At 63.1% G+C, this 57671-nt stretch carries 49 protein-coding genes and 1 pseudogene (1 of these 50 running past the window's edge); 22 read left to right on the forward strand and 28 right to left on the reverse strand.

Annotation, left to right across the window (positions count from 1 at the left end; genetic code table 11):
• Nucleotides 1–122 precede the first annotated feature (122 nt).
• A complete protein-coding gene (locus NKH41_RS06755) occupies nt 123–845 on the reverse strand; it encodes a helix-turn-helix domain-containing protein (RefSeq protein WP_352768906.1) in 723 nt (240 codons plus the stop codon).
• Nucleotides 846–1103: 258 nt separating this feature from the next.
• Between NKH41_RS06755 and NKH41_RS06760 the strand changes: the two genes are divergently transcribed.
• Nucleotides 1104–2462 carry a trimethylamine monooxygenase gene (locus NKH41_RS06760; protein ID WP_352768903.1) on the forward strand — a complete coding sequence of 453 codons (1359 nt, stop codon included), beginning with the start codon at nt 1104–1106 and terminating at the stop codon, nt 2460–2462.
• A gap of 25 nt (nt 2463–2487) precedes the next feature.
• Here the strand turns inward: NKH41_RS06760 and NKH41_RS06765 are convergent, their stop codons facing one another.
• Nucleotides 2488–3825: an aminotransferase-like domain-containing protein gene (locus tag NKH41_RS06765; RefSeq protein ID WP_352768900.1), complete on the reverse strand. Its 1338-nt coding sequence runs from the start codon at nt 3823–3825 to the stop codon at nt 2488–2490.
• 109 nt (nt 3826–3934) lie between these two features.
• Between NKH41_RS06765 and NKH41_RS06770 the strand changes: the two genes are divergently transcribed.
• The 5 genes from NKH41_RS06770 (at nt 3935) to NKH41_RS06790 (ending at nt 8728) form a co-directional block, all read left to right on the forward strand.
• On the forward strand, nt 3935–4909 hold the full coding sequence (locus tag NKH41_RS06770; RefSeq protein ID WP_352768898.1) for a substrate-binding domain-containing protein: 975 nt from the start codon (nt 3935–3937) through the stop codon (nt 4907–4909).
• Nucleotides 4910–4981: 72 nt separating this feature from the next.
• Nucleotides 4982–5812, forward strand: a complete 831-nt coding sequence (locus tag NKH41_RS06775; RefSeq protein ID WP_502895674.1) for an ABC transporter substrate-binding protein — start codon at nt 4982–4984, stop codon at nt 5810–5812.
• Nucleotides 5813–5820: 8 nt separating this feature from the next.
• Entirely contained in the window at nt 5821–6741 is a 921-nt protein-coding gene (locus NKH41_RS06780) for an amino acid ABC transporter permease (RefSeq protein WP_352502032.1), read from the forward strand.
• A complete protein-coding gene (locus NKH41_RS06785; protein WP_352768892.1) occupies nt 6728–7501 on the forward strand; it encodes an amino acid ABC transporter ATP-binding protein in 774 nt (257 codons plus the stop codon). The genes NKH41_RS06780 and NKH41_RS06785 overlap by 14 nt, the downstream gene beginning before the upstream one ends.
• A 45-nt stretch (nt 7502–7546) precedes the next feature.
• Entirely contained in the window at nt 7547–8728 is a 1182-nt protein-coding gene (locus NKH41_RS06790) for a M20 aminoacylase family protein (protein ID WP_352768889.1), read from the forward strand.
• A 123-nt stretch (nt 8729–8851) separates the two neighbouring features.
• Here the strand turns inward: NKH41_RS06790 and NKH41_RS06795 are convergent, their stop codons facing one another.
• The 4 genes from NKH41_RS06795 to NKH41_RS06810 form a co-directional block, all read right to left on the reverse strand.
• Nucleotides 8852–10399 (reverse strand): autotransporter outer membrane beta-barrel domain-containing protein, encoded by a 1548-nt coding sequence (locus tag NKH41_RS06795; RefSeq protein WP_352768887.1) that lies wholly within the window; start codon nt 10397–10399, stop codon nt 8852–8854.
• Nucleotides 10400–10557: 158 nt separating this feature from the next.
• Nucleotides 10558–12540, reverse strand: a complete 1983-nt coding sequence (locus NKH41_RS06800) for an ABC transporter permease (protein ID WP_352768884.1) — start codon at nt 12538–12540, stop codon at nt 10558–10560.
• Nucleotides 12537–13616, reverse strand: a complete 1080-nt coding sequence (locus NKH41_RS06805) for a quaternary amine ABC transporter ATP-binding protein (RefSeq protein ID WP_352473409.1) — start codon at nt 13614–13616, stop codon at nt 12537–12539. Before NKH41_RS06805 ends, NKH41_RS06800 begins: the two co-directional genes overlap by 4 nt.
• A 74-nt stretch (nt 13617–13690) precedes the next feature.
• The gene (locus NKH41_RS06810) at nt 13691–14662 is read right to left on the reverse strand and encodes an ABC transporter substrate-binding protein (RefSeq protein WP_352768881.1); all 972 of its coding nucleotides are present in this window, start codon (nt 14660–14662) and stop codon (nt 13691–13693) included.
• Between the two features lie 469 nt (nt 14663–15131).
• On the opposite strand from NKH41_RS06810, the gene NKH41_RS06815 reads away from it, so the two are divergent.
• Nucleotides 15132–16214: a D-alanine--D-alanine ligase family protein gene (locus tag NKH41_RS06815; protein ID WP_352768878.1), complete on the forward strand. Its 1083-nt coding sequence runs from the start codon at nt 15132–15134 to the stop codon at nt 16212–16214.
• Nucleotides 16215–16266: 52 nt separating this feature from the next.
• Here NKH41_RS06815 and NKH41_RS06820 read toward each other — a convergent pair whose 3' ends face one another.
• The 5 genes from NKH41_RS06820 to NKH41_RS06840 all read right to left on the reverse strand — a co-directional run bounded on the left by NKH41_RS06820 (nt 16267) and on the right by NKH41_RS06840 (nt 21565).
• Nucleotides 16267–17052, reverse strand: coding sequence for an SDR family oxidoreductase (locus tag NKH41_RS06820; RefSeq protein WP_352768875.1), 786 nt, complete (start codon nt 17050–17052; stop codon nt 16267–16269).
• Between the two features lie 8 nt (nt 17053–17060).
• Entirely contained in the window at nt 17061–17825 is a 765-nt protein-coding gene (locus NKH41_RS06825; RefSeq protein ID WP_352502025.1) for an SDR family oxidoreductase, read from the reverse strand.
• Between the two features lie 125 nt (nt 17826–17950).
• Nucleotides 17951–19459 carry a sugar ABC transporter ATP-binding protein gene (locus NKH41_RS06830; protein WP_352473403.1) on the reverse strand — a complete coding sequence of 503 codons (1509 nt, stop codon included), beginning with the start codon at nt 19457–19459 and terminating at the stop codon, nt 17951–17953.
• A 33-nt stretch (nt 19460–19492) separates the two neighbouring features.
• On the reverse strand, nt 19493–20431 hold the full coding sequence (locus NKH41_RS06835; RefSeq protein ID WP_352768872.1) for a sugar ABC transporter substrate-binding protein: 939 nt from the start codon (nt 20429–20431) through the stop codon (nt 19493–19495).
• A 150-nt stretch (nt 20432–20581) separates the two neighbouring features.
• The gene (locus tag NKH41_RS06840; RefSeq protein ID WP_502895673.1) at nt 20582–21565 is read right to left on the reverse strand and encodes an ABC transporter permease; all 984 of its coding nucleotides are present in this window, start codon (nt 21563–21565) and stop codon (nt 20582–20584) included.
• 308 nt (nt 21566–21873) lie between these two features.
• Between NKH41_RS06840 and NKH41_RS06845 the strand changes: the two genes are divergently transcribed.
• Nucleotides 21874–22836, forward strand: coding sequence for a sugar-binding transcriptional regulator (locus tag NKH41_RS06845; RefSeq protein ID WP_352473400.1), 963 nt, complete (start codon nt 21874–21876; stop codon nt 22834–22836).
• Here the strand turns inward: NKH41_RS06845 and NKH41_RS06850 are convergent.
• The 7 genes from NKH41_RS06850 to NKH41_RS06880 form a co-directional block, all read right to left on the reverse strand.
• Entirely contained in the window at nt 22833–24326 is a 1494-nt protein-coding gene (locus NKH41_RS06850) for a xylulokinase (protein ID WP_352768869.1), read from the reverse strand. The two genes, NKH41_RS06845 and NKH41_RS06850, sit on opposite strands and share 4 nt — an antisense overlap.
• Before the next feature lie 20 nt (nt 24327–24346).
• Nucleotides 24347–25669, reverse strand: a complete 1323-nt coding sequence (locus NKH41_RS06855) for an NAD(P)H-dependent oxidoreductase (protein ID WP_352768866.1) — start codon at nt 25667–25669, stop codon at nt 24347–24349.
• 214 nt (nt 25670–25883) lie between these two features.
• On the reverse strand, nt 25884–26990 hold the full coding sequence (locus NKH41_RS06860; protein WP_352768863.1) for a mandelate racemase/muconate lactonizing enzyme family protein: 1107 nt from the start codon (nt 26988–26990) through the stop codon (nt 25884–25886).
• Between the two features lie 50 nt (nt 26991–27040).
• Nucleotides 27041–27766, reverse strand: coding sequence for a GntR family transcriptional regulator (locus tag NKH41_RS06865; protein WP_352768860.1), 726 nt, complete (start codon nt 27764–27766; stop codon nt 27041–27043).
• A 292-nt stretch (nt 27767–28058) separates the two neighbouring features.
• A complete protein-coding gene (locus tag NKH41_RS06870) occupies nt 28059–29213 on the reverse strand; it encodes an efflux RND transporter periplasmic adaptor subunit (RefSeq protein ID WP_352768858.1) in 1155 nt (384 codons plus the stop codon).
• A gap of 16 nt (nt 29214–29229) precedes the next feature.
• On the reverse strand, nt 29230–32409 hold the full coding sequence (locus NKH41_RS06875; RefSeq protein WP_352768855.1) for an efflux RND transporter permease subunit: 3180 nt from the start codon (nt 32407–32409) through the stop codon (nt 29230–29232).
• A complete protein-coding gene (locus NKH41_RS06880) occupies nt 32403–32678 on the reverse strand; it encodes a hypothetical protein (protein WP_352489531.1) in 276 nt (91 codons plus the stop codon). Before NKH41_RS06880 ends, NKH41_RS06875 begins: the two co-directional genes overlap by 7 nt.
• A 253-nt stretch (nt 32679–32931) precedes the next feature.
• Here NKH41_RS06880 and NKH41_RS06885 point away from each other — a divergent pair, with 253 nt between their 5' ends.
• Nucleotides 32932–33513, forward strand: coding sequence for a TetR/AcrR family transcriptional regulator (locus NKH41_RS06885; RefSeq protein ID WP_031211029.1), 582 nt, complete (start codon nt 32932–32934; stop codon nt 33511–33513).
• A 548-nt stretch (nt 33514–34061) separates the two neighbouring features.
• On the opposite strand, the gene NKH41_RS06890 is transcribed toward NKH41_RS06885, so the two are convergent.
• The 6 genes from NKH41_RS06890 to NKH41_RS06915 all read right to left on the reverse strand — a co-directional run bounded on the left by NKH41_RS06890 (nt 34062) and on the right by NKH41_RS06915 (nt 40249).
• Nucleotides 34062–35084, reverse strand: a complete 1023-nt coding sequence (locus NKH41_RS06890; RefSeq protein WP_352473391.1) for a LacI family DNA-binding transcriptional regulator — start codon at nt 35082–35084, stop codon at nt 34062–34064.
• Nucleotides 35085–35143: 59 nt separating this feature from the next.
• A complete protein-coding gene (locus tag NKH41_RS06895; RefSeq protein ID WP_352473390.1) occupies nt 35144–35938 on the reverse strand; it encodes an ATP-binding cassette domain-containing protein in 795 nt (264 codons plus the stop codon).
• A gap of 3 nt (nt 35939–35941) precedes the next feature.
• Nucleotides 35942–36928, reverse strand: a complete 987-nt coding sequence (locus NKH41_RS06900) for an ABC transporter permease (RefSeq protein ID WP_023674041.1) — start codon at nt 36926–36928, stop codon at nt 35942–35944.
• Between the two features lie 107 nt (nt 36929–37035).
• Complete coding sequence (locus NKH41_RS06905; RefSeq protein WP_352473388.1) at nt 37036–37968, reverse strand: substrate-binding domain-containing protein; 933 nt, start codon at nt 37966–37968, stop codon at nt 37036–37038.
• Nucleotides 37969–38218: 250 nt separating this feature from the next.
• Nucleotides 38219–39013, reverse strand: coding sequence for an SDR family oxidoreductase (locus NKH41_RS06910; protein ID WP_352768852.1), 795 nt, complete (start codon nt 39011–39013; stop codon nt 38219–38221).
• 78 nt (nt 39014–39091) lie between these two features.
• Nucleotides 39092–40249 (reverse strand): fumarylacetoacetate hydrolase family protein, encoded by a 1158-nt coding sequence (locus NKH41_RS06915; protein ID WP_352768849.1) that lies wholly within the window; start codon nt 40247–40249, stop codon nt 39092–39094.
• A 225-nt stretch (nt 40250–40474) separates the two neighbouring features.
• Between NKH41_RS06915 and NKH41_RS06920 the strand changes: the two genes are divergently transcribed.
• The 8 genes and pseudogenes from NKH41_RS06920 (at nt 40475) to NKH41_RS06955 (ending at nt 48636) form a co-directional block, all read left to right on the forward strand.
• Nucleotides 40475–41758, forward strand: coding sequence for an NAD(P)/FAD-dependent oxidoreductase (locus NKH41_RS06920; protein ID WP_352768846.1), 1284 nt, complete (start codon nt 40475–40477; stop codon nt 41756–41758).
• A gap of 84 nt (nt 41759–41842) precedes the next feature.
• Nucleotides 41843–42730 (forward strand): ABC transporter permease, encoded by an 888-nt coding sequence (locus NKH41_RS06925; protein ID WP_352768843.1) that lies wholly within the window; start codon nt 41843–41845, stop codon nt 42728–42730.
• Nucleotides 42727–43605 (forward strand): ABC transporter permease, encoded by an 879-nt coding sequence (locus tag NKH41_RS06930; protein ID WP_352768840.1) that lies wholly within the window; start codon nt 42727–42729, stop codon nt 43603–43605. Before NKH41_RS06925 ends, NKH41_RS06930 begins: the two co-directional genes overlap by 4 nt.
• Nucleotides 43590–44661 (forward strand): annotated as a pseudogene (locus tag NKH41_RS06935) (ABC transporter substrate-binding protein). Before NKH41_RS06930 ends, NKH41_RS06935 begins: the two are co-directional and overlap by 16 nt.
• 179 nt (nt 44662–44840) lie before the next feature.
• The gene (locus NKH41_RS06940; RefSeq protein ID WP_352768835.1) at nt 44841–45449 is read left to right on the forward strand and encodes a cupin domain-containing protein; all 609 of its coding nucleotides are present in this window, start codon (nt 44841–44843) and stop codon (nt 45447–45449) included.
• Nucleotides 45439–46524, forward strand: coding sequence for an ABC transporter ATP-binding protein (locus NKH41_RS06945; protein WP_352768832.1), 1086 nt, complete (start codon nt 45439–45441; stop codon nt 46522–46524). Before NKH41_RS06940 ends, NKH41_RS06945 begins: the two co-directional genes overlap by 11 nt.
• 34 nt (nt 46525–46558) lie before the next feature.
• On the forward strand, nt 46559–47986 hold the full coding sequence (locus tag NKH41_RS06950; protein ID WP_352768829.1) for an aldehyde dehydrogenase family protein: 1428 nt from the start codon (nt 46559–46561) through the stop codon (nt 47984–47986).
• A 296-nt stretch (nt 47987–48282) separates the two neighbouring features.
• Entirely contained in the window at nt 48283–48636 is a 354-nt protein-coding gene (locus NKH41_RS06955) for an ArsC family reductase (RefSeq protein WP_352502008.1), read from the forward strand.
• 155 nt (nt 48637–48791) lie between these two features.
• Here NKH41_RS06955 and NKH41_RS06960 read toward each other — a convergent pair whose 3' ends face one another.
• The 3 genes from NKH41_RS06960 to NKH41_RS06970 all read right to left on the reverse strand — a co-directional run bounded on the left by NKH41_RS06960 (nt 48792) and on the right by NKH41_RS06970 (nt 51465).
• The gene (locus NKH41_RS06960) at nt 48792–49157 is read right to left on the reverse strand and encodes a DUF488 domain-containing protein (protein ID WP_352779517.1); all 366 of its coding nucleotides are present in this window, start codon (nt 49155–49157) and stop codon (nt 48792–48794) included.
• Nucleotides 49158–49214: 57 nt separating this feature from the next.
• On the reverse strand, nt 49215–50471 hold the full coding sequence (locus NKH41_RS06965) for an aminopeptidase (protein WP_352768826.1): 1257 nt from the start codon (nt 50469–50471) through the stop codon (nt 49215–49217).
• 79 nt (nt 50472–50550) lie between these two features.
• A complete protein-coding gene (locus NKH41_RS06970) occupies nt 50551–51465 on the reverse strand; it encodes a LysR substrate-binding domain-containing protein (RefSeq protein ID WP_352768823.1) in 915 nt (304 codons plus the stop codon).
• 97 nt (nt 51466–51562) lie between these two features.
• Here NKH41_RS06970 and NKH41_RS06975 point away from each other — a divergent pair, with 97 nt between their 5' ends.
• The 3 genes from NKH41_RS06975 to sbmA all read left to right on the forward strand — a co-directional run bounded on the left by NKH41_RS06975 (nt 51563) and on the right by sbmA (nt 54433).
• Nucleotides 51563–51772 (forward strand): hypothetical protein, encoded by a 210-nt coding sequence (locus NKH41_RS06975; RefSeq protein ID WP_352473371.1) that lies wholly within the window; start codon nt 51563–51565, stop codon nt 51770–51772.
• A 113-nt stretch (nt 51773–51885) separates the two neighbouring features.
• Nucleotides 51886–53040 (forward strand): YbfB/YjiJ family MFS transporter, encoded by a 1155-nt coding sequence (locus tag NKH41_RS06980; protein WP_352681102.1) that lies wholly within the window; start codon nt 51886–51888, stop codon nt 53038–53040.
• Between the two features lie 115 nt (nt 53041–53155).
• Nucleotides 53156–54433, forward strand: a complete 1278-nt coding sequence (sbmA, locus tag NKH41_RS06985) for a peptide antibiotic transporter SbmA (protein WP_352768820.1) — start codon at nt 53156–53158, stop codon at nt 54431–54433.
• A 27-nt stretch (nt 54434–54460) separates the two neighbouring features.
• Here the strand turns inward: sbmA and NKH41_RS06990 are convergent, their stop codons facing one another.
• Nucleotides 54461–55453, reverse strand: coding sequence for a polysaccharide deacetylase family protein (locus NKH41_RS06990; protein WP_352768817.1), 993 nt, complete (start codon nt 55451–55453; stop codon nt 54461–54463).
• A gap of 205 nt (nt 55454–55658) precedes the next feature.
• Here NKH41_RS06990 and NKH41_RS06995 point away from each other — a divergent pair, with 205 nt between their 5' ends.
• Both NKH41_RS06995 and der read left to right on the forward strand, forming a co-directional pair.
• On the forward strand, nt 55659–56324 hold the full coding sequence (locus tag NKH41_RS06995; RefSeq protein WP_352768814.1) for a tetratricopeptide repeat protein: 666 nt from the start codon (nt 55659–55661) through the stop codon (nt 56322–56324).
• A gap of 6 nt (nt 56325–56330) precedes the next feature.
• Nucleotides 56331–57671, forward strand: partial view of a ribosome biogenesis GTPase Der gene (gene der / locus NKH41_RS07000; RefSeq protein WP_352682787.1) — the 5' portion only. It continues 93 nt past the right edge of the window; 1341 of the gene's 1434 nt are visible here — the first part of the coding sequence; it begins with the start codon at nt 56331–56333; its stop codon lies beyond the right edge, outside the window.

The raw sequence follows: 57671 nt of genomic DNA on the forward strand, positions 1-57671 counted from the left end.
TTATGTTTATATGAGACAGCTTGGGTCTCTGCTACGACGTAGCGGAGACCCTAGGATCCATGCCGTTACCGTGGCCGTGGAGTGCGGCGATCCAGGATTGCTTGCGCGCCCTCATCTCCGGCTCACCCCGCGCTGCTCTGCGGGTAGCAGATGATCGACAAATACCGCATCGGCAGGACGCTCAGCACTTCCGGTCCGTGCGGCGCGTCGGCGTCGAAGAACAGGCTGTCGCCGGGCTTCATCGGGTAGAGATTGCTGCCGTGCCGGTAAACCACCTCGCCTTCGAGCATATAGAGGAACTCCATGCCCTCGTGCTGGAAGGTCGGGAACACGTCGGAATCCTCGGTCAGCGTGATCAGATAGGGTTCGACGACGACACCGCTGGTGTTCGAGCCGATATGGCCGAGCAGATTGTACTGGTGGCCGGCGCGCGTGCCGCGGCGTTCGACGTCGAGGCCTTCGCCGGCCTTGACGAAGACGGCACTGCGCTCTTCCTCGAAGCGGCGGAAGAAGGCGGTGACGGGAACGCCGAGTGCCCGCGACAGCGCCTGCAACGTGGTCAGCGATGGCGAGGTGATGCCGTTCTCGATCTTCGACAGCATGCCAAGCGAAATGTCGGTGGCGGCAGCCAGATCGGCGACGGTGATGCCGAGCTTCTTGCGGAAGGCCCGCACCTCGCGGCCGATGGCGACCTCCAGGACCTTTTCGCGGGTGTCGCGAATGGCGTGCGGGTTCTGGGTGAGCGGCGCGCGTATCTTGCGCGGATCGATTGCAGCGACCGACGGCTTGGCTTTGGCGGCGACGACGGCCGCAGCGGGCTTTAGACTGGATGCTTTTTTCGCCATGTTGCCACCCCGGACCTTGCCGATTCATTTCACTCACGGTGAACATATTCGGTGCCGATACAGAAGCGCAACTGCCACGGCAAGCCACCGTGTCGAATTGCGCAATGTCCGGATTTCGCCCGAGCTACCGCGTTGCTTGGAAATCCAGCTGGGCGAAACGCGGTTTCGCGACAAGCCCTGTTGACAGCATCGAAGGGGCAATTACTGTCCTGTCAGTGAAATTTGTTTCGTTAGGGAAATGAGATCGGGAGGCCCGCAATGAAAGATCGTGTTGCCGTCATCGGAGCCGGGCCGTCCGGCATGGCCCAGCTCAGGGCCTTCAAGTCGGCCGCCGACAAGGGCGCCGATATTCCCGAGATCGTCTGCTTCGAAAAGCAGTCCGACTGGGGCGGCCTGTGGAACTACACCTGGCGCACCGGCCTCGACGAGCACGGCGATCCGGTGCACGGCTCGATGTACCGCTATCTCTGGTCGAACGGCCCGAAGGAATGCCTCGAATTCGCCGACTACACCTTCGAGGAGCATTTCGGCCGGCCGATCGGCTCCTATCCGCCGCGCGCCGTGCTGTGGGACTACATCAAGGGCCGCGTCGAAAAATCCGGCGTGCGCCAATGGGTGCGCTTCAACAGTCCGGTGCGCATGGTCACCTTTTCCGAAACGACAAAAAAATTCACCGTCACCGCGCATGACCGCACCAGCGACGTCACCTACTCGGAAGAGTTCGACAATGTCGTCGTCGCCTCGGGTCATTTCTCCGTGCCCAACGTTCCCTATTTCGAGGGCTTTTCGACCTTCAACGGCCGTATCCTGCACAGCCACGATTTCCGCGACGCCATGGAATTCAAGGGCAAGGACATTTTGATAATCGGCCGCTCCTATTCAGCCGAGGACATCGGCTCGCAATGCTACAAATACGGCGCCAGATCGATCACCTCCAGCTACCGCTCGAAGCCGATGGGCTTCAAATGGCCGGAGAACTGGAAGGAAGTGCCGCTTCTGCAGAAGGTCGTCGGCAAGACGGCGCATTTCAAGGACGGCAGCACCAAAGACGTCGACGCCATCATCCTGTGCACCGGTTACCTCCATTCCTTCCCGTTCCTCACCGAGGATTTGAAGCTGAAGACCGCCAACCGCATGTGGCCGGACGGGCTCTACGAGGGCGTCGTCTGGGAGAAAAACCCGAAGCTGTCCTATATCGGCATGCAGGACCAGTTCTACACCTTCAACATGTTCGACGCGCAGGCCTGGTTCGCCCGCGACGTCATCATGGGCCGCATCAATCTGCCCTCAGCCGAAGCCATGGCCGAGCACGGCCGGAAATGGCGGGCACGCGAGGAAACGCTTGAAGACGCCGAGCAGATGATCTGGTTCCAGGGCGACTACACCAGGGAGCTGATGGAGCAGACCGACTATCCCGGCTTCGATGTCGAGGCTGTCAATCAGACCTTCATGGAGTGGGAGCACCACAAGGCGCAAGACATTATGGGCTTCCGCGACCATGCCTACCGCTCGCTGATGACCGGCACGATGGCGCCGCTGCATCATACGCCGTGGCTGCAGGCGATGGACGATTCGATGGAAAGCTATCTCGAGATGAAGGGCGTGGCGGCGGAGTAGCAGTCCGAACGGCGATTGACTTGCCTCAGACAACTTCCCGCGCCGGGTCGGCTGCCAGCGCCAGGGAATTTGCGACGTGCTCGAGGTGCTCCTCGTCCAGAATGCTGGTCGCGACGCGGACAGCGTTCGTTTTTCCGGTCGAAAACTTCGCTCCGGCATGGACCGCGATGCCGTGGGCGGCCAGCGTGACCATTGCGTAAGGTTCCGAAGCAACCGGAATGAGGACGCTGAGACCGTGTCCGGCGTCGATATCGACATTGCGTTTGGCCAGTTCGCCGGCGAGCCGTTCGCGACGGCCGCGGTATACCTCCTTCGCCTGCTCCACCAGGGCGGCCGTGGCCGGGTCTTGCAGCAGCCAGGCGGTGGCTGCCTGCAGGATGCGGCTGGTCCATCCCGAGCTGAAGCTGCGGTAGGACTGGATCTGCTCGACGATCGTCGCCGATCCGGACAGCACGGCGAGCCGCAAATCCGGGCCGTGGGTCTTGGAATAGGACAGGATATGGACGACGCGATCGGGAAAACGCCGGCCAAGCGAAATGCGCGGCGCCGAGGCAATATCGCCGACGCCGTCATCTTCGACAATCAGCACGTCGGTGCCGGCGAGCAGGTCGCCGATGACTTCCAGCCGCGCCGACGACATGCAGGCGCCGGTCACCGAATGGACGCGCGGCTGGAACAGGAACGCGACGGGCCGCTGCCGCAGAGCGTTGGCAAGTGCATCCGGCAAGGGACCGTCGCTGTCGCAGTCTACCGGGATGATCGGCACGTCGAGATCCTCGAGGATGTCGAGCAGGCGAAGCGCCGTCGGGTTCTCGATGGCCACCGGCGCTCCCGGCGGGACCAGCGCATGCAGCAAGGTGTAGATGGCGTTGTAACCGCCATTGGTGGCCAGGAACGCGCCGGGATCGTACGGCCATGACGGGCGCACTGCCGCCTCCAGCTCGGGCAGGATGCGCACCCGCTCGTAGCTGTTGAGCTTTTCGGCGCGCGCACCATGCGCCAGCGCGATGTCGAGCGGCGGCAAGAGCCTCACATCGGGCTCCGCGATCGCCAGGTTCAGAACGTCGTGTCCGTAATTGCCGCCGCTCATGTGGCGCTCGGGCCGGGCGGCAAAGCGGTTGCCCATGATCCAGGTGCCGTTGCGTCCGCGGCCGCCGATGATCTTGTAGCGCCGCAACTCGCTCCACGCCTGCGAGACCGTCGCCGGGCTGACGCCAAGCACATAGGCCAGATCGCGCACCGGCGGAAGCTTTGCGCCGACAGGCAGCGCGCCGCTTCTGATCAGCGCACTGGTCTCGCGTGCGATGCCGCGCATCGTGCGGTCGCCAAGGCGATCAGCGAACCATCCTGCATCCAAATCCATCGGCACCCGCGACCATCAAAGCTAATGTTCAATAACATAATAACATTTGATCGGCCAAAAATAAACATTTACCAATCGCCGGTCAAACATAGCTTTGAAGTTCATGCCGATGCCCGTCTCCATCACTATAGCCACCCGCGATTGGGACTATCTCACCCCTTTGGTGCTGGGTGACGTCACTTCGAGCCGCTTGTCGGTGAAGGTTGACCGCGTCGCCACGCTCATTCCGGATCTCGGCACCGATCCGAACTACGATGCGGCGGAGGTCTCGTTCAGCCGTTATGTGTCGGCCATGGCTTCCGGCAGGGATACGGTGGTTGGAATACCGTGCTTCATCATGCGCGGCTTTCGCCATCGCTGCATCATAACGGTCGAGGCCAGCCCGTTGGAACGGCTTTCCGACCTTGCCGGCAAACGCATCGGCGTGACCGGCTGGCGCGATTCCGGCAACACATGGACGCGCGCGGCGCTTCGCCGGGAAGGCGTCGGCGTCGAGGATGCCTATTGGTTCGCCGGCAGGCTGACATCGGAGCACCCGATCGCCGACCGCCTCGACGGATTCGGCAGGCCGGGGCGCATCGAAGCAGCACCAGGCGAGCGCCCGATGATGGAGCTGCTGTCGCAAGGCGAGCTCGACGCCGTTTTCACGCCCTTCATGCCGGACGGCTTTTTCGGCCCGGTTTCCGGCTTCCGGCAAGTGCTGCGCGATTTTCGCGCGGCCGAACGCGCCTATTTCGCCGACGTCGGTTATGTCCCGGGCATGCATCTGGTCGCCGTCAAGGCGGCAGTGGCCAGGGAGCACCCCTGGCTGCCGCAGGAACTCGCCAGGCTGATCGACGAAAGCCAGCGCGTCTGGACGGCAAAGCGCCGAAAATACGCCGATACCTCGCCCTGGATCCTCGAGGAGCTGGTTCATGCGGGGCGCGACCTGCCTGCCTCCTGGAACGCCAGCGGCCTGCCGGCCAACCGGCGCATGATCGAGGATTTCGTCACCGAGCTCCATGCCCAGGGCATCCTGGCGGAACCGATTTCCGCCGAAGCCTTGTTTCCTTTCGAGGCCATATCGCGGGCCACCGCAGCCTGACAACGCACAACGAAGAACACGAAGGAGAATGCCATGAGGACAATCAGCTTCATATTCGCCTCGCTCGTCACCATGCTGGCGCAGGCCAGCTTTGCCCAGGATATCCAGAAGCAATCGGTGAACGAGGATTTGCGGGCCCGGCTGCCGGAAGAGATCCGCACGGCGGGAAAGATCACAGCCGTCAACAACGGCTCGTTCCCGCCCTATGAGATCGTCACCGGCACCGAACTGTCGGGGGCGACCAGGGACATTTCCGACGCCATCGGCCAGCTGCTCGGCGTCGAGATCGATCATGCCTCGGTCGCCGGCCTGCCGGCTTTGCTGAGCGGCATCAATGCCGGCAGATATCAGTTCGCGATGGGACCTGTCGGCGACTATCCCGACCGCCAGAAATCCAACGACTTCATCGATTGGGTGCGCGAATACGTCGTCTTCGCCGTCGAGAAGGGCAACCCGCAAGGCATCACCTCGCTCGACACCGCGTGCGGCAAGCGCATCGCCGTCATGTCGGGTGGCTCGGCCGAAAAGGTCATCAAGCAGCAGGCGCAGAAATGCACCGAGGGCGGCAAGCCGGCCGTCGAGGTGCAATCCTTCACCGACCAGCCGAGCTCGATACTGGCCGTCCGGTCGAAACGCTCCGACGCATTCTTCTCCTCGCAGGCGCCGCTGACCTATTTCGTCGAGCAGGCGAAGGGCCAGCTGGAACTCGCCGGGGTCGGCCAGGCCAACGGCTTCAAGGACATCTACCAAGGCGCCGTCGTAAAGAAGGGTTCGCCGCTGGGCGGCGTGCTGCTCGACGCCTTCAAGATCCTGATGAAGAACGGCACCTACGCCGCGGTCATGAAGAAGTGGGGCCTCGAGGAGAACATGATCGACGCGCCAGGCATCAACCAGGGCCAGTAGAGGCTGCCATGACCGACGCCACCGCTGCCTACGCGGCCGGGCTGCCGCGACGTCCCGACGACGCGCTGCGCGACGTCAAACGAGCCCACCGGCCGTTTCCGCTCGCCCGGCTGGCGCTCTGGGCGTTCACCGTCGCCGTGGCAGCCGGCTTCGCCTATATCGTTGCAGTCAACCCGAATTTCGGCTGGCCGGTCGTCGCCCAGTATTTCTTCGATCCGACGGTCATGCAGGGGCTTTCCGTAACGCTCGGCCTGACGGTCGTGGCGATGATCCTGGGTATCGTGCTCGGCCTGCTGCTCGCCATCGCGCGCATGTCGAACGATAGGCTGGCATCCCTTCTCTCCGGCCTGTTCATCTGGTTCTTCCGGGGAACGCCGCTGCTGGTGCAATTGATCCTGTGGTACAACCTTTCGACGCTGTTTCCGCGCATTTCCATTGGCTTCGCCAGTTGGAACACCAACGACCTGATCACGCCCTTGACGGCCGCCGTTCTTGGTCTGGCGCTGAACGAGGCCGCCTACATGGCCGAGATCATCCGTGGCGGGCTGCTGTCGGTGGACAAGGGACAGGCCGAAACGGCTGAAGCCTTCGGCATGACCCGCGCGCGGGCCTTGCGGCGCATCATCATCCCGCAGGCGATGCGGTCGATCGTGCCGCCGACCGGCAATCAGCTGATCAGCATGATCAAGGCGACGTCGCTTGTCAGCGTCATCGCCATGGCCGACCTGCTCTACTCGGTGCAATCGATCTACAACCGCACCTTCGAAATCATTCCGCTGCTGATGGTTGCAGTGCTGTGGTACCTGCTGATCACCTCGGTCCTCAATGTCGCGCAAGGCGCGATCGAACGCCACTACAGCCGCGGCGATCGCGGTGCGCGCGAGAAGACGGCGACCGCCACCCTGGAGGCCGCCAATGAGCGCGCATGACACGCCCCTGGTGCGGGCGCGCGACGTTCACAAGGCCTTCGGCCCGCTCGAGGTGCTGAAGGGCATTGATCTGGACGTCGCGCCTGGCGAGGTGGTGGTCATTCTCGGACCGTCCGGCTCCGGAAAGTCGACCTTCCTGCGATGCATCAATCATCTCGAGGCGATCGACCAGGGGTCGATCGAGGTGGACGGCGAGCAGATCGGTTACCGGTTGCACGACGGCCGCCTCGACAAACTTTCCGACCGCGCGATCGCCGCGCAGCGGCGCAAGATCGGCATGGTGTTCCAGCAGTTCAATCTCTATCCGCACATGACGACCCTGCAGAACGTCATCGAGGCTCCGGTCGGCGTTCACCGGGAGAACCGCAAGGAGGCGATCGGCTACGCCCGCGAACTGCTGACCCGTGTCGGTCTTGCCGACAAGATCGACGCCTATCCGCGCCAGCTTTCAGGCGGCCAGCAGCAGCGCGTCGCCATCGCCCGTGCGCTCGCCATCCGCCCGAAATTGATGCTCTTCGACGAGCCGACCTCGGCGCTCGATCCGGAGCTGGTCGGCGAGGTGCTCGCCACCATGCGCGATCTCGCCAGGCAGGGCTTGACCATGATCGTGGTCACGCATGAGATCGGCTTCGCCCGCGAAGCGGCGGATCGGGTGGTGTTCATGGACGACGGTAATGTGATCGAGGCCGGGCCTCCGGACGAGGTTCTCGCCAAACCCAGGCACCCGCGCACGCGGGCTTTCTTGAGCCGTTTCATCTAAAAGCAAAGCCGGCGCGGCACCTGCTCGGCCGGCAAAGGACCTTCCATGCCAAAGACCTCCAACCAGTTCGCCGATATTTCCGACTTCGCCGACAAGGCCGCCGAGCTTGCAGCGGCCCGCCAGCACCTGCACGCGCATCCCGAGCTTTCATTCCAGGAGCGCGAAACGGCTGTATACGTTGCCGAACGGCTCGAAAGCTGGGGCTATGAGGTGACGCGCAATGTCGGCGGGTTCGGCGTCGTCGGCCGCCTGCGCCAGGGCAGCGGCCGCAGCATCGCCATCCGTGCCGACATGGACGCCCTGCCGATCACCGAAGCTACCAATCTCCCTTATGCCAGCCAGGCCAGCGGCAAGATGCACGCCTGCGGTCATGACGGCCACACCACGATGCTGCTCGGCGCCGCCGAATACCTGGCGCGCACACGGCATTTCAACGGCACGGTGAACCTCATCTTCCAGCCGGCCGAGGAAGCCGGCAAGGGAAGCGGGGCGCAGGCGATGATCGCCGACGGCCTGTTCGAGCGCTTTCCCTGCGATGCGATTTTCGGGCTGCACAACCACCCGGGCGCGCCGACGGGTTCGTTCCTGATGCGCGCCGGGCCGCTGATGGCGGCGAGCGATACCGTCACCATCAGGATCGCCGGGCGTGGCGGCCACGCCTCGCGTCCGCACCTGACGGTCGACCCGATCGTCGCTGCCGCCAACATCGTCATGACCCTGCAGACGGTTGTGTCGCGCAACGTCAACCCGATCGAGACCGCTGTCGTCACCGTCGGCACGATTCACGGAGGCACGGCCTCCAACGTCATTCCGGAACACGCCGAAATCACGTTGAGCGTCCGCTCCTTCTCCGCCGAGATCCGCGACACGCTCGAGCAGCGTATTCGCAATATCGCAGCACTTGTAGCGCAGGCGCATGGCGCAACGGTCGAGATCGATTACGAGCGCGGCTACCCGGTGGTGGTCAATTCCGAGCGCGAGACGTCCTTTGCGACAGACATCGCTGTCGAACTCGTCGGTCAGGACAAGGTGTCCGTCTGCCCGTTGATCCCCGGCAGCGAAGACTTTTCTTATTTCCTCGAACACAAACCCGGTTGCTTTCTGCGCCTCGGAAACGGCGAGGATTCAGCCATCCTGCACAGCTCGAAATATGATTTCAACGACGGCAATCTGACCGTCGGCGCAGCGCTCTGGGCTCGTTTGACCGAGAGATTCCTGGCCGCCTGATCCATGACTGCGGCTTGGATTGTCGATCGGCCCGTCGAGCATTATTGGGGCGACCGGCCGCGCGACGATGCTCAACGAATTCTCACGCATTCCCCCTCTTCGAATGCGATAAGAGCTTCGCTTTCAGACAAACAAAAAGTCACCCGTCGTCAGCGGGCTTGTAAAGTTTGCGAGAGTAACTTGATCGAGTCCTGCGGTAATGATGGTGTCGGTTCCACTTTGCGCAATTGTGAGATCATCGAACGATTGCACGCCCTCCACGCCACTAAATACAATGGTGTCGTCTTGGGTCTGGCTGAAATCGTAGATGGTGTTTTGGGTTCCGACCGTCATTGAAACATCGTCCTTGAATATGAATTGATCTCTGCCGCCCTGAGCCAGTTCGCTCAGTTGCCCGTCACCCCACATGTCGTTGACGACGGTGCAGCCGGGTGCCGCGGTCCCGGCGTACAGGGTATCGTTTCCGCCCCTGGCCGAACCGGACATCTGCAGAGCGTCGCCGCACAGGAAATTACGGACCTGGCCGCTTCCGCTGTTGAGGCCCCCGGTAAGAATATCGTTGCCGCCCGCGGCGGACCCGGACATAGCGAATGTGTCGCCATACAACTCGCTTTGAACATCAGGACCAGAGCTCTTATTGCCGCCGGTTAGGATATCATTGCCGCCCACAGCATTGCCGGCCATCGCGCCAGCGTCGCCATAGGCGAAATTATGGGTGCCTTGCAGCACGGCCACGTCATCGCCCCCGCTAGCAGAGTCGGACATGATGCCGGCCGCGTCACCATAGAAACTTATCACGAACCCACCCACGCTCGTGAAGGTGTCGTCGCCGCCCTTAGCAAAGTCGGACATATGTAGGCTCGCGTCGCCAAAGAAGGTTTTGGTCTGAATCGTGCCACCAAAGTCTGTGTAATGGTCGTCGCCACCCTGAGCATGGCCAGACATGCTGCGACCGGCATCACCGTAGAAAATAGTGTTGGCGTCACTAGCGCCATTGAAAGTGTCGTTGCCGCCCTTGCTGTAGTCCGACATATCGCCGCTGGTGTCCCCGTAGAAAGCGTTGCTGGAGTCGCTCCTGGCCGTGAAACGGTCGTCGCCACCTTGAGCATGGCCAGACATGTTGTTCCCGGCGTCGCCAAAGAAAATGTTGACGGCCACGCTGGTGCCCTCGAAGGTGTCATTGCCACCCTTGCTGTGGTCGGACATATCGACGCCGGCGTCACCGTAGAAAGTGTTGAAGGAGTTGGGAAAGGCCGTGAAACGGTCGTCGCCGCCCTGAGCATGGCCGATCATGTTGCCGCCGGCGTCGCCGAAGAAAATGTTGCTGGCTTGCGCGGCGCCCGTGAAAGTGTCGTTGCCGCCCTTGCTGTGGTCCGACATATCGTCGCCCGCGTCACCGTAAGCAGTGGTGGTGGAGGAGCTCGACACCGTGAAGGTGTCGTCACCGCCCCGAGCAAAATTGAACAAGCTCCGAGCCGCGTCGCCGTAGAAGGTGTAAGTCGACGGTGCGGTTTCCGTAAAGGTGTCGTTGCCGCCTCTTGAGAAATCGAGCAGGCTGCCGCCAGCGTCGCCGGTCAAGATATTCGTATTCGGATCGCCTGTGAGGGCGTCATCGATACCCCACTGATGATCTGCTAGATCACTGGTAGTAAAGGGAACGCGTGTAGACATTATCCGCTCTCCTGTTGAGCCTACCCGTCCCATAACAGCCGTACGATGTGAGGCAAAAACGAGCAATAATCCCGAATGGCTATGTCTTTAGACGTAGGGATCGGTGCCTCGTTAACGGCGCGCTTGGCGGCAGCTTCCTGAGGCCGTCCTATTCCGGACTATCCCAGCCTTGCCCGAGCCTTCGCCGTCCAGGCGTTGAACAGCCGGTCTGCGACGATGCCGATGAAGGCGATGGCTAGGCCGGCGACGATGCCGCGACCGGAATCGGCCTTGGACAGGGCGATGAACACCTCCTGGCCGAGATCGCGCGTGCCGACCATGGCGCAGATGATGATCATCGCCAGCGCCATCAGGATGGTCTGGTTGACGCCGAGCATGATCTCGGGCAACGCCAGCGGCAGCTGCACGCGAAAGAAGGTCTGGCGCCTGGTGCAGCCCGAAACCTTCGCCGCCTCGATCAGCGCCGGCGGCACCTGCCGGATCCCGTGATTGGTGTAGCGGATCGCCGGCACCACGGCGAAGGCGACGGTGGCGATCATCGCGGTGACGTCGCCGACCCTGAACAGCATCACCACCGGAATGATGAAGCAGAACGACGGCAGCACCTGCAGCGTGTCGATGACCGGCGTGACGGTCTTTTCGAAGCGGTCGCTGCGCGATGCCATCAGCCCGATCGGGATGCCGATCAGGCAGGCGATAAAGGCGGAGATGCCGCACAAATAGACCGTCGCCATGGTCTTTTCCCAAAGTCCGGTGACGGCGCAGAACGCTGTCAAAGCCGCGACCAGGGCGGCGAGGCGCAAGCCGCCGAGCTGGTAGCCGGCAAGGCCGAGGAGACACACCGCGCCCAGCCACGGAAAGCCCTCGCAGAAGGCGCGCACCGGGTTCAGCACGTTGAGGATAAGCGCCACGCGGAACGCTTCGATCGTGTCGAAGAAGTTGATGGTGATCCAGTTCACCGCCGCCTTCCACAAAGGCGCGGTGGTGAAGGTGATCGCCTTCGGCACCGTGGCGAACGCCGGCACGAACAGGCCGAGCAGCGTGGCGACGGCGAGGATGGCAACGGCCAGCGTCAGATTGGGATAGCGCCGCCAGAAACTGGTGCTGGCCTGGTGGCGGACATTGCCCTTGGCGTGATTGTGCGCGATCGCCTGGCTCAGCCGGTCGAGTGCAATTGCCAGTGCGACAATGGCGAGGCCAGCTTCCATCGCCTCGCCGACCTTGAGTGCGCGCAACGCCAAAAGCACGTCATAGCCGAGCCCACCGGCACCGATCATCGAGGCGATGATCACCATGTTGAGCGCCAGCATGATGACCTGGTTGACGCCGACCATCAATGTCGGCCGCGCCGACGGCAACAGCACCCGCCACAGCTTCTGCCGTGCCGTGCAGCCGGCCATCTCGCTGAAATCGTCGATCTCCGACGGCACCCGCGACAGGCCGAGCATCGTCGCCCGCACCATTGGCGGCGTCGCGAAAATTGCCGTCGCGATCATTGCCGAGACCGGGCTGTTGCCGAACAGAAGCAGCATCGGGATCAGATAGGCGAAGGTCGGGATCGTCTGCATCAGATCGAGGGCAGGGGAGATCAACAACCTCTCCGCCCAAGGCTTGCGCCATGCCCAGATGCCGGCGAACAGCCCAGTAACAATGCAAAACGGCACGGCGATCGAGATCAAGCCCAGCGTCAGCATGGCGCTGGTCCACTGCCCGAACAGCGCGATGTAGAGAAAACAGCCGCCGGCCAGCGCACCCAGCTTCCAGCCGCCGGCGGCGCGTCCGGCAAGGTAGGCGGCAGCGCAGACGCCGACCCAGGACAGGCGCGGCAAGACGATCATATCCGCGCCATGGCCGATCTTGAAATTCTTGGCCAGAAGACCGAGCGCGAAATCGAGCGGCACGCCAAGCACCGCGGTGATCGAGCGGGTCAGCCAGGAGAAGTTCGACTTCACCCGGTTCATCAGCGCACCGACCCAGTCAGCGACAGGAACGATCGCGCCGGCCGGGTAATTGACCGCCCAGGGCAGGCTTTCCTGCAGCAGGAAGACAATAAGCACGGCGGCGAGCGCACAGGCCCAGATCGCCAGCCAGGTTTGAACCGGCCGGGGCCTCGCTGCGCTGGCGCTTGCCGTGACGGTCATCCGCCGGCCCCACGACGCTCGATGCCGGCGAGAAGATCGATCACCGCCTGCGGCGTGACTTCGCCGATCGGCTTGCCGGTGCCGTTGACCACCGCGAAGGGCTTGCCGGCAGAGACGATATCTGCCGAAAAACTTGATATCTTGGCATCCGGCGCGACCGTGCCGCCGTACTCGGCGCCGTCGCAGGCGCGCATCAGGCGGCGCGCCGAGATCACCTTGGCGCGATCGACATCGCGGGTGAATTCGGCGACATAGTCGGTCGCCGGGTTGACCACCAGCTCTTCCGGCGTGCCGATCTGGATGACCTCGCCGTCCTTCATGATGGCGATCCGGTCGGCCAGCCGGATGGCCTCGTCGAAATCATGGGTGATGAAGACGATGGTCTTGTGCAGCATGGTCTGCAGCCGCATCAGCTCGTCCTGCATCTCACGGCGGATCAGCGGATCGAGAGCCGAGAACGGCTCGTCGAGGAACCAGATTTCCGGCTTCGTGGCGAGGCTGCGGGCGATGCCGACACGCTGCTGCTGTCCGCCGGAAAGCTCGCGCGGATAGAAATGCTCGCGGCCGCGCAAGCCAACCAGCTCGATGACTTCACGGGCCCGCTTCTCGCGCGTCGGCCGGTCCTGCCCCTGGATGCCCAAGGGAAAGGCGATGTTCTCCAGTACGTTGAGATGCGGCAGCAAGGCAAAATTCTGGAACACCATGCCCATGCGGTGGCGTCGCAGCTCGATCAGCGCGGCATCGGAAATCTTGAGCAGGTCCTTGCCTTCAAACTCGACCTTGCCGTGGGTCGGCTCGATCAGCCGCGACATGCAGCGCACCAGCGTCGATTTGCCGGACCCCGAAAGTCCCATGATGATGAAGATCTCGCCCTGGCGGATTTCGAGATCGACGGCGCGCACCGCGCCAACCAGTCCGGCCGCGGCGATGTCCGCCAGGCTGGCCTTGCCGTCGCGCCGGCGGATGAAATTGGCCGCGTCCGCCCCGAACAGCTTCCAGACATTGCGACAGCCAAGCTTTATCGGGCGGGCATCCTTGCCCGTTGCTTTCACCGCCTGTTCAATCGTATCGCTCATGCAATCGTCCTTCTGGAATAGGGGATCGAGACCCGGCCCTGACTGGCCGGGTCGTCGCGTTTCCAGTCAGACGGTCACTCGGCCCAGGCTTTCCAGTCGGCTTCGTGGGCGGCGATCCAGGCGGCGGCGACGTCTTCCGGCGTCTTGCCTTCGAGATCGATCTCGCCGCTCATCTTGTTGAGCTCGTCGGTATCGACCGTGTAGTTTTTCGCGACCTTGTAGGCGACCGGCCATTTGTCCTTCATGCCGGCCCAGGAATATTTCCAGATCTCGCCATGCGGCTTGCCGCAGTCATATTTCGCGTCGGGGTTCACACCCCATTTCGGGTCGGTGTAGCACTCGGTCGTATAGTCGGGGAATTCGACCCATTCGCCCTTGTATTTGGCCGGCGCCCAATGCGGCGAATAGATCCACAGCATGATCGGCGCCTTGCGCTGATAGGCCGAGTCCAGTTCGGCGAACATCGCCGCGTCGGTGCCGGCATGGATGACGGTGAAGGGCAGTTTCAGCGCCTCGATGCGTTCATCGTCAAAACCTTCCCATGTCACGGGTCCGCCAAGATAACGCCCCTTCGGCGCGGTTTCGGCCGTCGAGAAGGCCTCGGCGCATTTCGGGTCTTTCAGCGCTTCCCAGTTCGGCAGGCCGGGGCATTTCTCTTTCATATATTCGGGAAACCACCATTCTTCCTTGGCCTTGGGTCCGAGCTTGCCGAGGCGTTCGGTCTGGCCCGTCGCGTCCGAGGCCTTCATCGCCTCGCCGGCCGTCGTGTCCCAGAATTCCAGGCCGACATCGATGTCGCCATTGGTCAGGCCGGTGGTCAGGCTGGAGAGATAGTCGGCGGTCGGATACTCGACGGTATAGCCGAGCTTTTCGAGGATGCCGCCGAGGATCTTGGCGTTCAGATTGACGCTGGTCCAATCGAACAGCGCGATCTTGATCGGGTCGTTGGATTCCGGCGCGGCCGCATAGGCCGAAGATGTCAGTGCGGCTGCGGCAAGTGTTAAGGCTCCCATTGAGAAATTCGAAATCATGCTCCGAAGTGACATGCTTGTTCTCCTGTCAAGCTCTGGTGGAAATTATCGTTAGTTCCCTTCTTGCGTCTTTTTTTGATTGTGTTGGAAAAGCTGGTCGTTGCGCAAGGCCGTAGGCGCCACAATGCTGCCGAAGCGGATGCCGGCGCAAAACGGGGTGGTGCCCAAATTGGTGAAGATGTGGCGGGACCGGCCGCGTCATGACTGCCGAAGGATTGCTGCCAAAGCAGTCATCCACGGATCGATCGCCGGTCTTGAGGGGCAAACCATCAAAGTCCCATGATCTCGGCTGTTGGCTCGGCAACTCGCCCAGAGCCACTTTCATGAGATGAAATTATATATACCAACGGTCATGTCGCGCAACGAATAACGCCGGTGCCAATTTCACGGCCCGTCTTTTTACATGGACCCGCAGATCGGTTCGAAAAAAGCCAAGGTTGCCGGTCATCCCGTATGCGAGCCGCAAGGACAGGATACCTATACAATGCAGCAGACCTCCTCCTTGAACAGACTGCGCATTGCCGTGCTCTTTGGCGGACGTTCCGCCGAGCATGACGTTTCGGTGCTTTCAGCAACCAATGTCATGCGTGCGCTGCTGCCCGCCAAATACGATGCCGTCCCAATCTTCGTCACGCGCGAAGGACAGTGGCTGCTGAGCAGCTTCCAGGATGGTACGCTCGCAAAGCCTGCGGGCGGTTTGGAAGTTTGCCTGGTTCCGGGCGGGCACGGACGGATGATGGCGATCCCGGCCGACGGCACGCCCTATGACCTGCCGAAGATCGACATCCTGTTTCCCGTACTGCACGGCCCTCATGGCGAAGACGGCTCGGTACAGGGGGTGGCCGAGGTGGCTCGGGTGCCGCTCGCCGGCTGCGGCATCCTGGGTTCGGCAACCGCGCTGGACAAGGACATCGCCAAACGGCTCCTGGAAGCGGCGGGGCTGCCAATCGCGCGCTCAGTGACGATCCATGAAGGTGCGGCGCCCGCCCTCGCCACACTGGAAGGCGAGCTCGGCCTGCCGTTCTTCATCAAACCGGCGCGTCAGGGATCGTCTGTCGGCGTCGGAAAAGTCCATGCCAGCCAGGAATTCGATGGAGCGCTTGCTGAAGCCTTCCGGCACGATTGCAAGCTGTTGGCTGAGGAATTCATTCGTGGGCGCGAGATCGAATATAGCGTGTTGGAGGACCCGGCAGGCGACCTGTTCGTCTCGCGGCCAGGCGAGATCGTGCCGGCCGAAAGCCACGATTTCTATAGCTACGATGCCAAATACATCGACGAGAACGGCGCGGCGCTAAGAGTGCCGGCCGATCTGCCGCCGGAGGTCGAGGCAGGCATGCGGGACGTGGCCGCAAGGGCTTTCAGAGCCGTCGGCTGTGACGGGATGGCCCGCATCGACTTCTTTCTGACGCCGGACATGCAGTTCCTGGTCAATGAAATCAACACCATCCCCGGCTTCACCGACATCAGCATGTATTCCAAGGCAATGGCGGCAAGCGGCGTCAGCTATTCCGAAATCATCGACCGGCTCGTGGAACATGGATTGGCTCGGGCGGGCCGAGCAGCCTGAACGCAGCGAAGCGGCATTCATATCCGGTCGATGGTACGTCGGCCCGCGCCGCTCACGACATGATCAGGCCGCCATCGACATTGATGGTCTGGCCGGTGATGTAGGCCGCATCGTCGCTGGCGAGAAAGCTGACCAGGCCGGAGACGTCCTCGCCGCTGCCGGCGCGGCCCATCGGGATGTTCTTCACCCATTCGGCCATCAGCTCGCCGGGCTTGTAGTCGCCCATCAACTTGCCCCATGCGGCATCGTTATAGGCCCACATATCGGTGTCGATGATGCCGGGGCAGATCGCGTTGACGGTGATCTTCTCCTTGGCCACTTCCTTGGCCAGGCTCTGGGTGACGCCGACGACGCCGAATTTCGAGGCCGCATAATGCGGCGTGTAGATAAAGCCCTGCCGCGCCTGGCCGGATGCGGTGTTGATCAGCCGGCCGCCATCGCCATGCTTGCGGATGCGCGCGATCGCCTCCTGGCAGCACAGGAACACGCCCTTGGTGTTGACAGCCATCACCTTGTCCCATTCGGCCTCGGTCATCGCCTCGATCCTGGCGATGGTGATGACACCGGCATTCTGCACGGAGACATCGACGCGGCCGAACTCCTGCTCGGCTAGGTCATAGAGGGCGACGACTTCGTCTTTCTTCGTCACATCCATGCGCAGCGATGCGACCCTGGCGCCCGCAGCCTTGAGATCGGCGGCGACCTCTTCGACGCGCGCGTCGATGGCGCTGACGACGACCGCGGCACCTTCCGCCGCGAAGCGCCTGGCCATTGCCGCGCCGATGCCGCCGCTGGCGCCGGTGATGACCGCCGTTTTTCCCTGGAATCGCTTCTGCATCTTTTCTCCTACCAGCAGACGAAGCCGCCATCGACGATCAGGTCGATCCCGGTGACGAAACTCGAGGCGCGGCTGGCCAGGAACACGGTCGGGCCGACCATCTCTTCCGGCGCCGCCATGCGGCCCATCGGCGTGTCGCGCTCAAAGATCCTGACCTGGTCGGCGACCTCCGGCCGCTTGTTCATCGGCGTCAGCGTGTAGCCGGGGCTGACGACATTGACGCGCAGGCCGCGATCGGCCCATTCCATGGCGAGGCTCTTCGACATGTGGATGACCGCGGCCTTCGACGAATTGTAATGCGCCTGGGTCAGGCCGCGATTGACGATCGAGCCCGACATCGACGCGATGTTGATGATCGAGCCCTTGCGCCGCGTCAGCATGGCGCGGGCCTCGGCCTGGCAGGACAGAAACACGCCGCTGACATTGACGTCATAGAGCTTCTGCCATTTCTCCAGCGACAGCGTCTCTGCCGGCTCAGCTCCGGCGACGCCGGCATTGTTGACGGCGATGGTCAACGCGCCGAGTTCCATCTCCGTACGCTCGATCGCGGCCGCGAGATCGGCCTCTGAAGTCACCGTGCCGTTCAGCACAAGCGCCTTGCCGCCGAGTGCCGTGATCCGGTGCGCGGTCTCCTCCAGCCCGCCTTTCGAGGCGTGGCCGAAGCAGGCTATATCGGCGCCGGCCTCGGCCAGCCCAATGGCGATTGCCTGCCCGATGCCGCTGCCGGCGCCTGTCACAAGTGCCACGTCACCATGAAGGTCGAATAATTTCATCGTCGGTCCCTCTGCTCCAACCGCCGTCCTCCGGAAATAAAGGGGCGCCAACTCTGTTGCTGGCGCCCCGCGCGGTCTGGTGCCCGGGAGGATACCACCTGCTGCGCTTTGTTTCGATGGGCGTCCTAGCTCGTGGCTAGTTCCATCACGGCGATATTGCTTGCTTCGCTGCGGTCGAGAATGCCGCGTTGCCGGCCGCGGCTCAGCACCAGCACGCGATGTGACAGGCCGAGCACTTCCTCGAGGTCGGAGCTCACCACCACCACCGCCATGCCGGAGCGGGCAAGGTCGGCAATGACATCATAGATCGCGGCGCGTGCACCGACGTCGATGCCGCGCGTCGGCTCGTCCAGGATGAACACCTTGGGCGGGCGCGACACCCATTTGGCGATGATCACCTTCTGCTGGTTGCCGCCTGAAAGCTTGCTGACCGCCTGGTTCGGCCGGCCCTTGACGCCAAGCCGGCGAATGCCGGCCTCGGCGAATTTCTGCACCGCCTTCGGAAACACCCAGCCATTCGGCGCCACATGGTCGAAATTGCCGATCGCCAGGTTCTCGCCGATCGTCTGGTCGAGCACCACGCCCTGCGCCTTGCGGTCTTCCGGTACCAGGACGACGCCGGCCTTGATCGCCGCCGCCGGGCCATTGAGATGCACCGGCTTGCCGGCGACGCGCACCGATCCCGATGAGATCGGATCGGCACCGGCGATCGCCCGCACCAGCTCCGTGCGTCCGGCGCCGATCAGCCCGGCAATGCCGAGGATTTCGCCGGCCCGCACTGAAAAGCTGACATTTTGAAAGCTGCGTTCCGGCGAGGACAGGTTCTCGACCTCGAGCAGCGTGTCGTTGCCCGGCGCCGATATCGTAGGGAACATCCGCTCGACACTGCGGCCGACCATTTGCTCGACGACGGTGCGCACCGGAATGTCGGCGCGCTCGTGCCGGGCGACGATGCGCCCGTCGCGCATCACCACCACGCGATCAGCGATCTGGGCGATCTCGTCCAGCCGGTGGCTGATATAGATGAAGGACATGCCTTCCGCCTTGAGCTTGCGGATCTGCTGGAACAGGAGCTCCGTTTCCTCGCCGCCAAGGGCGGCCGTCGGTTCGTCGAAGATCAGCAGCTCGGCATTGAGCGTCAGCGCCTTGGCGATCTCGACCTGCTGCTGGGCGGCGATACGCAGCGTGCGCACCTTGCGCTCGGGCGAGACATCGAGGCCGAGGCGCTTCAACTGGGCCGATGCCCGTGCGTTCATTGCCGCGCGGTCGATGCGGCCGCCACGCATCGGCAGGCGGCCGACATAGACATTTTCGGCGACCGACAGATCGGGCAAGAGCTTCAGCTCCTGGTGGATCATGCCGATGCCGGCGTCGATCGCCGCGGCAGGATTGGCGGGGGAATAAGGGTTCCCCCGCCAGGAGATGGTGCCAGCATCGGGTTTGGTCGAGCCGGCGATGATGTTCGAGACGGTGGACTTGCCGGCGCCGTTTTCGCCAAGCAGCGCCACGACCTCGCCCGGCCGCACCTCGAAGCTCGCATCGGCCAGGACCTGCACCGGCCCGTAGCTTTTGCAGAGGCCGCTGACGACGAGCCCGTTATTGGCGCTGTGCGTGTGGCGAGGATCGGTGGACATCGTTGCGCTCGTCGACTGCCGGACTGGTCTCAATCAGGGATGCTTGGCGATGAACTGCTCGACATTGTCCTTGGTGGTCAGCGTCGCATCCTGCAGTTGTTCGGCGGGAATGGTCTCGCCGGCCACCAGCTTGATTGCTGCGTCGACGGCGAGCCGGCCCATGCCCTGGGTTTGCTGCGTCGCGGTCACGTCGAAGACGCCGTCCTTCAGTGCCTTGAGCGCCGCCACATCGCCGTCGAAGCCGGCAACCCAGACCTTATGGCCGGGATTGGCGACCTTGACCGCCTGCGCCGCACCGAGCGCCAGCGCATCGGCCTGGCCGATGACGATCGACACGTCGGGGTGCGACTGCAACAGATCCTGCGTCAGCTTGAAACCTTCGTCCTGGTGCCAGCCTTCGCTCCACAATTCTCCGACAACCTTGATGTCGGGATAGCCTTTCAGCGCTTCGCCGCAGCCCTTCGAGCGGTCGACTTCGGGCGTCGTGCCCTTCTGGCCGTGGATGATGATCAGCTCGCCCTTGCCGCCGGCCTGCTTGGCGATGTAGTCGCAAACCGCCTTGGCCGATGCCACGCTGTTGGTTGCGATGAAGGTATCGCCGGGCGCGCCATTGGCGTTGCGGTCGACATTGACGACCGGGATGCCGGCAGCCTTGGCGGTCTTGGTCGGCACGGTGGCGGCGGTGGCGCCGGCCGGAATATAGATCAGCGCATCGATGTTCTGCGTGATCAGGTCCTGCACCTGGCTGACCTGAGTCGCCGAATCGCCCTTGGCGTCGACGGTAACGACCTCGATGCCCTTTTCCTTGCCGTAGGCTTCGACGGACTGCTTGATCTGGTTGAAGAAGTCGGCCTGCAGATTGGCGACGGCGAGCCCGAGCTTTTTGGCCTCCTTGGCCGAGGCCATGTCGGACAGGCCAAGCAGCGGGATGACGGCCGCGGCGGCAAGCAGCAATGAACGTTTGGTCAGCATGTTTATTCCTCCGTTGATGTTCAATCTGTCCTGCCCGCGCATCGCGGCGCCCCTTGGCCGAACAACTCCCAGTTTCGGATCACCGATCCGTTTTCGCCCGAATATCGGGGCGAATCTCATTGAGCCCAATTCTTCATTGTGCCCCATTCTTCATTGTGCTCGGCGCCGCCACGTGTCGGTGGCCACCGCCAGCGCGATCACCACGCCGATAACCACTTGCTGGATGAAGGGCGAGACACCGAGCAGGTTCAGCCCGTTGCGCAGCACGCCGATGATGAGGACGCCGATGGCTGTGCCGCCGATCGAACCGACGCCGCCCGACAGGCTGGCGCCGCCGATCACCACCGCCGCGATGGTGTCGAGTTCGTAGCCAAGGCCGGAGCTCGGCTGGACGGAATCGAGCCGGGCGGCAAGCACGATGCCGGCGAGACCGGCCAGCACGGCGCAGATCGCATAGACCCAGTTTGTCAGCGACTTGACCGGTATGCCGGACAGCCGGGCGACTTCGGCGCTGCCGCCGATTGCGTACAGGCTACGGCCGGTAGCGCGATAATTCAGGAAGATCGCGAAAATGACGGCAAGCACGATCATCAGCCCGACGGTGACCGAGAGGAAGCCGAAATGGCGGATTATCGACAGGCTGGTGAACCAGTCGGGAAAGCCGACGATCTGCGAGCCGTCGGTGATCATGTTGGCGAGGCCGCGCGCCACCGACATCATCGCCAACGTGGCGATGAAGGGCGGCAGCTTGGTGACCGTCACCAGCAGGCCCGAAACCAGGCCGCAAAGACCGGCGACGACGAGGGCCGCGGCGATGCCGGCGGGCAGGCCGAGATTGAGATAGTCCGGATGGGCGACGAAGCCCATCACCATGGAAGCCAGCGCCAGCACCGAGCCGACGGACAGGTCGATGCCGCCGATCAGGATGACCAGCGTCATGCCGATCGCCATGATGCCGAGCACGGTGACCTGGTCGAGCACGTTGAGGATGTTGCGGATGGTCAGGAACGTGTCGGTAGTCAGCGAGAGCGCCAGGCACAGCAGAGCCAGCCCGATCAGCGGACCCATGGTTCCGGCAAAGACAGCCGAAAACCTTGCGCCCGCCGTAGCCTGCGCGCCAGAGCCTGCCTTCAACTCGCCTGCCTTCAAATTGCTTGCGTCGTTGCTCACAGCCACTTTGTCTCCTCCACAGCAATCCGGCGCTGCATCACCGGGCCACTTTGTTCACCAGGCCCCTCCCTGTGAACAATTTATCTTTAACATGCAATTTTGTTCAGCTAAACTGTTCGTCGGAAAATTGTCAAGGCCTGCCGCTTCATTCGACGACGGGTTTGCGCTGTCCGCCGGTTTGCCTTACGCAAGGTCTCCGAAATCTTGGGCATTTCGAAGTCGCCGGATTGGAATATCATGAGCAGAGCCGGCGGCTGCGGCAAGGCAAACAGATGACGATCGTAGAGAACGAAAGAGCCCCGCGCTTCCCCGACGCCGAACTCAAGGCCCGCGCCGCCTGGCACTATTATGTCGAGGGTCTTACACAGGAGCGGATTTCCGAAATTCTCGGCGTCGGCCGCATCAAGGTGCATCGCATTCTCTCCGCCGCCCGCGAAGAGGGTGTCGTCCAGTTTCGCATCCGCGACAGCGTCGTCGAATGCGTGATTTTGGAGGAAAGCCTCAAGCAGCGGTTCGGGCTCAGCCAGGCTGTTGTGGTGCCGTCGGCGGCCGACCGAAGCAACGCGCCGCTGATGATCGGCCACGCCGCCGCCGCCTACCTGGCCGACCATGTGAATGCCGGCGATGTCATCGCACTGGGCTGGGGGCGGACACTGAAATTCGCCATCAATGAATTGCCGCGGCGGCCCATCGCCAGGACGACGGTGGTTTCGATGCTTGGCGGCCTCACCCATGCCCAGCCGCTCAACCCGACAGAAAGCGCCTGGGATTTCGCCGAAAAGATCGGTGCGGAGTGCTTCCTGCTGCCGGTGCCGGTCTATGCCGACAGGCCGGAGCAACGCGACGCTTTCATGAGCCAGCGCAGCGTTCAGGACGTCGTCTTCCGTGCACGCCGGGCAAACATCGCCGTGCTCAGCGTCGGCTCGTTTTCCAACGACAGCCCGATCGCCAATTACGGCTTCATCAAGCCAAGCGAACTCGAGGAATTGCAGGCGGCCGGTGCCGTCGGCGATATTCTGTGTCATTTCATCGACGCCGAGGGCCGCCCGGTCGACCACGAGGTCAACCGCCGCGTCTGCGCCTATCCGCTGCAGGATCTGTCGGATATCCCGAGCATCATCCTGGTGTCGGGAGGCAGCGAGAAGGTAGCGGTAATGCGGGCTGCGCTCGCCAACACCAAGGTATCGGTTCTGATCACCGACGAAGACGCGGCCAAGGGCCTGCTCAACCGCTAGATTTCGCCGAGAGCGCTGAGGCGGGTGTGGATGTCGCGCGTCGCCTGATAAAGGTCGCGGTAGATTTCCTTGCGGCTGCGATAGGCGGCGACAAGCCCGTCGACCGGATCGACATGCCTGGTGGGAGCGGCAGCCATTACCTCTGCTGCGGCTTCCGGCGAGGCAAACCAGCCGACAGCCGCTGCCGCCAGCATGGCAGCGCCGAGTGCGGCGGCTTCGTTGACCGGCGAAACCGAGAGCGGCCGCTCGAGCACGCTTGCCATGATCTGCATTAGCAGCGCGCAATTGGTGCCGCCGCCGGCGGCAATCATCGCCGCCGGTCCGCCGGCCTGGGCTTCCATGGCCTCGGTGGCGACGGCCTGCTCGAAGGCGATGCCTTCCAGGACAGCGCGGAAGAGATGCTCCGGCCGGTGATCGAGCGACAGGCCGACAATGGCGCCGCGCGCCGCACCGTCCCAATACGGGCTCATGACGCCGGCCCAATAGGGCATGATGAGCAGGCCCTCGCTGCCCGCGGCAACATTCAGCGCCACTTTCTCCAGCGCAGCGGCTGACGGCGAGCGGGTGGTGCGGACGATCCAGTCGACCAGCTGCATGCCCGAGCGCAGCACGGTCTCAAGCATGAAACCGGAGCCGGTCGGCGAAACCAGCGTTCGAAAGGCGTCCGAGGTTTTCACCTTGCCGGAATAGCAGCCGCTGACCACGCCGGAGCCGAGCGAGAGATAGCTCTTGCCCTCGCCGTAGACGCCCATGCCGAGACCCATCGCCTGGCCGTCCCCAGCGCCGGCAACGACCGGCGTGCCGGCCCTCAGGCCGGTCAGCTGCGCTATGCTTGCGGAAAGACTGCCGCAGCCCACGCCTGGTGCGACCAGCTCGGGCAATTGCTTCATCTGCAGTCCGGCGGCCGCAACGAGGCGGGGATGCCAGGTACCCTTCTCGACGTCGAGCAGCCCGAGGGGATCCGCACTTGCGGTGCTGGTGACCAATCGCCCGGTCAGCCGCTGGACGAAGAAACCGTGCACGTCGACCAGTGCCGCTGCCTGGCGAAGCACTTGCGGCTGGTGCTCGGCAAGCCAGGCAATAGCGTAGAGCGCCGGCGTCGGGTCCGGCGGCTTGCCGCTCCAGTCGCGGATCGCCTCGCGGCCGAGTTCGGCCGAAAGCCTGATAACTTGCGGCCGGGCGCGTTCGTCCAGCCACAGGATTGCCGGCATGAGTGCTTTGCCGGCGCTGTCCACCAGCGTGAAGGTCTCTCGCTGGTGAGCGATGCAAACCGCCGCCACCCGCGCAGCGCCGACCGCCTCGGTGACCTGCTTCAATGCGCCAAGCAGCGCCGTCCACCACTGTTCGGCCTCCTGCTCGAAATGGCCGGGCTTCGGATTTGAAAGCGGATAGGTCTCGCGCGCCTGGAACAGCTCCTCGCCGGCACGGGTGAAGGCAATCGCCTTCACGGCCGTGGTCGAGGCGTCGATCCCGATTACGACATCGTCCATCAGGCGGAGATCCGGCGGGGTCAGGCTGCGTTTGTAACGAACCGTCCGTCCGACTGGTCGAGACGGCGGCGGATCTGGGTTATCACCATCGAATCGTCGGGTACACAATTTTCATAGGTCAGGAAGTCGCCGGTCTTGAGCGGCTTGACCACCTTGGCGCGTTCGGCAAGGCCGAGCGGCAGGGCGCCACGGGCGCGCGCATCCCCCCAGGTCATGGCGAAGCCGCGATAGTCGTTCTCGCCGATCATGCCGAGCGACTGGCCAACGCCAAGATCGCTCTTGGCGACCGCGACCGCCTCGGCCACAGGATGGTCGAGCGGCTCCATGTCGGCCCGCTTATAGACCACGGCGCGCGCCGCCGACAGCGGCACTTCCAGGCTGGTCAGATGATAGGGCCGGAAGATCGTGAAATAGGGGCCCTTGCCGACCTTGAGGTCGATCATGCGCTCCAGCACACGCGGGTGCCGGGTCTCGATGATGCAGAACACGCCGGGCGCCACACCCTTGCCGATCGAGTAATCGACAACGCCCTTGCGGTGCAGCACGCCGCCATCCTCGCGTGGGCAAAGCACGCTTGCGAGCTCCTCCAGCGTCGCGGTCGGGCCGTGCATTCCTGGCACATCGGGCACCAGCCCGGTCGCATTGGCGATCGCCACCATCTCGATCGCCGTCTTCGAGCCGTCGACGAATTCGACCAGCATGCGCGCATTCATGTTGCGCTCGGCCGCCTCCTTCTCGTAGTCGGCCGGCATGGCGTCGATCTTCAGCGGATTGTTCTTGCCCTTGCCGGCGGCGATGATGTTGAAGCCGAGGCTCTTGGCAAAGCCGATGATCTCCAGTGTGCAGGCCGGCTCGTCGCCGGCCGCACCGGTATATACGACGCCGGCCTTACGCGCTTCGTCCTTGAGGAAGCGGCCGATGGTGATATCGGCCTCGACATTGAGCATGACGATGTGCTTGCCGTTCTTCATCACTTCCAGCGCGAACAGCGTGCCGATATTGGGATTGCCCGTCGCGTCGATGATGACGTCGATCCGGCCGGCCGCCGCCAGCGCATGCAAATCTTCGGTCACCGCGATCTTGCCGGCCTCGATGGCGCGGTCGATCGCGCCCGCATTGCCGGCTTGGACGATGTCGGAACGGTCATGGCCAGCGAGCAGCGCCGCGTCGATCGCTGCCTGCGGCCTGACTTCGGAAATAGCGCCGATCCGCATGCCCGGCATCAGCGCGACCTGGACGACGATGTCGGTGCCCATCTGCCCGGCGCCGGCAAGCCCGATGGTGATCGGCCCCTGCTGTTCAGCGCGCTGCAGAAGTTCCGCTGCAAATTGCGGATGGGACATGTCGCTTCCTCCAGTTCCTGACGCGCCGCAGCGTCCAAATCAACGTTTTGAACATTTCTATTTGCAAATGAAAAATATTTCAACCGGCAATTGGGCATTGTCGTTCTGCAATCGGCCGAAGACGATTGGATGAGCGGTCAATCCACACGGCCGTGCCTCCGCAGTTAGAAGGACGCGGCATATTCAGCTTGATTGAGTGCAGCCTTATTGCAGCTCAGCTGCCGATTTCGAAGAAGGGCGCACCAAGCAGGCCGGGAACGACATCGATGCCGAGGCCCGGCCCATCCGGAATGCCCATACGGCTTCCCGAAACCGGCGGCATGTTGGATGCGGTGCGCACCGTCACCCATTCGTGAAAGGCGATGGCGTGCAGCCGGCGCTCCTCCGGCGTCGACAGCGACAGATGCGCCATAGCCGATGTGTCGATCTCGGCGCCGCCAGTGTCCTCGACCGTGATCATGAAGCCGAGGTCGACGGCAAGGTCGCGGATCTGGCGCGTTTTGGTGACGCCGCCGAGGCGTGAGATCTTCAGCGTCAGCCCGTCGGCCGCGCCCTTGCGATGGATATCGAGCATATCATCAAGCGAGGCGACGGATTCATCGAGCACCATCGGCTTGTCGAGCGAGCGGCGCACCGACAGGCATTCGTCGATCGTCGTGCAGGGCTGCTCGAACGTGTAGTCGATGGTGCGCGTTGCATCCACGAACTGGCGCGCCTGGTAAGGGGTCCAGCCGGCATTGGCGTCGCAGAAGATGACGGTGCCCTTCGGCACCGCGGCGGCAACGGCTGTGACGCGTTCGATGTCGTCATGGACGTTGCCGCCGACCTTGACCTGCAGCCGATGAAAGCCGTCCTTGACGATGCGCTTGGCGAGTGCGGCCATCGCGTCGACCGTGCCGTGGGTGACGACTTTGTAGAGTTCGGCCGTCACGCTCTCGCGTCCGCCGAGCAGGGTGACCAGCGGCACGTCGGCGGCGCGCGCCGCAAGATCCGAGCACGCCATGTCGAGCGTCGACTTGATGTAGGGATGGCCCTTGAACACCGTGTCCATCAGCCTGTTGATACTGGCAAGCCCGCGTGGGTCTTGGCCAATGAGATGCGGCGCGATCTCGACGACACCGGCGCGAGTACCCGCAGCGAAGGCAGGCGAATAGAAATTGCCAAGCGGCGCCATCTCGCCCCAGCCGGTGAGGCCGCTGTCGGCGGTGACGGCGACGATCACCGCGTCGAACGCATCCGCGACACGCCCCTTGGACATACGGTAAGGCCCGTCAACGAAAGGCTGTACGACATGGTAGGCCTTGATGGTTTTGATCTGCACGTGTTCTGTCCGTTGTCTGTGTTCCGGGATGTCCGTCAAATTTGTCGGGCTCAGCCGCCTTTAGGTCGGCCGGCACGATCGGCGCCGGCGCCCTTTGAGCCGCGCTGTTCCAGCCCGCGCGCATAGGCGAGCAGTTCCTCGAAATCGAAATCGATATGCTCCTTGGCATGGCGCTGGGCGGCGGGCATGTCGGTGCCCTTGAGCAGCTGCACATAGGTCTCGTGGACGTCTTCGGCAGGCACCGGCTCGTTGCGCGCCCGCTGGTGCAACGCAAAATACATCTGCAGCCGGCTGGTCAGCCGTTGCCACGTTTCAAGCAGCACCGAATTGTCGGCCCATTCGTGGATCAGGCCATGCAGTTGCAGCGCCGTTTCGATCTGCCGCGTCGTGTCCAGGTCGCGCGTCGCCTGCTTCACCGCCGCATGGCGCCGGTCAAGCTCGTCGAAGAAGCGCTGGTCGCGAAGCGGCCAGGTCCGCGCGATGGCGAACTCGTCGAGCACCTTGTTGAGCGAATAGGCATCGTCGATGTCCTTGGCGGTGACGTCGATGACGAAGGTTCCGGCGTAGGGAATGCTGGTCAGGATGCCTTCCTGCACCAATTCGCGCATCGCCTCGCGCAGCGGTGCGCGGCTCACCCGCATCTGCTCGGAAATCCTGAGTTCGTTGAGCTTCTGCCCCGGTTCCAGCTGGCCGGTCAGGATCGCCCGCCGGAGCAGCGCGACGATCTCGGCCCTGCGTGTCGTATCCGCGATCGGACTGAAATCCAGCTTTGCCATTCGGCTGCTCCAGGGAACCGAAATCAAGACAAGCAGATTGTCGACAATCTAACAAGAGGCGGGTTGTGGATTCTTGACTTCCGCTTGGCCGGCGGCTTGCGGCGCCGGCAAGGCCGTCAGGCCGCACGGCCGCAAAAACCGACCCGTTCTTCATCGCTGAACATCACACCGGCTTCTCGAAGCCGGCGTACGTTGCGTTTTCCCCAAGGAATTGCGTAGAACGAAACATAGCAAAACGGCGCCCTTGGCGTGGGAGCCGAGGGCGCCGCGGAACCGGGCCTGATGGGGGTTATCAGGTGGCCGGTTTCTCGGGCAACGGCGAGACCGGCATTCCCGGGCCGATCTTCTGCAGATTGCCGGTAATCACCCGGTCGCCTTCGGCCACACCGCTCAAGATGGCGACCTGATCGCCATTGGTCGGTCCGAGCGAAACGATACGCTGGTCGACCGTGTTGTCCTTGCCGACGACATAGAGATATTTGCCGAGCTGGCCTGAGCCGAGTGCCGTCTGCGGTACCATCAGCGCATCGGGCTGCTCTTTGACGTGCAGCCGGACGCGGACATATTGGCCGGGCAGCAGCGTGAACTTGCCGTTGCCGACCGTCGCCCGTGCCGTGATCGTGCCGGTCGATCGATCGATCGTGTTGTCCATGAAGGTAAGATTGCCCTTCTGGCGCGGTTCCGTTTCACCGGGAAGCAGGACGTCGACACTGATCGGTCCCGCGGCCCGGGCTTCCTCGATCTGTGTCAGGTCCGTTTCGCTCGGATTGAAGGTGACGTAGATCGGATCGAGCTGCACCAGCGAATTGAGCACGGTGCCGGCAACGCTGACCAGCGTTCCAACGGAAGCCTGGCTGCGTCCGATGCGTCCCGCGAACGGGGCACGGATTTCGGTATAGCTCAAATTGAGCTCGGCGGTCCGCAAGGCCGCTTGGTTCACGGCGAGCGAGGCCTGAGCCTCACGCAAGGTGCTGGTGCGCTGGTCGAACACGTCCTTGGCGAGATAGCCGCTCTTGGCGAGTTCGCTGCCGCGCCCGAGATTGGAGCGCGCATAGTCGAGTGTTGCCGTGTCGCGCTGGATAAGCGCCTTCGCCTGCTCGAGGGCAGCCTGAAAATCCTCCGGCGCGATCTTGTAGAGAAGGTCGCCCTTCGCAACGTCGCTGCCGTCGGTGGCGACCTGCTCCTGCAGATAACCCGGCACGCGCGCCTGCAGCGTGATGCTGCGGATCGGCTCCACCCGGGCGGCGTAGTCGAGATAGATCGGGATCGTCTTCTTGACGACGCTCACCACCGGCACCGGCATGACAAAGGCTTCCGGCTTGGGTGTCGCCGCCCCGGCTGTGCCCGCGTTGAGGCTGAGGCTGCCCATGTCGAGCAGGTGAACGCTCGCCACCGAAATCGCCCCAAGGGCGACGGCCGTTCCCAGCGCGATTTTCCATTTACGCATGATCAATTCTCCAGTCCTATTCGGCGGCTTCGGCCAATGGCTCGAAGGCGGGTTCGGCAGTTGGTTGTTCGGTCGCTTCGGAAACCGGTTCGCTCTCGCTGCGGCGCTCGCGCAGCTGCTCGATCACCGCATAGAAGACCGGCACGAACACCAGCGACAGGATCGTCGCCGCGACCATGCCGCCAAAGACGGTGGTGCCGATCGACTGCCGGCTTGCGGCACCTGCACCTGTAGCGAACATCAGCGGCAGCACGCCGAGGATGAAGGCGAAGGCGGTCATCAGGATCGGTCGCAGCCGAAGCCGCGCCGCTTCCATCGCGGCGTCGACGATGCTGAGGCCTTCTTCGCGCCGGCGCCGGGCAAACTCGACGATCAGAATCGCGTTCTTGGCCGCCAGTCCGATCAGCATGACGAAGCCGATCTGCGAATAGACATCGATCTGCATGCCACGCAGCCAAAGCACGACGAACGCACCGAACAGTGCGAGCGGCACCGCCAGCAGCACCATGAACGGCATCGCCCAGCTCTCATATTGCGCGGCGAGGATCAGGAAGACGAAGACGATCGCGAGACCAAAGACCACGGATGCGATCGATCCCGCCTTGAGCTCCTGATAGGTGATGCCGGTCCATTCGTAGCCGAAATCTCTCGGCAACGCCGTGGCAGCGGCACGTTCCATCGCCGCCACCGCCTGGCCGGACGAAAAGCCGGGCGCGGCGCCGCCATTGATCAGGGCCGACGCATTGTTATTGTAATGCGGCACGGTCTCGGGGCCGACGATCGGCACAAGCTTGCCCAGCGTGCTCAGCGGCACCATCCCACCCGAGGCATTGCGGACATAGAGCCGCGAAATGTCGGCCGGACCGGCGCGAGAGTCCTTGTCGGCCTGGATCGTCACCCGGAAGGTGCGGCCGAACAGGTTGAAATCGTTCACATAGAGCGAGCCGAGATAGATCTGCAGCGTATTGAACACGTCCGGCAGGTTGAGCCCGAGCAGCTTCGCCTTGGCGCGATCGAGATCGTAGTTGAACTGCGGCGTCGAGGTCGAGAACGACGAGAACAATTGCTGCGGGTTGAGCTCGGGCTGCTTGCGCGCCTCGGCAATCACCGCTTGCGTCGCATCGTTGAGCGCCACGCTGCCGCGGCCGGTCAGGTCCTCGACCTGGAACTCGAAGCCACCGGTGGTGCCGATGCCCGGGATCGACGGCGGGTCGAAACTCAGCGCAAAAGCCTCCGGAATTTGCAGCAGCTTGTTGCGCACATCGGCGACGAGCTTCGAGGCGCTCTGGTCGGGGCCGCGTTCGTCCCATGGCTTCAGGATGGCGAATTCGACCGCCGAGTTCGACTGCGCGGCGCTGGTCAGGAAGTTCAAGCCGCTGATCGAGCCGACGATGTCGACGCCGGGCGTGTTCTGCAGGATGTCGCGTGCCTTTTGCGCCACCGCGTCGGTGCGTTCCAGCGAGGCCCCGTCGGGGAGCTGGATGACGACGAAGAAATAGCCCTGGTCCTCGACCGGAAGGAAGGTCGAGGGCAGGCGCTGCCAGACGAAATAGGTCGCGACAAGTCCGGCCGCGAACACGCCAAGCATGATCCAGCGCAGGCGGATGAGAATGCGCACACCATTCGCATAGGCATGCGCCAGCCGTTCGAAGCCCATGTTGAACCAGCGGAACAGCACGAACTGTGTTTCCGGCCGGTGGCGCAGGAAGGCAGCGCTGAGCGACGGGGTAAGCGTCAGCGAGACGAAGGCCGAGATGCCGAAGGAGATCGCCACAGTCAGGGCGAACTGGTTGTAGAGCCGGCCGGACACGCCGGGAATGAAGGCAACCGGCACGAACACAGCCATCAGCACGGCGGTCGTGGCGATGATCGGGCCGGTAACCTCTGCCATCGCGGTACGCGTGGCAGCCAGCGGTTTGAGGCCGGCCTCAAGTTGGCGTTCGACATTCTCGACCACGACGATGGCGTCGTCGACTACGAGGCCGATCGCCAGCACCATGCCGAGCAGGCTGAGCATGTTCAGTGAGAAGCCAAGCATATGCATGACGGCCAGCGTCGCCACCAGCGACACCGGAATTGCGATCGTCGGGATGATCGTGGTGCGCCAGCTTTGCAGGAAGATGAACACCACAGCGACGACCAGGACCAGCGCTTCGCCGAGCGTGATCAGCACGTCGTGCATTGAGGCCGAAACGAAACGTGTCGTATCGTAATGCATGGCGTAGCTGACGCCCTTCGGGAAACGGGCCGACAGCTCCTGCATCTTGTCCTTGACACGCTGCTGCAGATCGAGCGCGTTGGAGCCCGGCATCTGGTAAACCGCGAGCACCACCGTCGGGTCCTTGCCGAAGAACGCCGACGACGAATATTGCAGCGCGCCGAGCTCGATGCGCGCAACGTCGCGCAGCCTGACCAGCGAGCCGTTGGCGGTATTGGCCCGCACGACGATATCGCCGAACTCCTTGGGATCGCTCAGCCTGCCGATGGCGTTGACCTGCATCTCGAAGGCAGTGCCGGCCGGAGCCGGCGATTGCCCGATCTTGCCGGCCGCCACCTGGACGTTCTGCTCGGCGACGGCGTTCTGCACGTCGACGGCAGTAATGCCGAGATTGGCTAGCTTGTCGGGGTCGAGCCAGATGCGCATCGAATAGCGCCGCTCACCGAAGATCTGCACGTCGCCGACGCCGGGCAGGCGCTTCAGCGGATCGACCACCTGCAAGTAGGCGAGATTGCTCAGCGCGACCGGGTTGACGGAACCGTCCGGCGAGGTGAGGTCGACGATCAGGACGAAGTTCGGGTTCTGCTTCTTGATCGTCACGCCGCCCTGATTGACGATGGCCGGCAATGAGGAAGCCGCCTGCGAAACGCGGTTCTGGACGTCGACGGCCGCCGTGCTCAGATCGTAGCCGACGTCGAAGGTGATGGTGATCGTCGAGGAGCCGTCATTGGAGCTCGACGACGACATATAGGTCATCCCCTGGACGCCGTTGATCTGCTGTTCGAGCGGCGTCGTCACCGTGTCGGCGACGACCTGCGCGCTGGCGCCCGGGTAATGGGCGCTGACCACGACCTGGGGCGGCGTGATGTCGGGAAACTGCGAGACGGGCAGGAGGAAATAACAGATCGCTCCGGCGAGCACCATGATGATGGCGATCGCCGACGCAAAGATCGGACGATGAATGAAGAAGTTTACCATGAGATGCACGCCTCGCCCGATGCTCTGGCCCGGCCAAACGCCCTGGCCACCCTGGACAGCCGCCGGCTGCGCGTTGAGCCGGAATCTTCGAGAAAGCCGAAATCTTCCACAAGGCGGCGCGGCGCATTGCGGCGCTCGGCCTGCTCATCCGCCAGCGCACGCAGCATCGCCTCGAACGACCGCGGGTCGACGCGGTCGGCCTTCATCAGCATGCGGATCATCGGGTCCCTCACGACTTCATCGATCGTCAGATCATTGCGCTGCGACATCGAAGCGGCTCCTGGTTTTTGGCGATCCGCGGTAAGCCGCGGATCGGGTGTTTTCTTGCTCGCCGGCCGAGGCCGTGAGGTGCGGTTCGTCCCCTTGCCGATCGGGGCGGGGTTGATGGCCGGCACTTGCGAGTTTGACATGATGCAATGCGGGTGTTACAGGTAAGTAACATCTCTAACGTTACAGACCGGTAACACCCTAGTCAAGAGGTGCACCGAGGGAATTTCGGGAAACGCAATCACGGAGGTTTTGATGACAGACGGTGTTGTGGAGCGTGTTCGCCCCCGGGACAGGATCCTGGAGACGGCACGGGACATGTTTCACAAGCATGGCATTCGCGGCGTCGGCATCGACGCCATTACCGAGGCCGCCGGCACCAACAAGATGACGCTCTACCGGCATTTCGAGTCCAAGGACGACCTGATCATCGAATGTCTGCGGGCGACCGCTTGCAGCGCCAACGCGATGTGGGAAAAGTTCGAGGCCGAGAATCCGGGCGACAAGCTGGCGCAGCTACATGCCTGGGTCCGGATGGCGGCCGATTGCCTGATGTCGGATCGTCGCGGTTGCGACATGGCCAACGCCGCCATCGAGCTGAGCGAGGCCGATCATCCGGCAAGGCAAGTGATCAAGGAACTCAAGGAAGCGCAGCGCGAGCGGCTGGTCTCGCTGTGTCGCGATGCCGGCATCGGACAGGCCGAGCTTCTTGCGGACACGCTGTCGCTGTTGCTCGAGGGCGCCCGCGTCAGCCTGCAAAGCGTCGGCGCCGAGGGCCCGAGCGCGCAGTTCGTCCGCATGGCGGAAGGCCTGATCACGTCTTTCAGGGCCAGATAGTCTCGCAAGCGGCGAAACGATACGTGGCGTTTCGATTGCGGGCCGCGCCGCCGGGTGATGTCTCGTCCCATTGCGATGTGCCATCTCGCGTCTCCTGTGCCGATCCTCCGCACCATGGCCGGCGCGGCGTTGATTGCTGGTCGTGAGGCAGGATAGGGCCGCCGGCGAACCGGTGAGAGTGACAAGTGTGACAGGATTCTGCCCGACAAGCCGCGGCGGTCGCAGCGAAGCTCATCGATCCGCGGATCAGCAAACGTGTCCGGTGCTGTCCCGACCGCAAGCATTGGCCGCTATCCCGGAGCTGGAACAAAAAAAGCCCGCTGCCGGAAGGAGGTGGCAGCGGGCTCGATTTCGAATACGGCACGGGAGGAGGTGTACCGCACTCAGCGTCGGCATCGCATCTGGGAGGAGTAGATGGCCGACACCTGCGAAACTATCGATTGCCCAATGATTCGGCAACCACAAAAGTTGCATAGGTGATGTGCAGATTTGCGGTATCAACCGAATTTTAACGATCGAGGCCCGAGCGACCATCGCCTCGCGCGACATCACTGCACCGGGACATTTTCCTTGAAGATCAGGCGCGGCTCGATGAATTTCCGCGTCAGATAGGGCGCCGACGAGGCGATCGAGCCGAGCAGGCGAATGACCGACTGTTCGGCGATCAGCCGCGCATTCTGGTCGATGACGACGTCGAGCAGATCGTCGACGAGGTAGCCGCGCGTCTCGCGCGTCAGATCATGGCAGATGAACACCGGCTTCGTCTGCGGCCTGACTTCGAGCAATGCTTTTGCCACGCCCGAGCGCCCGGCGCCGATACAGTAGATGCCGAGCAGCTCCGGCTCGCTGTGCAGCGCCTTCATGGTCGCGGTATAACTGGCCTCCGGCTCATCGTTGATCTCAACGGCGCTTGTGACCGTCAGGTTGGGGAACTCCTCGCCGAGCACGGAGCGAAAGCCCATCTCGCGTTCCTCATGGCCGCGGTAGGAGCGTGAACCGACGACCATCGCCAGATGGCCCTGGCGGCCGCCGAGGAACCGTCCCATCAGCAGCGCCGCCGTACGGCCGGCCACCCGGTTGTCGATGCCGACATAGGCCGAGCGGGGCGCGCCAGGAACATCGGACACCAGTGTGACCAGGCGGATGCCGGCCTCGACGATCTCGCGCAAGATGTTGCGCGTTCTCGGGTGATCGATGGCAATGACGCCGACACCGTTCGCCTTGAGCGAGAGGTTTTCGACGGCCGCCTGCAAGGCACTCGGCGAGATGCCGGCGAGCTTGTGGATGCGGCAGGAGGCGACCAGCGGCAGGCGCGCCGCATAATCCTCGATGTGCCTGGCCAGATCGGCCATGAAGGCATTGCTGCCTATCGGCAGGAAGAATTCGAGATGCGCCGGCCGCGACGGCAACGCGACCTGGTCGACGACCGGCAGATAGCCGAGCTGCTTGGCCGCCTCCATCACGCGCTGCCGGTTGGCGGCACTGGCCCCCGGCCGGTTGTTGAGCACGCGGTCGACCGTCGCGGTCGACAGGCCGCAGCTCCTGGCAATATCCGAAACGGTGGCTTTCATGTCGCAACCATGTGGCGATGCGATCCAGTGCCTCGACGATCAGCCCGACCCCCGGCTGCTCAGCCGGGCCGTTGCGTGCCCTCGACCAGCGCGTCATGGATCTCCTTGTCCGACATGCCGGTGATGACGCGTTCGACTTCGGCGACGCTGGTCTTCTTCGGGTCAATATCGTCGGCGACCACCTTACCGCGGCGCATGACGACGATGCGGTCGACCACCTGGAAGACATGATGGATGTTGTGGGCGATGAAGATGCAGGAATGGCCGGAATCGCGGGCGCTGCGCACGAAGCTCAGCACGCCTTGCGTTTCGGCGACGCCGAGATTGTTGGTCGGCTCGTCGAGGATGATGAGGTCGCTGTCGAAATGCATGGCGCGCGCAATCGCCACCGCCTGCCGCTCGCCACCGGAGAGCGAGCCGATCGGCGTCGTCGGCGGGATGTTCTTCGAGATGCCGACCTGCTTGAGCAGGTCGCGGGCAACCACGTTCATTGCCTCCTGGTCCATCCGATTGAGGAAGCGCGGCGGCTTGATCGGCTCGCGCCCGAGAAACAGGTTGCGGGCGATCGACAGCTGCGTCACTAGCGCCGAGTCCTGGTAGATCGTCTCGATGCCATGCGCGATGGCGTCGCTGGTAGTGCGCAAATTCACCTTCTTGCCGCGGATGAAGATATCGCCGCTGGTCAGCGGGACCGCGCCCGACAGCACTTTGATCAGCGTCGACTTGCCGGCGCCGTTGTCGCCGAGCAGGCCGACGATCTCCCTTTCGTTGACATGGAAATTGGCATCAACCAGCGCCTGCACGCGGCCATAGGACTTGCGGATATTTTCCATGCGGACAAGCGGTTCGGCCATGGTTCAAGTCCCTGCCTGATGCCGGCGTTCCAGCCATGAATGGAGCGCCATCATGCCGAGGATGATGGCGCCGATGAAAATATTATAGGCAAGGCCCGGCACACCGATCAGCACGATGCCGTTGCGCATCACGCGCAGGATCAGGATACCGAGCACCGTGCCGATGATTGTGCCGCGCCCGCCTGTCAGCGCCGTGCCGCCGATCACCACCATGGCGATGACTTCGAGCTCGTAGCCGGTGCCGCTGTTGGGGTTGGCCGCCGAGGTGCGCAGCGAGGAGATGACCCCGGCAAGCGAGGCCAGGATCGACGACAGGATGAACAGGCCGATCTTGACACCGCTGACATTGACGCCGCGCGCCCTTGCAGCACTCGGGTTGCCGCCGGCCGCCTGGATCCAGTTGCCTGTCCGGCTCTGCGTCAGCACGTAACCGAGCGCGATTGCGGCGGCGATGAACCAGAACAGCGACATGTAGATACGGAACGGCCCGATGAAGAAATCGCCGACCAGCGCTTCCGCCAGCCAGCTGCCCTCGGCGCTCCAGGTCCGCTGCGGAAACCCGTTGGTGACGAACAAAGCGGTGCCGCGCACCACCAGCAGCATGCCCAGCGTCACCAGGAAGGACGGGATCTTGAGCTGCGTCACGAACCAGCCATTGACCAGTCCAATGAACGCAGCGACCACCAGCGCAATGACGAAAGCGGCTTCCAGCGAGGCGACGCCGCTGTTGAACAACGTCCACATCAGGACCGGCGAGAAGCCGAACACCGAGCCGACCGAGAGGTCGAATTCGCCTGATGTCATCAACAGCGTCATCGCCAGCGCGATCAGCCCGAGCTCGACCGTGAAGGCCAGCGTGTTCGAGATGTTTTGCGGCGACAGGAAGTCGTGGTTGATGCCCCAGAACACAGCGATCTCGACGACGAGCAGCACGAACGGCCCGAACTCGGGCCGCGCGATCGAGCGTTGGATAAGAGAACGATTTTCCACCTTGGACCCGCGATAGGATTGGATTTGGCCGCGACCGCAACCGGCTTCGGCGGAATGATGAGACGGTCACGGCCGCAGAAGCGGCCGTGACCAACTCGATCGCGGATTTATTTGCCGGACAGGATCTTGTCGTAGACTGCCGCGGTGTCCTTCTCGTAGAGCGCGCCGGTGATCACGTCGAAGCCGGGCGGAATACCGCTCGCCGCCATGTTGGCGAGCGAGAGCGCGACGTAGCTGGTCGCCTGCGGATCCTGCCACTGCGCGGCATTGACGTAGCCGTTCAGCACTTCCTGGGTGGTGTCGAGCGAGTTGCCCCAGCCGACGACCGGGATTTCGCCCGGCTTGACGCCGACCTGGTCGAACACCCGCTTGATCGAACCGGTGACAAGGTCGCCGAGGCCGATAACCGCCTTGACCTTGGCCCTGTTGGCGGTGAGGTAATCGACCATGCGGTTGATCACTTCGGCCTGGTCGAGCGTCGCTTCGGTGATTTCGTAGGTGATGCCGAGCGGCTCGAACACGCTCTTGATGCCTTCCTCTTCCTGGACGCCATAGGTGGCACCGGGAATTTCGACCGGCATCCAGACGAAGTCGCCCTTCTTCACAAGGCCCTTGTCGACCAGATACTGCGCCCAATGTTTGCCGAAGGTGACGTTGTCGCCGCCGACATAGGCGTTGAAGTCCGCCTTCGGGTCGGGCGTGTTGAAGTTGATGATCGGGATGTTCGCCGCCCGCGCTTCCTTGGCGATCTCGACAAGGCTGCCCGGATCAGGGCTGGTCGTGGTGATGCCGTCGGCCTTGGCCGAAATCGCGGCGCGAACAGCCTCCTGCTGCGACGCCACGTCGCCATTATGGAACGACGTGTTGACGGTGTTGCCGGTGTCCGCCGCCCATTGCTTGGCGCCGGCAAGGAAGTAGGTCCAGACCGGATCGGCCGGGCCGCCATGCGAAATCCAGTAGAACGTCTTGGCCTGTGCCGCGGCCGGAATGGCCAGGGCCACCACCAAGCCAAGTACAAGCAGTCTTAGCCTCGTCAGCATTTGATTTCCTCCCATTTGAACCGAACTCCTCCTCCGACGACGATCGCGGCCAAAAACCGTGCGCGGCCAAAGCCGTGATCGCATTTGCCAGCGTCGACCTGGGCGCATTAGAGCATTCCCTTTTTCGATCGATGGCAAGCCTCGATTGCCAATGGACGTTGGCGCAAGGCACCGCGCCATCAGCAATCCCATCAGATTGCATCAGTTTGGCTGATATTTTCCAGGCGGGCGACGATCGGCCTTGCGACCGTCATGCAATGCTGCGCGGCGGCGCGCCGAGCACGGATTGCTCTAGGTCGATAAGCGTCCCGGTCATCAGCCCGGAGGCGTCGCTGAGCAGGAACAGCGTTAGCTGGGCGACTTCGTCCATGGTCAGCAATCGACCAAGCGGCAGGCCGGCGGCGGCAATCTTTGCCCAGTTTTCGCCCTTGCCCAGCGTGCGCGCCTGCATCTCTTGTTCGGCCGGCGTCGCTACCCAGCCCATGTTGATGCCGTTGACGCGGATGCGATCGGAAAGATGCGCGTTGGCAATGTTTCTGGTCAGCGTCGAAAGCGCGCCCTTGGTTGCGGAATAGATGGCAAGGTCCGGCGCACCGCAATGCGCATTCACCGACAGTATGTTGACGATGGCCCCCGCCGCCCGCCGTGTCTTCATGTCGGCTACGGCCGCCTGCATGAGGAAGAACGGCGCGCGCGCATTGACGGAAAACAACCTGTCCCAGTCGTCGATTGTGCCAGTTTCCAGCGAGGCCCGGTCGGTGAGGGCCGCGGCGTTCACCAGACAATCGATGCGGCCGAGTCTTTTGATCGCTTCCGCCATGACAGCTGCAGGCGCGGCCGGATCTCCAAGGTCGGCCTGGATGAAGACGACGGGCCGGCTTGGTCGTGAAAGCTCTTCGGCGATGCGTCTGCCACGCTCGGCATTGCGGCCGACAATGGCGATCCCTTCGCCGCCGTCGGCTGAGGCCAGCCGGGCGATGGTCTCGCCAAGCCCTTGCGTTCCGCCGGTAACGACAAGGGTCTTGCCCTCAAGAGCGACGATCAATGGACTCTCCCGAATGCCGACGAGCAGGTAATTTCCAATCAGAGAATTCTAGAATCTATCGGATGTTAGGCTGGGGGACTAGATGAGGTCGGCCCTGGCGAGGTCGCGCATCAGGTGGCTGGCGCCGTAGGTCCAGTGTGGGCAGTCGGGTGACAGCCGCACGCGGTTGACCAAGGCGCCGAATTTCTCCGACGAGATGGTGACGATGTCGCCGACTTTGTGGGTAAAGCCCTTGCCTGTTTCGCCGCGATCCTTCGACGGCACGAACATCGTGCCGAGATAGAGCGCCAGCCCGTCGGGGTATTGATGATGCGGCCCCATGGCGGCGGCGACCAACTCTTCCGGCGAGCGGCTGATCTCGGCCATCGAACTGGCGCCCTCCAGCGAGAACCCATCCTCGCCCTCGACCTTCAGGCGTACGATCGCCTGTTTTACGTCGCCAATGGAAAATGTCTCATCGAACAGCCGGATAAAGGGGCCAAGTGCTGCCGAAGCGTTGTTGTCCTTGGCTTTGCCGAGCAGCAGCGCCGAGCGCCCCTCGACGTCGCGCAGATTGACGTCGTTGCCGATCGTCGCCCCGACAATCCTGCCGCTGCTGGCGGCAATCATGGCGATCTCCGGCTCCGGATTGTTCCATGTCGAAACCGGATGCAGGCCGACATCGGCGCCGAAGCCGACCGAGGCCATCGGCTGGCACTTGGTGAAGATCTCGGCATCGGGGCCGATGCCGACTTCCAGATATTGCGACCAGGCGCCGCGCGCTATCAGCTTGGCCTTGATCTCCATCGCTTCCGGCGAGCCGGGCTTGAGCTTCGACAGATCGTGGCCGATCAGCCCGGCGATGTCGGCGCGAATGGCGTCGGCCTTTTCCGCCGAACCGCGCGCCTGCTCCTCGATCACCCGTTCGAGCAGACTGACGACAAAGGTGACGCCAGACGCTTTGATCGCCTGCAGGTCGACGGGGGACAGCAGGTACGGTTTCCCCGGATCGCGCGCTGTCTCGAAACTGTTGGCGGCAATGGCATCGAGCGGGCCGATCGGCCTCCCATTGGCCGAGCGGACGTGCCTCGCCGGGTCCGGCAATTCGCAAACGTCGCGCACGGTCGGTGCCACATTTGACGTGATGTCGAAGACCGTGCCGTCACGCACCGTGACCACCAGCGGATGGGAAGCATCGCTCGCCCTGGCGCGGCCCACGAAGAGGCCTTCGGCGGGCAAATGTGTGGCGTTCGTCATGGCTTACATTTCCTGTTGGCTTGTCCTTCGGCCGCGGCACTTTCAACAAATTCCCGCCAAAGGTCTATCCCGCTTGCAGGGCGAGCTTTGTCAATTCTTTCAAGCGGTCTTCGCATCGCTGGACCTTGATCGAGCCTGACGTGCGCCAACGGCGACGGAAAACGCTCTTTCAAAATAATGAAACCGTCGCTAGGGTTTTCACCTACTGAAATCTCCAGGTGACGCTTGCCCGTACGGTTTTCCGATCCAATCTGGCAGAAGCCGCGGACAGCCACCGCGTTCCAGTCGCTTTTTCCCGCCGGCCAATGCGTCGATGTCGTTATCGTCGGCGGCGGTATCATGGGGCTGTCGACAGCCTTGCACGCTGCCCGGTTCGGCCTTGCCGTCCAGGTGCTGGAGGCCGGCGAAATTGGCAATGGCGCATCCGGCCTGAACGGCGGTCAGGTCATTCCCGGCCTGAAATACGATCCGGATTGGCTGCTGGAGCATTTTGGTCTCGAACGCGGCGAAGCGCTCGTCAACTTTGCCGCCTCGACCGCTGACACCGTCTTCGAATTGATCCGCGACGAAAGACTGGCGGTGCCGTTCGTCCGCAATGGCTGGATCCAGGCGGCGCATACCGAGACCGCGCTGAAAGCGGCGGCAAGCCGGGATCGGCAGTGGCGGGCGCGCGGCGCCGATGTCCGGCTGCTGAGCGCGACGGAGATCGCGACGATGACCGGCGCGCAAGGCTATCTCGGCGGCTGGCTCGATCGCCGCGCCGGTGTCATCGATCCGCTCGCCTACACGTCGGAACTGGCGCGCGTCGCTGTAGCGGCGGGCGTGAAAATCGCCGAACGCCAGAACGTGATGCAGATCAGCCAGAATGCTGGCATTTGGCACGTTTCTACAGAAAGCGGCGCCGAACTCAAGGCCAAGGCGATTGTCCTGGCGACCAACGCCTATACGGGCGGCCTGCTTCCCGGCCTCGCCGAGACGATCGTCCCGCTGCATTCCTTCCAGATCGCGACAGCACCGCTATCGTCCAATCTCGCGGCGGCTATCCTGCCGGAAGGGCAGGCAGTGTCGGATTCGCGCCGCATCCTCGTCTATTACCGCAAGAGTGCCGATGGCCGGCTGGTGCTCGGCGGACGCGGCCGCATGGCCTTGCCGAACGGCCCGGCCGACTGGGCGCATCTGGAGCGCGCGCTGCTGCGGCTTTATCCGGCGCTGTCAGACATTGCCATTGAAAAGCGGTGGTTCGGCCGGGTGGCAATGACGCCGGACCATCTCCCGCATATCCACGAGCCAGAGAAGGGTCTGCTGGCGGTCGTCGGTTGCCAGGGCCGCGGCATCGGCCTGATGACCGCGCTTGGCGAGCGCATCGCCTCCTACCTGTCGAGCGGCGACACCAGGCAATTGCCGTTCCCGGTCTCGCCGATCCGGCCGATTCCGTTTCATGCGTTTCGGCAGGTCGGCGTCGCCGCGACGATCGCCTGGTACCGGATGCTGGACGCGTTCGAACGCTGACGTTCATGCCCAAGCATGAAACAGCTTGACAATTTCACAAATATGAAAAAAGCTTAATCGATTTCAAATTTCGATGGACAGCCGATGTCGACCATCGTCGTAACTCAGTTGCTGCCGGAAACCCGGTCTTCGCCGGCCTTCCGCTTCGCCATGCTGCTGCCCGGCGGGCTGGTCACCTTCTTGCTGATCCTTTTCGCCCTTGGCCTGGTGTTCTTTCTCGCCTTTCGCGGCAATGACGGCTCGCTGCTGGGGGCTGGTTTCACCCTTGCGAATTTCGTCACTGTGGCCACCGATCCGCTGTACTGGACGGTGACGCTGCGCTCGCTGGGTATCGCCGGCCTGGTGACGCTGGCAACCGTCGTCACCGCCTATCCCGTTGCCTACTATCTGGCTTTCCATGCCGGGCGGTGGCGCGGGCTGCTGTTGTTCCTGCTGACCCTGCCGTTCTGGACCAGCTATCTGCTGCGCGTCTTCGCCTGGAAGATCGTGCTTGCCTATAATGGCGTGCTGAACTCGGCGCTGATCGAAAGCGGCATCTGGTCGGAGCCGACATTGGCCTTCCTTAATACGCCGGCAGCGGTCGTCGTCACGCTTGCCCACGCTTATGCGCCGTTCGCGATCCTGCCCATCTATGTGGCGCTGGACACGATCCCGAAATCGCTGCTCGAAGCTGCTTCCGATCTCGGCGCAAAACCGTTCACCAGCTTCCGTCGCATCGTGCTGCCCAATTCGATGCCGGGCGTGCTGGCGGCTGCTCTCGTCGTCTTCGTGCCGACCGTCGGCGATTATGTGACGCCGGCGCTGGTCGGCGGCCCTGCCAGTACAATGATCGGCACACTGATCCAGGCCGAGTTCGGCAAGGCCAATGACTGGCCGTTCGGCGCCGCACTCGCCGTCGCCGTCATGCTGGTCATTCTCGCCGTGGTGCTGGTGGTGCGCTTCGCCGACCGCCGATACGGCAGCCGCACATGAACACGGCGCGTATCGATGCAAGGCAGGGCAGCGGCTGGCTGGGTGTCTATGTCCTTGCCTATCTGGTGTTCCTGTATCTGCCGATACTGCTGATCCCGCTGTTTTCATTCAACAATTCGATCCAGGCGGCATTTCCGCTGCAAGGCTTCACGCTTGAGTGGTACGGCACACTTTACGGCAATTCGGCGCTGTCCGGTGCGCTTGCCACCAGCCTCGTCATCGGCGCCATTGCCGCCACCGGCGCAACACTCTGCGGCATTACCGTGTCCTATATGGACCTCTACGGTCGCTCGCCGCTGGCCGCCACGATCAGTGCCATTGCGCGGCTGCCGATCCTGATCCCCGGCGTCATCGTCGGCATCTCGCTGTTGATCCTGGTCAATCTCGCCGGTTTCGGGCCGTCGCGCATTGCCATTGTGCTCGGCCATGTATTGGTGGCGCTGCCGACGACGGTGGTGGTCATGCGCAGCCGCTTCGCCGCCATCCCGAAGACCATCCGTGAGGCAGCGCTCGACCTCGGCGCCTCGGACTGGACGACCTTCAGACGGGTGATGCTGCCGCTCAGCCTGCCCGCCATTATTTCGGCGTTCATGCTGGCCTTCCTGACCTCGTTCGACGAGTTCATCGTCGCCTTCTTCCTTGCCGGCACCGAGCCGACGCTGCCGCTTTATATCTGGAGCCAGCTGCGCTTCCCGAAATCGCTGCCGACCGTCATGGCGCTCGGCACGGCGATCCTGGCCGTGTCGTTCGTCATCGCCGCACTCGCCGAAATCCTGCGCCATCGCGGGCTTGCCGCCACCCGGCGGCCAGCGCCCGCCAGCCTGTCAAAACCAGAAGAAACCGAAAGAGGAGAACTGCAATGGCATTCGACCTGAAATCGATAACGGCAAAGACAACGAAAACCGGACTGGCTGCTTTCGCGCTGGCGCTTGCGTCGACTGTCGCCTTTGCCGGCGACAAGCTGCAATATTTCACCTGGTCGGGCTATGAACTGCCCGACTTCAACAAGAGCTTCCTCGCCGCGCACCCCGATGGTGTCGAAGCCTCGATGTTCGGCGACGACGATGACGCCTTCACCAAGGTCAAGGCCGGCTTCCGCCCCGATGTCGCGCACCCTTGCTATGACAAGGTGGCGCGCTGGAACAAGGAAGGCCTGCTGCAGCCGATCGACACCAAGCGCATCAAGAACTGGGATTCGATCTTCCCGGTCTTCAAGAACCTGCCCGACCTGCAGGCCGGCGACGGCCAAGGTCTGGATGGTGCCGTGGGACTGGGGCAATACCTCGATCCTCTACCGCACCGATCTGGTGAAGAACCCGCAAGCCAGCTGGAACCTGCTCTGGGACAAGCAATATGCCGGGCGCATGGCGACCATCGATGCCGTCCACGACACACCGGTGGTGGCGGCCCTTCTGGCCGGCGTCAATCCATTCGACATGACACCGGAACAGATGGACAAGGTGGCGGAAAAACTGCGCGAGCAGCGCCCGCTGCTCTCGAACTACACCACCGACATGACCTCGGTCGAACAGGCACTGGCGAGCGGCCAGCTGGTCGCGGCCATGACCTGGAACGCCTCGGCCACCTCGCTGAAGAAGCAGGGCGTGCCTGTAGAGTTCATGAAGCCGAAGGAAGGCATGCTGACCTGGGCTTGCGGCTTCGTCATGCTCAAGGACGCCAAGAACGTCGATCTTGCTTATGACTTCATCAACAGCCGGCTGGAAACGGATTCCGGAAAGTATCTGATCCAGGCCTACGGCTATGGCAGCTCGACCAGCTCGGCTTTCGCCGCCGTGCCGAAGGAGGAGTTGGAGAAACTGCAGCTGCCTTCCGATCCCGAGGTGATGCTGAAGACCACGATCTTCACCGGGCCGATGAAACAGAATGACGAACTCGCCAAGATGTTCGAGAAGGTCAAGGCAGGCGGCTGAGTTCGCTCTTCCTTCTCCCCTTGCGGGAGGAGGTGTCGCCGAAGGCGACGGATGAGGGGTGTTCCAGATGGCACCGACAGCACTCCGGCCAACACCCCTCATCCGTCTCGGCGCTTCGCGCCGATCCACCTTCTCCCACAAGGGGAGAAGGGAAAACCTAACCAAACAAGGACGAACGAATGGACATGCTGGACGAAGCGGCTGAGAAGCCGAAGGACGACGCCGACGTCAGGGTCGGCCGGCGCGTGCGAGCGCTCAGGCTGGAGCGCAATCTCTCGCTGGCCGAACTTGCCGCCAAGGCCGGTGTCTCGATAGGTGCGCTAAGCCAGATCGAGCGCGGCATGTCGTCATTGCGGGTCCGCGTGATTTGGCCGCTCGCCGCCGCACTCGACATCGAGCCGTCGGCGCTGATCGCCGACGGCAATGATGTCGGCAACGACCTCTATTGCGTGCGCGCCAACAGCCGGCGGCAGATCCCGGTAAAATCGGAAGGCATCGCCAAGGCGCTGCTGTCGCCGCCGGCCGCCACGCTGACCGGCATGCTGGTGACCGTTGACGCCGGTGGCGGCACCGCCGAAGCTTACGCCCATGCCGGCCATGAATTCGGCTTCGTCCTGTCGGGCGAGGTCGAGCTGGTGGTCGATTCGACCAGATACGGGCTGAAGGCCGGCGACAGCTTCGCCTTCAGGAGCACGTTGCTGCATGCCTTCCGCAATCCGGGCAGCGAGCGCTGCCAGATCCTGTGGGTCAACACCACCAAGCCGTCCGAGGTTCGCGATGGCGCCTGATCCTCTCGTCCGGCTGGACAAGGTCTCCAAGATTTTCCCCGGCGGCATCGTCGGGCTCGACGCCGTCGATCTTGACATTGCCCGCGGCGAGTTCCTGACCTTGCTCGGACCGTCCGGCTGCGGCAAGACCACCAGCCTGCGTGTCATCGCCGGCTTCGAGAGCCCGTCGAACGGCAAGGTCCTGCTCGAAGGCCGCGACATCACGGCGCTCAGGCCCTTCGCCCGTCCTGTCAATACCGTGTTCCAGGACTACGCGCTGTTCCCACACATGAACGTTGCCGAAAATGTCGGCTTCGGCCTGTCGCTGCGCAAGCTCTCCGGTGCCGAACAGGCAAAGCGCGTCGGCGCAGCGCTCGACATGGTCGGCCTTGCCGAGAAGCCCCGCGCCCGCGTGTCCGAATTGTCGGGTGGCCAGCGCCAGCGCGTCGCACTTGCCCGCGCGATCGTCTGCGAGCCGCGTGTGCTGCTGCTCGACGAGCCGCTGTCGGCGCTCGACGCGCATCTGCGCGAGCAGATGCAGGTCGAACTGAAGCGACTGCAGTCGCGGCTCGGCACCACTTTCGTCATGGTCACGCACGACCAGACCGAGGCGCTGTCGATCTCAGACCGCATTGTCGTCATGAACAAGGGCCGCATAGAGCAGATTGCGCCGCCGGCGACCGTTTACGATCGACCCGCCACCAAATTCGTCGCCAGCTTCATCGGCACCATGAACCTTCTGCAGTCGCGCTTTGTCGGCCGTGACGGCGAGCGCTTGCGGTTCATCGCCGGCGCTCTGCCGCTGGAAGCGATTTCGGATAAAGGCGAGCTGCCTGGCGAGGGCACGGTGCGCACCATCGGCGTGCGTCCGGAGGACCTTTTGGCCACGACCGAGGCGGCGGCCGGTACTGCACCGGTGCGGGTGAACAGCATCGTCTTTCACGGCCGCACCTTGCGCCTTCATGCAGAGTTGGGGCAGGGGACACAGGTGGTGATCGACGCGCCGCGCCGGACAGAGGGTTTTCAATTCAGCGTCGGCGACGTGGCGCATATCAGCCTGCGCCGTGGTGCCAACTGCCCTATGCTGCCTAGCTAGTCTCACTCATTTCCAGAAAACCGGAGCACGGCCCATGAGCAATCATCTCAATTTTTTCATCGGCGGCAAATGGGTCGGCCCCGTGGTTCCGGCAACGCTGGATGTGATCGATCCGTCCACTGAAGAGGCCTACACCAAAATCTCGGTCGGCTCGAAAGCCGATGTCGACAAGGCCGTGGCTGCAGCCAAGGCGGCATTCCCGGCCTTTTCGCAAACGACCAAGGCCGAGCGCCTGAAGCTGCTGAAGCGTATCCTCGAAATCTACAATGAGCGCTACGAGGACATCGCCCAGGCGGTTAGCCAGGAAATGGGCGCGCCGATCAGGTGGGCGCGCGAGGCGCAGGCCTGGGCGGGCAGGGCGCATATGGAAGCCACTATCAAGGCGCTGGAGGATTACGAATTCCGCGAGAAGCGCGGCACCACCATGGTGGTCAAGGAGCCGATCGGCGTCTGCGCGCTGATTACACCGTGGAACTGGCCGCTCAACCAGATAGTCTGCAAGGTGGCGCCGGCCATCGCCGCCGGCTGCACCGTCGTTTTAAAGCCTTCCGAAATCGCGCCGATCAGCGGCATCATCTTTTCCGAGGTGATGGACGCCGCCGGCACGCCGAAGGGCGTCTACAATATGGTGAATGGCACTGGTCCGGATGTCGGCCAGGTCATGGCTGGCCATCCCGACGTAGACATGGTCTCGTTCACCGGGTCGACCCGGGCCGGCATCATTGTCGCCAAGACGGCGGCCGAGACGGTCAAGCGCGTGGCGCAGGAACTCGGCGGCAAATCGGCCAACATCGTGCTGCCCGACGCTGACTTCGAGACGGCGGTGCGCAAGGGTGTCAACGCCTGCTTCGGCAATAGCGGCCAGTCTTGCGATGCGCCGACCCGCATGCTGGTGCCGGCCGCCCGTCACGACGAGGCGCTGACGATCGCCAGGAAGGCCGCCGAACGGCACAAGGTCGGCGACCCGCGCTCGGAGGAGACCAAGCTCGGGCCGGTGGTCAGCAACATCCAGTTCGACAAGATCCAGCGGTTGATCGAGGCCGGTATCGCCGAGGGTGCGACGCTGGTCACCGGCGGCCCCGGCCGGCCGGAACACCTCAACCGTGGCTATTATGTGCGACCGACCGTTTTCGGCCACGTCAGGCCTGGCATGACCATCGAGAAGGAGGAGATTTTCGGGCCGGTCCTGTCGGTCATCTCCTACGATGACGATGATGATGCGGTGAAGATCGCCAACGACACCGTCTATGGCCTGGCTGCCTATGTGCAGTCCGGGGATATCGACCACGCCCGCAAGATTGCCAGCCGCCTGCGTGCCGGGCAGGTGTCGATCAACTATCCGGAATGGGATACGTTTGCGCCCTTCGGCGGCTACAAGCAGTCCGGCAACGGCCGCGAATACGCCGGCTGGGCGATCCACGATTTCCTCGAGATCAAGGGCATCATCGGCTACGGCGTCTGAGCGTTCAACATTGGCATTACGCCAACGTCAAGTTTGTTGCGAGCGTTGGTGCCTCGGCACCGGCGTTCGGTTGAACGGCCACGACGGCTCCGTGGCCGCAATGTGAGTGCGAAGCAGGGTCGCCTCAGATCGTCTTGAGATAGCCGGCCAACTGATCCGCCACCGTGCCCCAGCCGTCGTGAAAGCCCATCTCCTCGTGACAAGCGTGAAAATCGCCGACGGCCGGCGAGGCCGCTGGAAAAGTCAGAGGCGCGGTTTTAGGGTGCCGCTAGATTCGACCGGTCCGAGGATCCGTTTTGACGATCACCATGTACGGCATTACCAATTGCGATACGGTCAAGAAGGCGCGTTCCTGGCTGGCGAGCCATGATGTTGCCTATCGCTTTCACGACTACAGGGCAGACGGGCTTGAAGCGGATCGGCTGAACGGCTGGTCAGGCAAGGTCGGCTGGGAAATCCTGCTCAACAAGGCGAGCACAACGTTCCGTGAACTGTCGGACGAGGACAGACTGGGCTTGGACGAGAACAAGGCCAAGGCGCTTATGCTGGCCAAACCGACGATGATCAAGCGTCCGGTGCTGGAACTTGGCGACAGGGTTCTCGTTGGCTTCAAGCCTGATGTTTATCAGCAGGCGGTGAGTGGGAAATAGGACCGACCCGCCATGATCCGTCGCGTCCCCCTCTGTCCTGCCGGACATCTCCCCCACAAGGGTGGAGATTGGCAGCTTCGGCGCTCCGCTCACCACTGCAACCTTGGATATTGGCGATAGCCGGCGACATGCCGCCTGCCTGCATATTGATCGTATCAAACGCTTGTGGTTTTCCCACGCAAATAGCTCGCCAGCGCCACCGCGTTATTGTGCTTCTCGTCATGCGCGCCGTAGAGCAGCGTCACCCGGCCTTTGTCGAGCAGAGCGCATAGCTGGCCGACCGCCTCGCCGTTCCGGTCGAGCTCATCGCGGTATCGCCGCTGGAACTCCGCCCAGCGCGCCGGCTCATGGCCGAACCATTTGCGCAACGCAGTGCTTGGCGCGATGTCCCTTAGCCATAGCGTCAGCGCCGCGTCCTCTTTGCGGACGCCGCGAGGCCATATGCGGTCGACGAGCACCCGCTGCCCGTCATCGGGCGCCGGCGGCTCATAGATGCGCTTGACCGCGAGCTCCATTGCCAACTCCGCATGGGCCAGCAGGCGCCGCTGCTTGCTGGCCTTCGCTTAAAGATCCCGGGCCTAAACCCACTCGCCCTTGCGCATCACCGGCACGCGGCTGCCGTCCTTATGGACGCCGTCTATGTCGATCTTGTCCGAGCCGATCATCCAATCGATGTGGATGAAACTCTTGTTGCCGCCGCGTGCCGCGATCTCGTCCTGGCCGAGCGAGGCGCCGTCGACGAAGCACTTCGAATAGCACTGGCCGAGCGCGATGTGGCAGGCGGCGTTCTCGTCGAACAGCGTGTTGAAAAACAGCAGCCCGCTTTTGGCGATCGGCGAGGAATGCGGCACCAGCGCCACCTCGCCGAGACGGCGCGAGCCTTCGTCGGTATCGAGCACCTTTTGCAGCACATCCTCGCCCTTCGTGGCCTTGGCCTCGACAATGCGGCCCACCTCGAAACGCACCGCAATGCCATCGATCAGGGTGCCCTGATAGGACAGCGGCTTGGTGCTGGTGACATGGCCTTCGACGCGCCTTGCATGCGGCGTGGTGAAAACCTCTTCGGTCGGGATGTTGGGGTTGCAGGTGATGCCGTTCTTGGCGGTCGAGGCGCCGCCCATCCACTCGTGGCCGTCGGCCAGCCCGACGGTCAGGTCGGTGCCGGGGCCGGTGAAATGCAGCGCGTGGAAATTGTGGCCGTTCAGCCATTCGGTGCGGCTCTTCAACGCCGCATTGTGCGCCGTCCAATTGCCGATCGGGTCTTCGACATCCACGCGCGAGGCGGCAAAGATGGCGTCGGCGAGCTTGGCCACGGCGACGTCGTCGGCGTCGTCCGGGAATACCTGCTTGGCCCAGGCCTGATCGGGATAGGCGACGATGTTCCAGTTGATGTCGAAGCCGGTGATCTTCTCCAGCGCCGGCTGGTAGGCCATCGAATTCGCCTTGTTGGCACGCGCCACCTTTGCCGGGTCCTGAGAAGAAAGCAGCGACGGATCCTCGCCGCGCACGGCGAGCCTCGCCGCATTGTTGGCGAAAGCTTTTGCCATGCCTTCGTAGAGCCAGCCGGCGGCGCAGTCGAAACCGGCGTCGGCGCCGTAGCGGAAGCGCGCGAGAGTGATCTCATCGTCGTTGAAGATCGGCGTCACCAGGCCGGCACCTGCCTTGTAGGCGTGCTCGATGATCCGCCGCGTCAAAGGCAGCGCGGCAATAGACGAGGTCAGCACCAGATCCTGCCCCGGCTGCAATTGCAGCCCGACCTTGACGGCGACCTCCGCCAGCCTGTCGAGCTTCACCGGGTCGATGCTTGCGGAAACGCCGCGCGAATGTGTGGTCATGATCCTGCCTGCCGTGATTGGGGACTGTTTCTTACATAGACCGGCGCTGCCGACCTTCCACCGTGATGTGCCGGCAGGTCTAGCTGACGCTCTCGAGCGACCTGAACTGCGCCATCGTCGCCTCGATCTCTTCGCGGATCCAGGTCTTGAAATCCCTGACTTTGCGGCTTTCGCTCTTGCTGGCCGAGGTCACCAGCCAATAGCCGAGGCCGCTCTGGGCGCGTATGCCGAACGGCGCGACGAGACGTCCGTCGGCCAGTGCGTCGGCGGCCAGCAACTGCCAGCCGAGCATGACGCCGTGACCGGCAATCGCCGATTCCAGGCACAGCATCGGATCTGTGAAGCGCGCGCCCTTCATGAAGGTGACCGGCTTCACCCCGGCCGCTTCGAACCAGCTCTCCCAACTGATCATCGATCTTTCGTCCGTGATCGCACAGGTCAAAGCAAGGTCCTCGATCGATCTCAGCTTGCTGGCGATCACCGGTGCACAGACCGGAAACACCTCCTGCGCCAGCAGCAATTCGGCGCGCCCGCCCGGCCATTTGCCGTCGCCGAGCCGAATGGCGACGTCGATGTCCGAACGATCGAGATCGGCAAGCCGCACCGAGGCATCGATGCGCAGGAGCACGTTCGGATGGCGGGCAAAATGCCGCGACAGCCGCGGCAGCAGCCATTTCGAGGCGAAAGCCGGCGCCACCGAAACCACCAGCGTGCACTCCGAGCTTTCATCGGCAAGCGCCATCGCCTGCGCAAGTTCGCGAAACCCTGCGCTGAGCCGCGCGGCAAAGGCGGTGCCGAATTCCGTCGCCACCAGGCCAGCTGGCGTTCGTTCGAACAGCGCCCGGCCGAGCTGCTTTTCTGTCCGGTTGATCTGCTGGCTGACGGCGCTGACCGAGACGTTGAGCTCGCCGGCCGCCGCCGCGAGCGAGCCCAGGCGGGCAACGGTTTCCACAGCGCGCAAGCCGTTGAGATGGACGCGGTTCAGAGTAGCCATACAGTTTTTCTAAACTGGAGCGGCGGAAATCTCAATTGCCAGACGCTAACGACCGGCGGATTCTAAGTGGGTTACGCAGAGTGAGGAGGCAAATCCGATGAAGATTTTATCATGGCTCGGCGCCTTTTCCCCGATCGGAACGCAGCCGCACCGGCATGACAGCGAGGCCATCAATTGGGTGACCGATCCGCTGTCGCATCCGGTGCTCGACACCATGTCGGAGCGCGAACTCGCCGACATGCCGTTCAGGCTGACCGCGCGTCGTACCCGCTTCGAGACGGCCCCGCCAAGGACCTGCTGCGGCTGAACAAGGACTTGCTGGCACTTCAGGTGAGCCGGCCGCCGACGCGGCTGCGCAGCCCTTCTGGCCCAATAAAAGGCGGATTGTCTCGCCGTCAGGCGCACCTATGGTGCACCGCGATGAACATCGCTTCGCCCTTGCGCCTGGCAATCGCCGGCATGATCGCCCTGGCCGTCGCCATGGGCATCGGCCGCTTCGTCTATACGCCGATCCTGCCTGGCATGATGGAAGAGCTCGGCCTGTCGCCGGCCGATGCCGGCTGGATCGCATCGGCCAATTATCTCGGCTATCTCGTCGGCGCGCTTGCCGCCACCGGCGGCTGGGCGCAAGGCCGCGAGCGCCAGCTGATGCTGGCCGGCCTTGCCGCCACCGCGATCCTCGCCGGCCTGATGGGCCTGACCGGTACCATGCCCGGCTTTCTCCTCATCCGCTTTCTTGCCGGCGTTGCAAGCGCCTTTGTCCTGGTCTTCATGACCAGCATCGTTTTCGGTCATCTCGCCGCGGCCGGTCGAAACGACCTGCAGGCGCTGTATTTCGGCGGTGTCGGCCTCGGCATCGCGGCGTCCTCGGCGCTATTGGCGCTCCTCGTCACCGAACATGCCGGCTGGGCGGCGGGCTGGCTGTGGTCGGCGGTGATTTCTGCCTGCGGCTTTGCCGCCGTCGCCTTGCTGGCCGGCGGCACCTCGGCCGCGAACAGCACCACCGGGAGCGAGCCGGCCTTGCCGAAGCACCGGTCGCTGGTGAAGATCATCGTCGCCTACGGCCTGTTCGGCTTCGGCTACATCGTCACGGCAACGTTCCTGGTCGCCATCGTCCGCCAGGGCGGCGGCGGCCGCGTCTTCGAGGCCGTGGTCTGGATGGTCACCGGCCTTGCCGGTTCCCCCTCGGTCTGGCTGTGGCAGAAGCTTACGGCCAGGATCGGGCTCTATGCCACCTATGCTCTGGGGTGCCTGGTCGAGGTGGTCGGCGTCAGCGCCAGTGTCGTCATGGGCGGGCGCACCGGGCCGCTGCTCGGCGGCCTTCTTGTCGGCGGCACCTTCATCGCCATCACCGCGCTTGGCCTGCAGGCCGGCAGGCAGCTTGCTCCGCAAGCACCACGCCGGATGCTGGCGGTGATGACGGCCGCCTTCGGCCTCGGCCAGATCATCGGCCCGATCGTCGCCGGGCTGCTTGCGCAGGCCTCGGGCAACTTTTTCCTTGCCTCGATCGTGGCCGCCGCCGTCCTGCTCGCTTCCGGCGCGATCGCCTGGTCGGCTGCGCCAAAATCGCCATGATTATGGTCTTGCTCGACGACGGGCATTGGGTCGCGGGCATTTTCTTTCCCACTAATGTGTGACTGTATGCCTGCTCAACCCGCTGATTTGCGCATCGACCGAGGATTTCCCTACAGTGTTCGTATCCTTCTTCCCGCAGCCGAAGCTTTTTTTTATCTCGGCGTTCGCATGGAGCATTCTGCTCGTCATCCTGTGGTTTCTTGGCGGCGAACACCTTGGCACGATACTCGGCATGCCGCCGGTCGATCCGCAGGCCCCGCCTGTCATCAGCCCAATTAGGTTCCTGACACCGTCATTCCTTTGGTTCTACGGATATTTCTTCGCGGGTATGGGTCTATTTTACCTTTTTTGGGCGCTGTATTCCCCACACCGCTGGCAGAACTGGTCGATCCTTGGTTCTGCTTTGATTATTTTTGTCACTAATTTCATCGTGCAAATAAGCGTGGCGCTCAATGATTGGCGCGGCATGTTTTACGACATGGTGCAGAGGGCGCTGACGACCCCAGGCTCCGTTGCGCCTGCCGAGCTTTACTACGGAGTATGGCAGTTCCTGTCTTTGGCCCTGGTCTATATGACCATTGCCGTTCTGAACGTGTTCTTCGTCAGGCACTATGTCTTCCGCTGGCGCACGGCGATGAACGATTATTTTACGGCTTATTGGCCAAGGCTGCGCCATATTGAAGGAGCATCGCAGCGCGTTCAGGACGACACCATGCGCTTCTCGAGTACAATGCAGGGACTGGGTGTCAACTTTATCGATTCTATTATGACCCTTATTGCCTTCCTACCCTTGCTCGCATTCCTTTCTGTTCATGTTCAAACCCTTCCCATAGTCGGAGCAATTCCTTATCCGCTGGTCATAACGGCGATCGTTTGGTCGTTGTTCGGCACCAGTTTGTTGGCCGTAGTCGGCATTAAGCTTCCCGGTCTTGAGTTCCGCAATCAGCGGGTTGAAGCCGCGTTGCGCAAAGAACTGGTCCTCGGAGAGGATGATATGGCACGCGCGCAACCGCCAACGCTGCGCGAACTTTTCACGAATGTTCGAAGAAACTATTTCACGCTCTACGCACACTACGTTTATTTCGATATGGTACGCTATCTGTATCTTCAGGCCGACAACATATTTGGAACGCTTATTCTGGTACCGACAATCGCGATTGGTAAGATTACATTTGGAGTTTTTCAGCAGATTGTTTCGGCTTTCTCCCAAGTCGCCAGTTCGTTCCAGTATCTCGTCAATTCCTGGCCTACGATCGTTGAGTTGATATCCATCTACAAGCGCCTGCGCGCGTTCGAAGCGACCCTCGAAGGGGCACCGCTGCCGGCGATCGACCAGCACTATCTGGAACGTGAGCAAGCCGGGCTGCGTCCTGAGGACCAGCCGGCAAGCTAAGACTGGCGGGCGGCGGGCGCTTGCGGCTCAGCCGCCCACCGCCGCCTGCCTTTCGCCTCGCCGCGAAACATAATCGTGAAAACTGATGCACTCGACGTCCGCTTTGATGCAGACCTCGCCGGCAAAGCGTTCCAGCGCGTTCCAGTAGGCGCCGTCGTTCATCAGCGTGAAGTGGAAGCCGAGCTCAAGCGGAATGCGCTTGCCCTGGTATTGCGCATCGAAGGCGGCGCGGAACGCGTGATAGGTCCGGTCAGCGAACTCTTCTGCCATGCTTGGTCGCTCGAAGCCGCCGGAATGCCTGACATAGAGATTGTAATCCATGGCGATCACGCGCCTTGAGCTCGGCCCTTCCGGGATCTGCGGCAGCGAAAAGCGCGTGATGCCGTTGACGGTCGGTGGCTCAACCGGCCCACGCGAGACGCCGCTTGCGTCGAGCAGGAAGCCGGCCGCGGGCAGCGCCTCGTAAAGCGCCTTGTTTGCCGACAGATAAGGCGCGCGGAAGCCGACCACTGCCTTGCCTGCGAAATCGCGCCAGCCCTTCGGTTCGGGAGCGATGCCGTTGATCGAATACGCGTTTTCGAGAATATGCTTGAATGAGCCGAACTCGCTCAGCCAGTCGGCCTTGCTCCAGTCCTTGCCGTCGAAATGGCCGCAGCCATGGCTGCCGATGTCGTGGCCTTCCGAGGCGGCGAGGTTGATCTGCTCGAGCCGCTCGGCGACTTCCTGTTTGGAGGCGGCAAAGCCGATGTTCGATTTGCCTTCTGTCTTGCCGGGCGCGGTGTATTCCTTGCGCGTCTCGGGCGACAGCAGGAACACGCAGGAGACGAAATAGGTGAAATGCGCACCCGTGCGTGCGGCCAGCGCCCGGCTGCGCTGCCACTGCGAAATGTCGCGGGCGCTGTCGAATGAGATAATGACGATCTGCTTCGGTTTTGCGGGCGGCGCCGGCGGGTCGGCAAAAGCCGCGCCGGCAGCAAACACGGCAATGGAAAACGCAATAACGCGGGACAAACGGGGCAAAGGCATCTGACTTGATTTAGGGAATGTAGAAGCGACGCCTACCGGTGAAATATGGCACGGGTACGATCGACCTGTCGGCCGCCGTCGGCGGCGACTGCCTCGTGAATAGGCGATTTTCCTGCCGAACCCCTTCCATGCCGGCAAAATTTCGCTAAAACGCGGGCTCATCAACCGCCCCGGCCGGGGCAGGAAATGGTTTTGATCCATGTCGGACGACAGTTTTATCCGCGAAGTCAACGAAGAGATTCGTCGCGACCAGGCGCATGCGCTGTGGGACCGTTTCGGTCCCGCTTTGCTCGTGCTGGCCGTGCTGGTGGTGCTCGGCACTGCTGCTTTCGTCGGCTACCGCTATTGGGACGAGACCCGCGCCAACCGCTCCGGCGATGCCTTCTCGCAGGCGCTCAAGCTTGCCAATGACGGCAAGAACGACGAGGCGCTTGCCGCTCTGGAGGCGTTGGAGAAGGACGGCTACGGCGCCTATCCGCTGCTCGCCCGCATGCGCGCGGCAACCGTCAAGGCGGACAAGGGCGACGTCGACGCCGCCGTCAAGGATTTCGACGAGGTCGCCGCCGACACCAAGATCCCCTCCGGCATTCGCGACATGGCGCGTCTCAGGGCAGCGCTGCTTCTGGTCGATCACGGCTCTTTCGCCGATGTCTCCAGCCGCGTCGAGTCGCTCACCGCCGACACCAACACGCTGCGCCATACGGCGCGCGAGGCGCTTGGCCTTGCCGCCTGGAAGGAAGGCAAGGCGGCGGATGCATTGAAGCTGTTCGACCAGATCGCCGCGGACGACGGCGCCCCGCGCAACACGCGCGAGCGGGCGACATTGATGTCCGAGCTGATCCGCGGCTCGGGCGGCGTGTCGTGATAGTCCATGACCTTCAAAGTCGCCATCATCGGCCGGCCTAACGTCGGCAAATCGACCCTTTTCAATCGGCTGGTGGGAAGGAAGCTGGCGCTTGTCGACGATACGCCCGGCGTCACGCGCGATCGCCGCGTCCATGCCGCAAAGCTCTACGACCTGCATTTCGACGTCATCGACACCGCCGGCTTCGAGGATGCGGCTGCCTCGACGCTGCCCGGCCGCATGCGCGCCCAGACCGAGATCGCCATCCGCGAGGCCGACCTGATCTTTTTCACGATCGATGCCAAGTCCGGGCTGATGCCCGACGACAAGACGTTCGCCGAGATCGTGCGCAAGTCCGGCAAGCCGGTTGTCGTCGTTGCCAACAAGGCTGAGGCGCGCGGCGCCCAGGGCGGCATGCTGGAGGCCTGGGAGCTCGGCCTTGGCGAACCGATCCCGGTCTCGGCCGAACACGGCCAGGGCCTGCCCGATTTGCGCGACGCGGTGATCGCGGCACTTGGCGAGGCGCGCGCCTTCGGCGAGGACGAAGAGGCCGGCGAGGATGAGGTCGCCGCCAGCGAGGTGCTGATCGGCGAGGACATCACCGACCCGGACGCCGAGCCGAGCTATGACGACACCAAGCCGATGCGCATCGCCGTCGTCGGCCGCCCCAACGCCGGCAAGTCGACGCTGATCAACGCACTAATCGGCGAGGAGCGGCTGTTGACCGGCCCTGAGGCCGGCATCACTCGCGATTCCATCTCGGTCGACTGGGACTGGCATGGCCGCCGCTTAAAATTGTTCGACACCGCCGGCATGCGCCGCAAGGCCAGGATCCACGAAAAGCTCGAAGTGATGTCGGTGCAGGACGGCTTGCGCGCCATCCGCTTTGCCGAAATCGTCATCATCGTGCTCGACGCCACCATTCCCTTCGAGAAGCAGGATCTGCAGATCGCCGACCTGATCATCCGCGAGGGCCGTGCCCCGGTGATCGCCTTCAACAAATGGGACCTTGTCGATCATCCCCAGGAGTTGCTGGCCGAGCTGCGCGAAAAAACCGAGCGGCTGCTGCCGCAGGCGCGCGGCATGCAGGCGGTGCCGGTGTCGGCCGAGACCGGGCGTGGCCTCGACAAGCTGATGGATGCCGTCATCCGGACGCATCGAGTTTGGAACAGCCGTGTGTCGACCGGCAAGCTCAACCGCTGGCTGGAAGGCATCCTGGCGCATCATCCGCCGCCCGCCGTCGCCGGGCGTCGGCTGAAGATCAAATATGTCACGCAGGCCAAGACGCGGCCGCCGGGCTTCGTCGTCTCCTGCTCACGGCCGGATGCGATGCCGCAATCCTACGTCCGCTATCTCTCGAACAGCCTG

It is taken from the genome of Mesorhizobium sp. M1169, assembly GCF_040318345.1.
Lineage (GTDB): Bacteria > Pseudomonadota > Alphaproteobacteria > Rhizobiales > Rhizobiaceae > Mesorhizobium.

Excerpts from the sequence above, each read along its gene's own strand:
- NKH41_RS06755 (WP_352768906.1), bottom strand. The coding sequence starts at position 845 with ATGGCGAAAAAAGCATCCAGTCTAAAGCCCGCTGCGGCCGTCGTCGCC.
- NKH41_RS06760 (WP_352768903.1), top strand. The coding sequence starts at position 1,104 with ATGAAAGATCGTGTTGCCGTCATCGGAGCCGGGCCGTCCGGCATGGCC.
- NKH41_RS06765 (WP_352768900.1), bottom strand. The coding sequence starts at position 3,825 with ATGGATTTGGATGCAGGATGGTTCGCTGATCGCCTTGGCGACCGCACG.
- NKH41_RS06770 (WP_352768898.1), top strand. The coding sequence starts at position 3,935 with ATGCCCGTCTCCATCACTATAGCCACCCGCGATTGGGACTATCTCACC.
- NKH41_RS06775 (WP_502895674.1), top strand. The coding sequence starts at position 4,982 with ATGCTGGCGCAGGCCAGCTTTGCCCAGGATATCCAGAAGCAATCGGTG.
- NKH41_RS06780 (WP_352502032.1), top strand. The coding sequence starts at position 5,821 with ATGACCGACGCCACCGCTGCCTACGCGGCCGGGCTGCCGCGACGTCCC.
- NKH41_RS06785 (WP_352768892.1), top strand. The coding sequence starts at position 6,728 with ATGAGCGCGCATGACACGCCCCTGGTGCGGGCGCGCGACGTTCACAAG.
- NKH41_RS06790 (WP_352768889.1), top strand. The coding sequence starts at position 7,547 with ATGCCAAAGACCTCCAACCAGTTCGCCGATATTTCCGACTTCGCCGAC.
- NKH41_RS06795 (WP_352768887.1), bottom strand. The coding sequence starts at position 10,399 with ATGTCTACACGCGTTCCCTTTACTACCAGTGATCTAGCAGATCATCAG.
- NKH41_RS06800 (WP_352768884.1), bottom strand. The coding sequence starts at position 12,540 with ATGACCGTCACGGCAAGCGCCAGCGCAGCGAGGCCCCGGCCGGTTCAA.
- NKH41_RS06805 (WP_352473409.1), bottom strand. The coding sequence starts at position 13,616 with ATGAGCGATACGATTGAACAGGCGGTGAAAGCAACGGGCAAGGATGCC.
- NKH41_RS06810 (WP_352768881.1), bottom strand. The coding sequence starts at position 14,662 with ATGTCACTTCGGAGCATGATTTCGAATTTCTCAATGGGAGCCTTAACA.
- NKH41_RS06815 (WP_352768878.1), top strand. The coding sequence starts at position 15,132 with ATGCAGCAGACCTCCTCCTTGAACAGACTGCGCATTGCCGTGCTCTTT.
- NKH41_RS06820 (WP_352768875.1), bottom strand. The coding sequence starts at position 17,052 with ATGCAGAAGCGATTCCAGGGAAAAACGGCGGTCATCACCGGCGCCAGC.
- NKH41_RS06825 (WP_352502025.1), bottom strand. The coding sequence starts at position 17,825 with ATGAAATTATTCGACCTTCATGGTGACGTGGCACTTGTGACAGGCGCC.
- NKH41_RS06830 (WP_352473403.1), bottom strand. The coding sequence starts at position 19,459 with ATGTCCACCGATCCTCGCCACACGCACAGCGCCAATAACGGGCTCGTC.
- NKH41_RS06835 (WP_352768872.1), bottom strand. The coding sequence starts at position 20,431 with ATGCTGACCAAACGTTCATTGCTGCTTGCCGCCGCGGCCGTCATCCCG.
- NKH41_RS06845 (WP_352473400.1), top strand. The coding sequence starts at position 21,874 with ATGACGATCGTAGAGAACGAAAGAGCCCCGCGCTTCCCCGACGCCGAA.
- NKH41_RS06850 (WP_352768869.1), bottom strand. The coding sequence starts at position 24,326 with ATGGACGATGTCGTAATCGGGATCGACGCCTCGACCACGGCCGTGAAG.
- NKH41_RS06855 (WP_352768866.1), bottom strand. The coding sequence starts at position 25,669 with ATGTCCCATCCGCAATTTGCAGCGGAACTTCTGCAGCGCGCTGAACAG.
- NKH41_RS06865 (WP_352768860.1), bottom strand. The coding sequence starts at position 27,766 with ATGGCAAAGCTGGATTTCAGTCCGATCGCGGATACGACACGCAGGGCC.
- NKH41_RS06870 (WP_352768858.1), bottom strand. The coding sequence starts at position 29,213 with ATGCGTAAATGGAAAATCGCGCTGGGAACGGCCGTCGCCCTTGGGGCG.
- NKH41_RS06875 (WP_352768855.1), bottom strand. The coding sequence starts at position 32,409 with ATGGTAAACTTCTTCATTCATCGTCCGATCTTTGCGTCGGCGATCGCC.
- NKH41_RS06880 (WP_352489531.1), bottom strand. The coding sequence starts at position 32,678 with ATGTCGCAGCGCAATGATCTGACGATCGATGAAGTCGTGAGGGACCCG.
- NKH41_RS06885 (WP_031211029.1), top strand. The coding sequence starts at position 32,932 with ATGACAGACGGTGTTGTGGAGCGTGTTCGCCCCCGGGACAGGATCCTG.
- NKH41_RS06890 (WP_352473391.1), bottom strand. The coding sequence starts at position 35,084 with ATGAAAGCCACCGTTTCGGATATTGCCAGGAGCTGCGGCCTGTCGACC.
- NKH41_RS06895 (WP_352473390.1), bottom strand. The coding sequence starts at position 35,938 with ATGGCCGAACCGCTTGTCCGCATGGAAAATATCCGCAAGTCCTATGGC.
- NKH41_RS06905 (WP_352473388.1), bottom strand. The coding sequence starts at position 37,968 with ATGCTGACGAGGCTAAGACTGCTTGTACTTGGCTTGGTGGTGGCCCTG.
- NKH41_RS06915 (WP_352768849.1), bottom strand. The coding sequence starts at position 40,249 with ATGACGAACGCCACACATTTGCCCGCCGAAGGCCTCTTCGTGGGCCGC.
- NKH41_RS06925 (WP_352768843.1), top strand. The coding sequence starts at position 41,843 with ATGTCGACCATCGTCGTAACTCAGTTGCTGCCGGAAACCCGGTCTTCG.
- NKH41_RS06930 (WP_352768840.1), top strand. The coding sequence starts at position 42,727 with ATGAACACGGCGCGTATCGATGCAAGGCAGGGCAGCGGCTGGCTGGGT.
- NKH41_RS06940 (WP_352768835.1), top strand. The coding sequence starts at position 44,841 with ATGGACATGCTGGACGAAGCGGCTGAGAAGCCGAAGGACGACGCCGAC.
- NKH41_RS06945 (WP_352768832.1), top strand. The coding sequence starts at position 45,439 with ATGGCGCCTGATCCTCTCGTCCGGCTGGACAAGGTCTCCAAGATTTTC.
- NKH41_RS06950 (WP_352768829.1), top strand. The coding sequence starts at position 46,559 with ATGAGCAATCATCTCAATTTTTTCATCGGCGGCAAATGGGTCGGCCCC.
- NKH41_RS06965 (WP_352768826.1), bottom strand. The coding sequence starts at position 50,471 with ATGACCACACATTCGCGCGGCGTTTCCGCAAGCATCGACCCGGTGAAG.
- NKH41_RS06970 (WP_352768823.1), bottom strand. The coding sequence starts at position 51,465 with ATGGCTACTCTGAACCGCGTCCATCTCAACGGCTTGCGCGCTGTGGAA.
- NKH41_RS06975 (WP_352473371.1), top strand. The coding sequence starts at position 51,563 with ATGAAGATTTTATCATGGCTCGGCGCCTTTTCCCCGATCGGAACGCAG.
- NKH41_RS06980 (WP_352681102.1), top strand. The coding sequence starts at position 51,886 with ATGAACATCGCTTCGCCCTTGCGCCTGGCAATCGCCGGCATGATCGCC.
- NKH41_RS06995 (WP_352768814.1), top strand. The coding sequence starts at position 55,659 with ATGTCGGACGACAGTTTTATCCGCGAAGTCAACGAAGAGATTCGTCGC.